At 71.4% G+C, this 43,214-nt stretch carries 41 protein-coding genes; 25 read left to right on the forward strand and 16 right to left on the reverse strand.

Features of this window, described 5'->3' with window-relative positions:
- Positions 1-63 precede the first annotated feature (63 nt).
- The 4 genes from NQU55_RS32575 to NQU55_RS32590 form a co-directional block, all read right to left on the reverse strand.
- Complete coding sequence (locus NQU55_RS32575) at positions 64-1,269, reverse strand: DUF5667 domain-containing protein (RefSeq protein WP_256791662.1); 1,206 nt, start codon at positions 1,267-1,269, stop codon at positions 64-66.
- A 205-nt stretch (positions 1,270-1,474) separates the two neighbouring features.
- Positions 1,475-2,308, reverse strand: coding sequence for an ECF subfamily RNA polymerase sigma factor, BldN family (locus tag NQU55_RS32580; protein WP_058047584.1), 834 nt, complete (start codon positions 2,306-2,308; stop codon positions 1,475-1,477).
- A gap of 490 nt (positions 2,309-2,798) precedes the next feature.
- On the reverse strand, positions 2,799-3,737 hold the full coding sequence (locus tag NQU55_RS32585) for an HAD family hydrolase (RefSeq protein WP_168095967.1): 939 nt from the start codon (positions 3,735-3,737) through the stop codon (positions 2,799-2,801).
- Positions 3,738-3,853: 116 nt separating this feature from the next.
- Complete coding sequence (locus NQU55_RS32590) at positions 3,854-4,141, reverse strand: glutaredoxin family protein (RefSeq protein WP_168095968.1); 288 nt, start codon at positions 4,139-4,141, stop codon at positions 3,854-3,856.
- A gap of 442 nt (positions 4,142-4,583) precedes the next feature.
- Here NQU55_RS32590 and NQU55_RS32595 point away from each other — a divergent pair, with 442 nt between their 5' ends.
- The 6 genes from NQU55_RS32595 (at position 4,584) to NQU55_RS32620 (ending at position 10,988) form a co-directional block, all read left to right on the forward strand.
- Positions 4,584-5,375 carry a redox-sensing transcriptional repressor Rex gene (locus NQU55_RS32595; RefSeq protein ID WP_168095969.1) on the forward strand — a complete coding sequence of 264 codons (792 nt, stop codon included), beginning with the start codon at positions 4,584-4,586 and terminating at the stop codon, positions 5,373-5,375.
- Complete coding sequence (locus tag NQU55_RS32600; RefSeq protein WP_256791663.1) at positions 5,372-6,814, forward strand: glutamyl-tRNA reductase; 1,443 nt, start codon at positions 5,372-5,374, stop codon at positions 6,812-6,814. Before NQU55_RS32595 ends, NQU55_RS32600 begins: the two co-directional genes overlap by 4 nt.
- A complete protein-coding gene (gene hemC, locus NQU55_RS32605; protein WP_168095709.1) occupies positions 6,811-7,785 on the forward strand; it encodes a hydroxymethylbilane synthase in 975 nt (324 codons plus the stop codon). Before NQU55_RS32600 ends, hemC begins: the two co-directional genes overlap by 4 nt.
- The gene (locus NQU55_RS32610) at positions 7,782-9,431 is read left to right on the forward strand and encodes a bifunctional uroporphyrinogen-III C-methyltransferase/uroporphyrinogen-III synthase (RefSeq protein WP_168095710.1); all 1,650 of its coding nucleotides are present in this window, start codon (positions 7,782-7,784) and stop codon (positions 9,429-9,431) included. Before hemC ends, NQU55_RS32610 begins: the two co-directional genes overlap by 4 nt.
- Entirely contained in the window at positions 9,428-10,423 is a 996-nt protein-coding gene (gene hemB, locus NQU55_RS32615; protein WP_168095711.1) for a porphobilinogen synthase, read from the forward strand. Before NQU55_RS32610 ends, hemB begins: the two co-directional genes overlap by 4 nt.
- A 133-nt stretch (positions 10,424-10,556) precedes the next feature.
- A complete protein-coding gene (locus NQU55_RS32620; RefSeq protein WP_058047592.1) occupies positions 10,557-10,988 on the forward strand; it encodes an ATP-binding protein in 432 nt (143 codons plus the stop codon).
- Positions 10,989-11,013: 25 nt separating this feature from the next.
- Here the strand turns inward: NQU55_RS32620 and argS are convergent, their stop codons facing one another.
- Positions 11,014-12,768: an arginine--tRNA ligase gene (gene argS / locus NQU55_RS32625; protein WP_256791665.1), complete on the reverse strand. Its 1,755-nt coding sequence runs from the start codon at positions 12,766-12,768 to the stop codon at positions 11,014-11,016.
- A 160-nt stretch (positions 12,769-12,928) separates the two neighbouring features.
- Here argS and lysS point away from each other — a divergent pair, with 160 nt between their 5' ends.
- On the forward strand, positions 12,929-14,665 hold the full coding sequence (lysS, locus tag NQU55_RS32630; protein ID WP_168095103.1) for a lysine--tRNA ligase: 1,737 nt from the start codon (positions 12,929-12,931) through the stop codon (positions 14,663-14,665).
- A gap of 81 nt (positions 14,666-14,746) precedes the next feature.
- Here lysS and NQU55_RS32635 read toward each other — a convergent pair whose 3' ends face one another.
- Positions 14,747-15,460 (reverse strand): hypothetical protein, encoded by a 714-nt coding sequence (locus tag NQU55_RS32635; protein WP_168095104.1) that lies wholly within the window; start codon positions 15,458-15,460, stop codon positions 14,747-14,749.
- 108 nt (positions 15,461-15,568) lie between these two features.
- Positions 15,569-16,423, reverse strand: a complete 855-nt coding sequence (locus tag NQU55_RS32640) for a hypothetical protein (protein ID WP_168095105.1) — start codon at positions 16,421-16,423, stop codon at positions 15,569-15,571.
- A 163-nt stretch (positions 16,424-16,586) separates the two neighbouring features.
- Between NQU55_RS32640 and NQU55_RS32645 the strand changes: the two genes are divergently transcribed.
- On the forward strand, positions 16,587-17,780 hold the full coding sequence (locus NQU55_RS32645; RefSeq protein ID WP_168095106.1) for an RtcB family protein: 1,194 nt from the start codon (positions 16,587-16,589) through the stop codon (positions 17,778-17,780).
- On the opposite strand, the gene NQU55_RS32650 is transcribed toward NQU55_RS32645, so the two are convergent.
- The 4 genes from NQU55_RS32650 to NQU55_RS32665 all read right to left on the reverse strand — a co-directional run bounded on the left by NQU55_RS32650 (position 17,752) and on the right by NQU55_RS32665 (position 20,287).
- Positions 17,752-18,201, reverse strand: coding sequence for a hypothetical protein (locus tag NQU55_RS32650; RefSeq protein WP_308402299.1), 450 nt, complete (start codon positions 18,199-18,201; stop codon positions 17,752-17,754). The genes NQU55_RS32645 and NQU55_RS32650 overlap by 29 nt on opposite strands.
- Positions 18,202-18,290: 89 nt before the next feature.
- Positions 18,291-18,686: a VOC family protein gene (locus tag NQU55_RS32655; RefSeq protein WP_168095107.1), complete on the reverse strand. Its 396-nt coding sequence runs from the start codon at positions 18,684-18,686 to the stop codon at positions 18,291-18,293.
- 120 nt (positions 18,687-18,806) lie between these two features.
- Entirely contained in the window at positions 18,807-19,550 is a 744-nt protein-coding gene (locus NQU55_RS32660) for an SDR family NAD(P)-dependent oxidoreductase (protein ID WP_168095825.1), read from the reverse strand.
- Positions 19,551-19,672: 122 nt separating this feature from the next.
- Positions 19,673-20,287: a hypothetical protein gene (locus tag NQU55_RS32665; protein WP_372504857.1), complete on the reverse strand. Its 615-nt coding sequence runs from the start codon at positions 20,285-20,287 to the stop codon at positions 19,673-19,675.
- Between the two features lie 147 nt (positions 20,288-20,434).
- On the opposite strand from NQU55_RS32665, the gene hemL reads away from it, so the two are divergent.
- From hemL to NQU55_RS32705, 8 genes are all read left to right on the forward strand, one after another.
- Positions 20,435-21,769 carry a glutamate-1-semialdehyde 2,1-aminomutase gene (gene hemL / locus NQU55_RS32670; protein ID WP_206329999.1) on the forward strand — a complete coding sequence of 445 codons (1,335 nt, stop codon included), beginning with the start codon at positions 20,435-20,437 and terminating at the stop codon, positions 21,767-21,769.
- A gap of 53 nt (positions 21,770-21,822) precedes the next feature.
- Positions 21,823-22,470 (forward strand): histidine phosphatase family protein, encoded by a 648-nt coding sequence (locus tag NQU55_RS32675; protein ID WP_168095826.1) that lies wholly within the window; start codon positions 21,823-21,825, stop codon positions 22,468-22,470.
- Between the two features lie 177 nt (positions 22,471-22,647).
- The gene (locus tag NQU55_RS32680; protein WP_168095822.1) at positions 22,648-23,856 is read left to right on the forward strand and encodes a polysaccharide deacetylase family protein; all 1,209 of its coding nucleotides are present in this window, start codon (positions 22,648-22,650) and stop codon (positions 23,854-23,856) included.
- A 105-nt stretch (positions 23,857-23,961) separates the two neighbouring features.
- The gene (locus NQU55_RS32685) at positions 23,962-24,585 is read left to right on the forward strand and encodes a TlpA family protein disulfide reductase (protein WP_256791667.1); all 624 of its coding nucleotides are present in this window, start codon (positions 23,962-23,964) and stop codon (positions 24,583-24,585) included.
- Between the two features lie 49 nt (positions 24,586-24,634).
- A complete protein-coding gene (locus NQU55_RS32690; protein WP_168093793.1) occupies positions 24,635-25,372 on the forward strand; it encodes a cytochrome c biogenesis CcdA family protein in 738 nt (245 codons plus the stop codon).
- A gap of 4 nt (positions 25,373-25,376) precedes the next feature.
- Positions 25,377-27,149, forward strand: coding sequence for a cytochrome c biogenesis protein ResB (gene resB / locus NQU55_RS32695; RefSeq protein WP_168093782.1), 1,773 nt, complete (start codon positions 25,377-25,379; stop codon positions 27,147-27,149).
- Complete coding sequence (gene ccsB, locus NQU55_RS32700) at positions 27,149-28,300, forward strand: c-type cytochrome biogenesis protein CcsB (RefSeq protein WP_168093794.1); 1,152 nt, start codon at positions 27,149-27,151, stop codon at positions 28,298-28,300. Before resB ends, ccsB begins: the two co-directional genes overlap by 1 nt.
- 95 nt (positions 28,301-28,395) lie before the next feature.
- Positions 28,396-28,956 (forward strand): SRPBCC domain-containing protein, encoded by a 561-nt coding sequence (locus NQU55_RS32705; RefSeq protein WP_168093783.1) that lies wholly within the window; start codon positions 28,396-28,398, stop codon positions 28,954-28,956.
- 44 nt (positions 28,957-29,000) lie between these two features.
- Here the strand turns inward: NQU55_RS32705 and NQU55_RS32710 are convergent, their stop codons facing one another.
- Together NQU55_RS32710 and NQU55_RS32715 are read right to left on the reverse strand one after the other, a co-directional pair.
- Complete coding sequence (locus NQU55_RS32710; RefSeq protein ID WP_168093784.1) at positions 29,001-30,428, reverse strand: phosphocholine-specific phospholipase C; 1,428 nt, start codon at positions 30,426-30,428, stop codon at positions 29,001-29,003.
- Between the two features lie 340 nt (positions 30,429-30,768).
- Complete coding sequence (locus NQU55_RS32715) at positions 30,769-31,074, reverse strand: PLD nuclease N-terminal domain-containing protein (RefSeq protein WP_168093785.1); 306 nt, start codon at positions 31,072-31,074, stop codon at positions 30,769-30,771.
- Between the two features lie 87 nt (positions 31,075-31,161).
- Here NQU55_RS32715 and NQU55_RS32720 point away from each other — a divergent pair, with 87 nt between their 5' ends.
- Genes NQU55_RS32720 through NQU55_RS32730 form a run of 3 tightly spaced genes read left to right on the forward strand, consistent with a single transcriptional unit; the run spans position 31,162 to position 34,274 of the window.
- A complete protein-coding gene (locus tag NQU55_RS32720; protein WP_168093786.1) occupies positions 31,162-32,613 on the forward strand; it encodes a menaquinone biosynthesis decarboxylase in 1,452 nt (483 codons plus the stop codon).
- Positions 32,610-33,527, forward strand: coding sequence for a menaquinone biosynthesis prenyltransferase MqnP (gene mqnP, locus NQU55_RS32725; RefSeq protein ID WP_168093787.1), 918 nt, complete (start codon positions 32,610-32,612; stop codon positions 33,525-33,527). The genes NQU55_RS32720 and mqnP overlap by 4 nt, the downstream gene beginning before the upstream one ends.
- 51 nt (positions 33,528-33,578) lie before the next feature.
- Positions 33,579-34,274 (forward strand): UbiX family flavin prenyltransferase, encoded by a 696-nt coding sequence (locus NQU55_RS32730; RefSeq protein ID WP_168093788.1) that lies wholly within the window; start codon positions 33,579-33,581, stop codon positions 34,272-34,274.
- Here NQU55_RS32730 and NQU55_RS32735 read toward each other — a convergent pair.
- Positions 34,271-34,417 (reverse strand): hypothetical protein, encoded by a 147-nt coding sequence (locus NQU55_RS32735; RefSeq protein WP_168093789.1) that lies wholly within the window; start codon positions 34,415-34,417, stop codon positions 34,271-34,273. The genes NQU55_RS32730 and NQU55_RS32735 overlap by 4 nt on opposite strands.
- Positions 34,418-34,549: 132 nt before the next feature.
- Here NQU55_RS32735 and NQU55_RS32740 point away from each other — a divergent pair, with 132 nt between their 5' ends.
- From NQU55_RS32740 to NQU55_RS32760, 5 genes are all read left to right on the forward strand, one after another.
- A complete protein-coding gene (locus tag NQU55_RS32740; RefSeq protein ID WP_168093790.1) occupies positions 34,550-35,005 on the forward strand; it encodes an Lrp/AsnC family transcriptional regulator in 456 nt (151 codons plus the stop codon).
- A gap of 51 nt (positions 35,006-35,056) precedes the next feature.
- A complete protein-coding gene (gene mqnE / locus NQU55_RS32745; RefSeq protein WP_058047614.1) occupies positions 35,057-36,220 on the forward strand; it encodes an aminofutalosine synthase MqnE in 1,164 nt (387 codons plus the stop codon).
- Positions 36,221-36,299: 79 nt separating this feature from the next.
- The gene (locus tag NQU55_RS32750) at positions 36,300-36,587 is read left to right on the forward strand and encodes a DUF4229 domain-containing protein (RefSeq protein ID WP_168093791.1); all 288 of its coding nucleotides are present in this window, start codon (positions 36,300-36,302) and stop codon (positions 36,585-36,587) included.
- 363 nt (positions 36,588-36,950) lie between these two features.
- Positions 36,951-38,282 (forward strand): dicarboxylate/amino acid:cation symporter, encoded by a 1,332-nt coding sequence (locus tag NQU55_RS32755; RefSeq protein ID WP_256791669.1) that lies wholly within the window; start codon positions 36,951-36,953, stop codon positions 38,280-38,282.
- A 198-nt stretch (positions 38,283-38,480) separates the two neighbouring features.
- Positions 38,481-39,179, forward strand: a complete 699-nt coding sequence (locus NQU55_RS32760; protein WP_372504858.1) for a TetR/AcrR family transcriptional regulator — start codon at positions 38,481-38,483, stop codon at positions 39,177-39,179.
- Between the two features lie 36 nt (positions 39,180-39,215).
- Here the strand turns inward: NQU55_RS32760 and NQU55_RS32765 are convergent, their stop codons facing one another.
- Positions 39,216-39,965, reverse strand: a complete 750-nt coding sequence (locus NQU55_RS32765) for a hypothetical protein (protein WP_168096192.1) — start codon at positions 39,963-39,965, stop codon at positions 39,216-39,218.
- A gap of 145 nt (positions 39,966-40,110) precedes the next feature.
- Between NQU55_RS32765 and NQU55_RS32770 the strand changes: the two genes are divergently transcribed.
- On the forward strand, positions 40,111-41,994 hold the full coding sequence (locus NQU55_RS32770) for an AMP-dependent synthetase/ligase (RefSeq protein ID WP_256791670.1): 1,884 nt from the start codon (positions 40,111-40,113) through the stop codon (positions 41,992-41,994).
- A gap of 30 nt (positions 41,995-42,024) precedes the next feature.
- On the opposite strand, the gene NQU55_RS32775 is transcribed toward NQU55_RS32770, so the two are convergent.
- Positions 42,025-43,176: a lipase family protein gene (locus NQU55_RS32775; protein WP_256791671.1), complete on the reverse strand. Its 1,152-nt coding sequence runs from the start codon at positions 43,174-43,176 to the stop codon at positions 42,025-42,027.
- Positions 43,177-43,214: the final 38 nt, after the last annotated feature.

A 43,214-nucleotide genomic window follows, 5' to 3' on the forward strand; every position in this document is an offset into this window, starting at 1 on the left:
CGCGGGCGGGCAGCGGCGGTCGGCGTTCCCGGGAACGCCGACCGCCGCTGCCGTTCTGCTGCTCTACTTCGGATCGTCGCCGTGGATGCCCAGGCCCGGGAGGATGTCCGGGAGGACCGGCGGGATCGTGATGCTCGGCTGCTTGGCCGGCTTGGTCTCCCTGCTGTGCGACGTGCCCTCGGGGCTGGCGCTGCCGGGCGCCGAGGGGGGCTTCAGCAGCCCCGTGCCGCCGAGGAGGCCCTCGTGCTCCTCGTGGGCGCCGGGGGTCGCCGGGTGCTGCCGACCGCCGCCGCCGGCGTGCTTGCCCTCGCCGCTGGACGAGGCCGACGGCTTGGGCGCGGAGTGGCCCGAGCGGGCGGACGCGCCCGGGGAGGGGACGCCCGGCCGGACGGACGAGCCGTGCTTGCCGTGGTGGGCGGGGAGCAGGGACCGCAGCGGCTCGACCTCGTCGTCTATGGCGGAGAGGACCGAGCTCACTTCGGCGCCCACGTCGGCCAGTTGGACCGGGAGCTTCTCGCGCAGCTGGCTCCAGCTCTCGCGGTGCGTGGACGCGAAGCTGGAGAGGCGCTGGATGGGGCCGAGCGAGCGGTCGCGCTTGTAGGCGGTGTGCAGCAGGCGGTGGCCTTCGGAGGCGTCCTGGCGCATGCCCGAGAGCGTCTTGCGGATCTCGCCCAGGACCTCGTGGTCCAGGGTGCCGCCCAGCTTGCCGCGCTCCATCAGGCGGCGCGCCTCCTGCAGGCGGGTGGAGGCCCGGTCGAGCAGCAGGCCGCCGCGGTCGGAATCGTCGTCGGCCATGCCGAGGCGGAGATCCTCCATGCCGCGCTTGAGCGGATAGAGCGAATCGCCGGGCAGGGCATTGGAACTGGCGGCCGCCACGCCGCCGAACGCACCCGCTGCCACACCCACGGTCAGGCCGCCCGCGGCGAGCCCCTTCGACCAGCGGGAGCGCGGCCGGAGCCGGCCCAGCGCGCGGTGGGCGCCGCGGCCCGACCGGCGGGCCTTCGGCTCGGGGAGGGCGGCGGAGTCACCCCCGGCGAACTGGGTCTCCATGGCAGCGATGAGCTGCGCCCGCTGCACGGCCTTGGTCTCCGGATCGAGCCCGGGGCGGGGCAGCTCACCGAGCCGGCCCGTCAGGGCCAGCAGCCTGCCCGCCTCCGCGCCTTCGGCCGGCGGATCGGGCTGTGTGGCCGCCGCGTCCTGGACTTCCTGCTGCTCCAGGGACCGGGCGAAGGCGTTCGCCCGCCGGTGCGCCGATACGTTCGCGATCACAGGCGGCACCTCCTCTCGTCATGACGGTCGACTCCTCTGAACGCCTGGAGGGTTGCACGCCGTGATGAGCATCCACTCGATCGAGTGAGTGGCTGCGGGCATGGCGTGACCGCAGGGAGTCTGCATCCCGCACAACGACTGGCGCGCCAGCCGGGTTACGCGCCTTGGGCGATGTGACCGCTGGTGAGTGAACGGGCGCGCACGGTTAACGCGCGTCGTCGGGAAGGAGGCGGGCCAGGGTGCGGACCGCCCGGTACTGGAGGGTCTTGATGGCGCCCTCGTTCTTGCCCATGACGCGGGCGGTTTCGGCGACCGAGAGCCCCTGCAGGAAGCGCAGGGTGACGCACTCCTGCTGCTGGGGGTTGAGCTTGCGCACCGCCTCCAGCAGCGCGGCGTTGGACAGGGACTCGAGGACGGAGTCCTCCGGGCTGCGCTCGACCTCATTGGCGTCGAGCATCTCGCCGGTGGTCACTTCGAGCCGGAACCTCGACGACTTGAAGTGGTCGGCGACCAGATTGCGGGCGATCGTCACGAGCCAGGCGCCGAAGTCGCGGCCCTGCCAGGTGAAGGTGCCGATGCGGCGCAGGGCGCGCAGGAACGTCTCACTGGTGAGGTCCTCCGCGGTGGCCCGGCCGCCTACCCGGTAGTAGATATAGCGGTAGACCGTATCGGCGTACTGGTCGTAGAGGCGGCCGAAGGCCTCGGCCTCCCCGGCCTGGGCGCGCTCGACCAGGTCGAGCATGCGGGCGCTGTCGCTGTCCGCGCTGGGGCGGCGCGTTGACGTGGCGGAGCCGGAGGGCGCGGCGGACGACGCGGTGGCCGCACCGCCCCGGCGGGCGGCTCGTCTGCCCACCGCCGCGCTGCTCTCGGCGAGGGCGTAGCAGGGGCCGGCGTGGCCGGCACGGCCGCCTCCTGCAGGGGCGAGCGTGGCGAGGGCGGGGACGGCGTACGCGGTGGGGACGAAGCCGCGCAGGCGGTCGAGGACCGTTGCGCGAAGCGTAGCCAGGCCCGAGGCGTCAACCCCGACGTGTGGGTACACGGGACTCCCAGAGGCAGAGCTTCCATCACGTGCAGTACGGAACCGTTCACTCGTCGTAGGGACAAGGGGGTACCGGTTTGCGTCTGAGGAGAATAACGCTTCGTACAGGCAGCACTACACCGAGTTGCTCAAATCATCGTTTCCGTTCGATCTCTTACCGGTTGGGGATCGATCAAATATCGAACTATGAAAGGAGGTTGAACAGATTTGGTCATGGTGTGGCCGAATGGGCGGCGTGTTGTGGCAATCCGGACGCGGAAGGACTGAGGAGGAGGATGTGAGGGTATGAAGACAGGATTGCCTGAGAGTGACGCCCGGCTACGCGCTGTTGCCGAACCTTTGTGGCGACAGCGCGGCGTAGTGGCGTGAAGTGGACGGCGCGGTACGGCGCGCCGCCGCATGAATCCGCCCCGGAGCCGCTACAGCGGGCCGGGGCCGGGGTGGGAATTCCGGGCGTGGGCCCGCGTCAGTGCCGGTGCCGGTGCCGGTGTCAGTGCCGGCGGCGGTGCAGGGCCACGGCCGCGGCCGCGCCGCCCGCCAGGGCGCCCACGCCGGCCGCCGCCGGGATGCCGACCTTGGCCGCCTTGCGGCCCGTACGGTAGTCGCGCAGCCGCCATCCGCGCTCGCGGGCGTGCTTGCGCAGCCGGCTGTCGGGGTTGACGGCGTAGGGGTGGCCCACGAGCGAGAGCATCGGGATGTCGTTGGCCGAGTCGCTGTAGGCGGCGCAGCGCGAGAGGTCGAGCCCCTCGGCCGCGGCCAGGGCGCGGACGGCCTCGGCCTTCGCCGGGCCGTGCAGCGGCTCGCCGACGAGCTTGCCGGTGTAGACGCCGCCGATCGACTCGGCGACGGTGCCGAGCGCGCCGGTCAGCCCCAGGCGGCGGGCGATGATCGTCGCGGCCTCGACGGGCGCGGCGGTCACGAGCCACACCTTCTGCCCCGCGTCGAGGTGGGCCTGGGCGAGCGCGCGGGTGCCGGGCCAGATCCGCTCGGCCATGTACTCGTCGTAGATCTCCTCGCCGATGGTCATCAGCTCGGAGACGCGGTGGCCCTTGACGATGGACAGGGCGCTGTCGCGGGCGTCCTGCATGTGCTCGGCGTCCTCGCCGGCCAGCCGGAACCACACCTGCTGCCAGGCGAAGCGGGCGAGCTCGCGCTTCTGGAAGAACCGCCGCTTGTACAGCCCGCGGCCGAAGTGGAAGAGGGAGGCGCCCTGCATGACCGTGTTGTCGAGGTCGAAGAAGGCGGCGGCGTGCACGTCGCCGACGACGGGGAAGTCCGGCTCGGACGGCTGCCGCGCGGCGCCTTCGGCGCTCTCGGCGGCGCTCTCCTGAGCGGTTTTGCGGGCTGCCTCCGCCGCGGCCTCGCCTGCCAGCACGCTGCGTGCCGTGGCAGAGCGCCTGCGCGGAGTGATCCATCCCAGTGCGGCCATGGCCCGAGCATAGCCAGTTTGTTCGGGGTAACCGGAGTCGGGATGATTCCGGGGCGTGAACTTCCTTTGACGCTCCGGTTACCCCCGGCGGGTCCGCGTGCGCGGGCGGTGCGGGGTCAGCCCGTAAGGGCCTTGCGCAGCCGGTCGGGGTCCACGCGCCAGAAGTCGTGCTGGGCGCCGTCGACGAGGATCACCGGGATCTGCTCCCAGTACTTGCGGTGGAGCTCCTCGTCCTGGGTGATGTCCTTCTTCTCCCAGCGGGCGCCGAGTTCGCCGCAGACCTCGGCGATCACGGCCTCGGCGGCGTCGCACAGGTGGCAGCCGGGCTTGCCGACCAGGGTGACCGTGCTGTCGGCGGGGTTCTTGCGGGGGCGGCGGCGCAGCAAGGGGGACATGTCCGCCATTGTGCCCGCCCCTGGTGCGCCTCCGTGCGCGCCCGTATGCAATGGCGTGCTCCCGGCTCGTTCAAACGTGCTGGATGGGTGCCTGAGTCGACTACCATCATGTGGCGATTTATTGGTGTCCGGGGTCTTTTCCGGCCGGGGATCCGGGGGTCGGCCCCCCGGTGAGCGAGCAGTGTGTCAGGAGTGAGCGCCCGTGTCCCCGTCGACGCTCCCCTGGGTCGTGTGGGGCGGGTGTGGCTGCTGTGACAGTCCGGCCGGCCGTCCCCGGAAGGGGCCGAATGGTTCCCGGAGAGGGCCGAAAGACCGCGTGACCCCGGTCACTTTGACCGGGCAAAACGGACACCATCTTTGTGCACGCGTTCACAAAGGCATAGCCTGCGTTCGACGGGGCGGTCCTGGGACGAGGCGCCGCCCGCAGCCCCGCTCTACCCGCAGGAGCACCGTGGCAACTGGCCGAACTCACCGACCGGCGACCCGAAGCCGAGGGATTCCCGAGGCCACCGTCGCCCGGCTTCCGCTGTACCTGCGCGCGCTGACCGCGCTCTCCGAGCGCTCGGTGCCCACGGTCTCCTCCGAGGAGCTCGCGACCGCGGCGGGGGTCAACTCCGCCAAGCTGCGCAAGGACTTCAGCTACCTCGGCTCCTACGGCACCCGCGGTGTGGGCTACGACGTCGAGTACCTCGTCTACCAGATCTCCCGCGAGCTCGGCCTGACCCAGGACTGGCCGGTCGTCATCGTCGGCATCGGAAACCTGGGCGCGGCCCTCGCCAACTACGGCGGCTTCGCCTCCCGCGGCTTCCGCGTCGCGGCCCTGATCGACGCCGACCCGGCCATGGCCGGCAAGCCGGTCGCCGGGCTGCCCGTGCGCCACACCGACGAGCTCGAATCGATCATCACGGACAACGGCGTCTCCATCGGCGTCATCGCCACCCCGGCCGGCGCCGCCCAGCAGGTCTGCGACCGGCTCGTGGCCGCCGGGGTCACGTCGATCCTCAACTTCGCGCCCACCGTGCTCTCCGTGCCCGAGGGCGTGGACGTGCGCAAGGTCGACCTGTCGATCGAGCTGCAGATCCTCGCCTTCCACGAGCAGCGCAAGGCCGGCGAGGAGACCTCCCCCGCACAGGAGACCGCCGTGGCCGCCGCGGCGCAGCCCCGCTCCGGCGCGGGCGTGCGCCCGGCCCCGGGCGGCAGGAAGGGACCGGACGGGGACGTACCCGCCGTGATGCCGGCATGAGCCTCCTCGTCGTCGGACTGAGCCACCGCAGCGCGCCGGTGAGCGTGCTGGAGCGCGCCGCCCTCGCGCGCGAGGCGCAGGCCAAGCTGCTGCAGGACACCCTCGCGGCCGAGCCCGCCACCGAGGCGGCCGTCCTCGCCACCTGCAACCGCATCGAGCTCTACGCCGACGTGGACAAGTTCCACGCCGGTGTGGCCGAGCTGTCCACGCTCCTCGCCCAGCACTCGGGCGTCGGGCTGGAGGAGCTCACTCCGTATCTCTATGTGCACTACGAGGACCGCGCCGTCCACCACCTGTTCTCGGTGGCCTGCGGGCTGGACTCGATGGTCGTCGGCGAAGGCCAGATCCTCGGCCAGATCAAGGACGCCCTCGCCCTCGGCCAGGAGCTGCACACCGCCGGCCGGCTGCTGAACGACCTGTTCCAGCAGGCCCTGCGGGTCGGCAAGCGCGCCCACAGCGAGACCGGCATCGACCGGGCGGGCCAGTCCCTGGTCACCTTCGGCCTGGAGCGCCTGGCCGACGGCGTGCCGCTGGGCGACTGGGCCGGCGGCAAGCGGGCCCTGGTCATCGGCGCCGGCTCGATGTCCTCCCTCGCCGCGGCGACGCTGGCGCGGGCGGGCGTCGCCCACGTGGCCGTCGCCAACCGCACGCTCGCGCGCGCGCAGCGCCTGGCGGAGATCCTCACCGAGCCGGGCGCCCGGTCCGCCGCCGGCTTCACGGCCTCGGCCGTGGAGATGGCCGCGGTGCCGCAGGAGCTCGCGCTCACCGACGTCGTGGTCAGCTGCACCGGCGCCATGGGCGTCGTGCTGACCGCCGAGGCCATACGCGCCGCGCTCGCCTCCCGTCCGGACGCGGCCGGCGCCGGCCGTACGGACGCGGCTTGCGCCCTCGACGCCGCGTGCGGCGACGCGGCCCGCACCGGCGTCCGCCTCGCCCTCCTCGACCTCGCCATGCCGCGCGACATCGACGCCGCCGTCCACCGCCTGGAGGACGCACGGCTCGTCGACATCGAGTCGCTCGCCGAGGCCTCCGCCGACGCGCCCATGGCCGCCGACGTCGACCGGGTGCGCGCCATCGTCTCCGACGAGGTCGCCGCCTTCGGCGCCGCCCAGCGCGCCGCCCACATCACCCCCACCGTGGTCGCCCTGCGCACCATGGCCGCGGACGTCGTCGCGAGCGAGATCGCCCGCCTCGACGGCCGCCTGCCCGACCTGGACGACAAGCAGCGCGCGGAGATCACCCAGACCGTGCGCCGCGTCGTCGACAAGCTCCTCCACGCGCCCACCGTGCGCGTCAAGGAGCTGGCCTCCACCCCCGGCGGCGCCGGCTATGCCGACGCGCTGCGAGAGCTCTTCGACCTCGACCCGCAGGCGGTCGCCGCCGTCAGCCGGGCCGACTCGCAGGCCGGTACGCACAACACGGCACGGGAGCCGGCATGAACGACAACTCTTCGCGGCCGCTGCGCCTCGGCACGCGCCGCAGCAAGCTCGCCATGGCCCAGTCCGGCCAGGTGGCGCAGGCCGTGCAGCAGCTGACCGGCCGCCCGGTGGAGCTGGTGGAGATCACCACCTACGGCGACGTCTCGCGCGAGTCCCTCGCGCAGATCGGCGGCACCGGCGTCTTCGTCTCCGCGCTGCGCGACGCGCTGCTCGCGGGCGAGATCGACTTCGCCGTGCACTCCCTCAAGGACCTGCCCACCAAGCAGCCCGAGGACCTGGCCCTCGCGGCGATCCCGCCGCGCGAGGACCCGCGCGACGTGCTGGTCGCCCGCGACGGCCTGACCTTCGAGACCCTCCCCGAGGGTTCCCGCATCGGCACCGGCTCCCCCCGTCGCATGGCCCAGCTCAACGCCTGGGCCCGCGAGCTGGGCAAGGAGATCGAGACCGTCCCCATCCGCGGCAACATCGACACCCGCATCGGCTTCGTCACCAAGGGCGAGCTCGATGCCGTGGTGCTCGCCGCCGCCGGCCTGTCGCGGATCGGCCGCAGCGCCGAGGTCTCGCAGTTCCTGGAGCCCGACGCAGTTTTGCCCGCCCCCGGCCAGGGGGCCCTGGCGATCGAGTGCGCCATGACCAACGCACCCCTCGCCGCGACGCTCGCCGAGCTCGACGACCCGTACACCCGGGTCGCCGTGACGGCCGAGCGTTCCCTGCTCGCCGCCCTGGAGGCCGGCTGCTCCGCACCCGTGGGTGCGCTGGCCGACCTTTCCCCAAGCCCCGACGAGCAGATTGTCACTGAAATGCGCCTGCGGGGTGTCGTCGGTACGACCGACGGCAAGACGCTGGTGCAGCTGTCCATCACCGGCCCCGTGCCGTCGTCCAGCGAAGAAGCCGTGGCCATGGGCCACGAACTCGCCGCAGCGATGCTCGACAAGGGAGCGGCCGGTCTTATGGGGGAGCGAGCACTTTGAACCCCACCGCCCCGATCCACCCCGTGCACGGGCACGTCACCTTTCTCGGTGCCGGCCCCGGAGACCCGGGACTGCTGACGCTCCGCGCCGTGGAGGCGCTCGCGGCCGCGGACGTCCTGATCGCCGATCCGCAGGTGCTCGACGTGGTGCGCACGCATGCGCGCGCCCATGTGGACATGCCTGCCCAGACGGTTACTGATGAGGCATCAAAAACCGCGGGCGTCCCCGTCCTTAGGGACACCGCCAATCTTGTCATGGCGGCCGCGCGCAGCGGCAAGCGGGTCGTCCGTGCCGTGCTCGGCGACCCCGGCCTCGACGGCGACGCCGCCGACGAGATGCTCGCCTGCGCCGCCGAGGGCATCACCTTCGAGGTGGTCCCCGGCGTCGCCACGGCCGTAGGCGTGCCCGCCTACGCCGGTGTGCCGCTGCGCGACGGCAAGGGCGGCGACGTGCGCTTCGTCGACGCCCGCACGGCCTCGGCCACCTGCTGGTCCGAGGTCGGCGCCAGCGAGGTCACCGCCGTCGTCTCCACCACGCTCGACTCCGTCGTCTCCGCAGCCGGTGAACTGGTCTCCGCCGGCCGCGGCCCCGACACGCCGATGACCGTCACGGTCGCCGGCACCACCACCCGCCAGCGCACCTGGACCGCCACCCTCGGCACCCTCGCCCAGGTCCTCAAGGCCGCCAAGGTGCTGCCGTCGGCCGACGGCGCCCAGCCGGTCATAGCCGTGGTCGGCGAGCGCAGCGCTGCCGAGCAGCGCGACCGGCTCTCCTGGTTCGAGTCCAAGCCGCTCTTCGGCTGGAACGTCCTCGTGCCGCGCACCAAGGAGCAGTCCGCCTCGCTCTCCGACCAGCTCCGTTCCTACGGCGCCGTGCCCAGCGAGGTCCCGACCATCGCCGTCGAGCCGCCGCGCACCCCCCAGCAGATGGAGCGCGCGGTCAAGGGCCTGGTCACCGGCCGCTACGAGTGGATCGCCTTCACCTCCGTGAACGCCGTCAAGGCGGTGCGCGAGAAGTTCGAGGAGTACGGGCTCGACGCGCGCGCCTTCGCCGGCATCAAGGTCGCGGCCGTCGGAGAGCAGACCGCCAAGTCGCTGATCGAGTTCGGCGTCAAGCCCGACCTCGTGCCCTCCGGCGAGCAGTCCGCCGCCGGCCTGCTGGAGGACTGGCCGCCCTACGACCCGGTCTTCGACCCGATCGACCGCGTCTTCCTGCCGCGCGCCGACATCGCCACCGAGACCCTGGTGGCCGGCCTGATCGAGCTGGGCTGGGAGGTCGACGACGTCACGGCCTACCGCACCGTCCGGGCCTCGCCGCCGCCGGCCGAGACCCGCGAGGCCATCAAGGGCGGCGGCTTCGACGCCGTGCTCTTCACCTCGTCGAGCACGGTGCGCAACCTCGTCGGCATCGCCGGCAAGCCCCACAATGTCACCGTCATCGCCTGTATCGGCCCGGCCACCGCGAAGACCGCGGAGGAACACGGCCTGCGGGTGGACGTGCTGTCGCCCGAGCCCTCGGTGCTCAAGCTCGCCGAAGCGCTCGCGGAGTTCGGCGCGGCCCGCCGGGACGCCGCCCTGGAGGCCGGCGACCCGGTCACCCGCCCGAGCGAGCGACGGCCCGGATCGCGTAGAAGGGCACGGAGTTGAGCACCACCTACGGCACGTTCCCGGGGTCCCGCCCCCGGCGCCTGCGCACCAGCCCCGCCATGCGCCGCATGGTCGCGGAGACCCGGCTGCACCCGGCCGACCTGATCCTTCCCGCCTTCGTGCGGGAGGGCATCAGCACGCCGGTGCCGATCACCTCCATGCCGGGCGTCGTCCAGCACACCCGTGACACCCTGCGCAAGGCCGCCGTCGAGGCGCTGGAGGCCGGCGTCTCCGGGATCATGCTCTTCGGCGTCCCCGAGGAGTCCAAGAAGGACGCCGCCGGCACCGCCGGCACGGACCCCGACGGCATCCTGCAGGTCGCCATCCGCGATGTGAAGGCCGAGGTCGGCGACGACCTCGTCATCATGTCCGACCTGTGCCTGGACGAGTTCACCGACCACGGCCACTGCGGCGTCCTGGACGCCTCCGGCCGCGTCGACAACGACGCCACGCTCGAGCGCTACGCCGAGATGGCACAGGTCCAGGCCGACGCGGGCGTCCACGCCGTGGGCCCCAGCGGCATGATGGACGGCCAGGTCGGCGTCATCCGCGACGCCCTCGACCAGACCGGCCACGAGGACGTCTCCGTCCTGGCCTACACCGCCAAGTACGCCTCCGCGTTCTACGGCCCCTTCCGCGAGGCCGTCGGCTCCTCGCTGCAGGGCGACCGCAAGACCTACCAGCAGGACCCCGCCAACACCCGCGAGTCGATGCGCGAGCTCGCGCTCGACCTCGCCGAGGGCGCGGACATGGTCATGGTCAAGCCCGCCCTGCCCTACCTGGACATCCTCGCCAAGGTCGCCGAGGCCGTCGACGTGCCCGTCGCCGCCTACCAGATCAGCGGCGAGTACGCGATGGTCGAGGCCGCCGCCGCCAACGGCTGGATCGACCGCGACCGCGCGATCATGGAAACCCTGACCGGCATCAAGCGCGCCGGGGCCGACATGATCCTCACCTACTGGGCGACCGAGGCCGCGCGCAGCCTCCGGTAAGGACCGCCGGCTCCGGTAAAGGCAGTAGACGGCAAGGGCCGGTGCCCGGGGGAATTCCGCCGAAACAGTGGAAAGCCCCCGGGCACCGGCCCTAGCTTGTGGCGCACACCGTTCCCTCTGCGGAGACGCGCCCATGAGCACCGACCCCGAGCTCCCCGAGAGCTGGGAGTACACCCTCCAGGTCCCCTGCGACCCGCTCGCCCCCTGCATCGCCCGCCGCACCCTCCGCACGATCTTCGAAGAACACGGCTTCGCCCGCGTGGCCGAGACCGCCGAACTGCTCACCTCGGAGCTGGTCACCAACTCCTACCGGCACTCCGAAGGACCCGCCTCCGTACGCGTCAGGCGCGAGGGCAAGGGAAAGGGCGTGCGGGTGACCGTCTGGGACACCAACCCCGCGCTGCCCGGCCTGCAGGCCACCGCACTGCCCCGGGAGGACGCCGAGGAGGGCCGCGGGCTCGCGCTCGTGATGCGCTGCGCCGACAGCTGGGGAGGATTCGCCCTGCGCCGGCAGCCCCAGGGGCTCACCGGCAAACTGGTGTGGTTCGAACTGGGGGCGGGGTGAGGCACCCCGCCCCCGGTCCGGTCGGTCAGAGCTGCTCGGGCGTGCGGATGCCCAGCAGCGACATGCCCTGACGCAGCGTGCGGGCCGTCAGATCGCACAGGAAGAGGCGGTTCTCCACCTGCTGCGGCGTCTCGGCCTTCAGGACCGGGCACTCGGCGTAGAACGTCGTGTAGAGCGAGGCCAGCTGGTAGAGGTACCCGGCGAGCTTGTGCGGCTCGTAGGAGGCCGTGACCTCGGCGAGGTTCTCCCCGAACTGGTCCAGGTGCATGCCCAGCGCCCGCTCGGCCGGGGCCAGCACGAGCTCCGGGTGCGCCACCGGCCGGGCCTCGCCCGCCTTGCGCAGGATCGACTGGATCCGGGCGAAGGCGTACTGCAGGTAGACGCTGGTGTCGCCGTTGAGGGACACCATCTGGTCCAGGTCGAACTTGTAGTCGCGCGAGACCGACGTCGAGAGGTCCGCGTACTTCACCGCGCCGATGCCCACCTGGGCGCCGCGCTCGGCGATCTGCTCCTCCGTCAGGTCCTGGGCCTTCTCCCGCACGACGGCCGTCGCGCGGTCGATCGCCTCGTCGAGCAGGTCGACCAGGCGGACCGTCTCGCCCTCACGGGTCTTGAACGGCTTGCCGTCCTTGCCGAGGACCGTGCCGAAGCCGAGCTGGACGGCCTTGACGTCATCGGTCAGCCAGCCCGCCCGGCGCGCCGTCTCGAAGACCATCTTGAAGTGCAGGGACTGCCGGGCGTCCACCACGTACAACAGGGTGTCGGCCTTCAGGTTGCCCACACGGTCGCGGATCGCCGACAGGTCCGTGGCCGCGTAGCCGAAGCCGCCGTCGGACTTCTGCACGATCAGCGGCGAGGGCTTGCCGTCCGGGCCCTTGACGTCGTCGAAGAAGACGCACAGCGCGCCGTTGGAACGGACCGCCACGCCGGACTCCTCCAGCAGACGGCACGTCTCGGCCAGCATGTCGTTGTAACCGGACTCGCCGACGATGTCCTCGTCGCGGATCTCCACGTCCAGCTTGTCGAAGACCGAGTAGAAGTAGATCTTCGACTCGTCGACGAACCGCTGCCACAGCGCGAGGGTCTCCTCGTCACCGGCCTGGAGGTCGACCACCCGGCGGCGGGCGCGGGCCTTGAACTCCTCGTCGGAGTCGAAGAGCGTCCGCGACGCCTTGTACAGGCGGTTGAGGGAGGACATGGCCTCCTCGCCGGAGACCTCGCCCTCGTGGTCCAGCTCATGCGGGTGCTCGATCAGATACTGGATGAGCATGCCGAACTGGGTGCCCCAGTCGCCGATGTGGTGACGGCGCACGACCTGCTCGCCGGAGAACTCCAGGATCCGCACCACCGCGTCACCGATCACCGAATTACGCAGGTGACCGACGTGCATCTCCTTGGCCACGTTCGGCTGGGCGTAGTCGATGACCGTGGTGCCCGGGTGCTCGGCGAACGGCACGCCCAGGCGGTCGTCGGCGGCGCGCGCAGCCAGCGTCTTCACGATCGCCTCGTCCGTGATCGTGATGTTCAGGAAGCCGGGGCCCGAGACCTCGACCTCCTTGATCAGATCACCGGCCGGCAGGCCCTCGACGACCTTCGCCGCCAGCTCGCGCGGATTGCCCTTCAGCTTCTTGGCCAGCGCCAGCATCCCATTGGCCTGGAAATCGGCCCGGTCGCTCCGGCGCAGCAGCGGATCGGCGGCACCGGCCTCCGGCAGGGCTGCCGAGAGCGCGTCCGCGATGCGCTGGTGGAGCGAGGAAGCGAGGGAGGGAACCGAAGCCATGGGAAGGTGCCATTCCAGTAGGCGGCATGTGAGGGTCCCCCCGATTATCCCATGCGCCTACCACGGCCCCCGCGGTAATTTCGCCGCAGCCGGGCAACCCCGGAGCCACCCCTCCCGTCTGGGACAATGGTCATGCCAGGACCGTAAGGAAGGAAGTGCCGTGGCTCAGGCTCAGAGCACCGAGGCCGATTGGGTCTCCCGTTTCGCCGACGAGGTCATTGCCGAAGCGGAGCGCCGGGCCCCCGGCAAACCGATCGTCGTCGCCTCGGGCCTGTCGCCCTCCGGCCCGATCCACCTCGGCAATCTGCGCGAGGTCATGACCCCGCACCTCGTCGCCGACGAGATCCGCCGCCGCGGCCACGAGGTCCGGCACCTGATCTCCTGGGACGACTACGACCGCTACCGCAAGGTGCCCAACGGCGTCCCCGGCATCGACGAGTCCTGGGCCGCCCACATCGGCAAGCCCCTGACCTCCGTCCCGGCCCCGGCCGGCTCGGCGTTCCCGAACTGGGCCGAGCACTTCAAGGCCGCGATGGTCGAGGCGCTCGCCGAGCTCGGCATCGAGTACGACCCGATCAGCCAGACCGAGCAGTACACCTCCGGTGTCTACCGCGAGCAGATCCTGCACGCGATGAAGCACCGCGCCGACATCGACGCGATCCTCGACCAGTACCGGACGAAGGACAAGGCGACCGGCAAGCCCAAGAAGCAGCAGCAGAAGCCCGTCGACGAGGCCGAGCTGGAGGCCGCCGAGGGCTCCGGCGCCGCCGCCGAGGACGACGGCAGCGCCGGCGGCGCGGGCTACTTCCCGTACAAGCCCTACTGCGGCGCGTGCGAGAAGGACCTCACCACCGTCACCGCCTACGACGATGAGAGCACCGAGCTCGCCTACACCTGCGTGTGCGGGCACTCCGAGACCGTCCTGCTCAGCGAGTTCAACCGCGGCAAGCTGGTCTGGAAGGTCGACTGGCCCATGCGCTGGGCCTACGAAGGCGTGATCTTCGAGCCCTCGGGCGTGGACCACTCCTCCCCGGGCTCCTCCTTCGTCGTCGGCGGCCAGATCGTCCGCAAGGTCTTCGCCGGCGAGCAGCCCATCGGCCCGATGTACGCCTTCGTCGGCATCAGCGGCATGGCCAAGATGTCCTCCTCGAAGGGCGGGGTCCCCACCCCCGGCGACGCCCTGAAGATCATGGAAGCGCCGCTGCTGCGCTGGCTCTACGCCCGCCGCAAGCCCAACCAGTCCTTCAAGATCGCCTTCGACCAGGAGATCCAGCGGCTCTACGACGAGTGGGACAAGCTGGAGGCCAAGGTCGCCGACGGCACCGTCCTGCCCGCCGACGCCTTCGCCCACAGCCGCGCCGCCCGCACGGCCGCCGGCGAGCTGCCGCGCACGCCGCGCCCGCTGCCGTACCGCACGCTCGCCTCCGTCGTCGACATCACCGCCGGCCACGACGAGCAGACCCTGCGCATCCTCAGCGACCTCGACCCGGCACAGCCGGTCACCGCGCTCGACGAGGTCCGCCCGCGCCTGGACAAGGCCGAGCACTGGATCAACACCCAGGTCCCGGCCGAGTCCCGCACCATCGTGCGCTCCGAGCCCGACACCGAGCTCCTCGGCTCGCTCGACGAGCAGGGCCGCGAGTCGCTGCGCCTGCTCCTGGAGGGCCTGGACGACCACTGGTCGCTCGACGGCCTCACCACGCTCGTCTACGGCGTGCCCAAGGTCCAGGCCGGTCTGGAGCCCGACGCCAAGCCGACCCCCGAGCTCAAGGTCGCCCAGCGGTCCTTCTTCGCCCTGCTCTACCACCTGCTGGTGAGCCGCGACACCGGCCCGCGCCTGCCCACCCTGCTGCTCGCGGTGGGGGCGGACCGGGTGCGGAAGCTGCTCGCCGTGTAGTTCCCGGTCGCACGAAGGCGCCGGGCCCGCTCGATCACGATCGAGCGGGCCCGGCGCCTTTGCTACGTCCTGCCGCCGGCGTCAGCTCTTGTTCGCCGCGGCGACCGCGGCCACCGCCTCCTTGGCCGCGTCCTGCGCGCCCTTGGCGATCTCGTCCGCCGCCGGGTTCTTCGCGCCCTGGAAACCGGCGCCGCTGTACTTCACCGTGACCACGACGTTGCCCGTGCGGGCCACGACGGTCGCGTTGCGGTAGTCGTCGTCGTCCTTCTTGGTGTCCGTGGCCACCAGGGTCGCGCCGTCGCCGATGCCCTCGACCTTCTCGGCCTTCGCGTCCTTGGCGCCGTCGGCGGTCGTCGCCTTGGTCACCTGCTGCTCGGCGAACTTCTCGGCGCGCTTCTCGCCCGAGCCCAGCGTCGGGTCGGAGGCCAGCCGCTTGTAGGAGACGGTCAGCGAGCGGAACTGCAGGTCCTTGACGTCCTCGTCGTTCAGGCCGTTCCAGAAGCAGCTCGCCGAGTCGTTCGCGTCGCTGGTCGGGAGGGCCTCGCCCTCCTTCTTCTTCGCCTTCGGCACCAGCTTGTCGATCGTCTTCTCGTCGATGGTCTTGCAGACCTCCGGCGGCAGCTTGGCGAACGTCGCCGCCTTCATCGACGGCGAGGCGGCGGGGGCCGGCGCCGACGCGGAGGGCGAGGACTTCTTCTTGTCGCCGCCGTCGTCCGAGCAGCCGGTGGCGACGAGCATCACCGGTACTGCGGCGCAGGCGAGGAGTCGGGCGAGTCGCGGGGCTGTTCGGTGCATGGGTCCTTCGCTCGTTCGGTGTCGGGGGGCGGAGCGCCTGGGCGCCCTCACCCCGCTTGATCGGCACGGTACGCGGCCGACGCGGGCCGGTGGCGGATTGGCCACCGGCTAGTTGTTGAAGTTCCCCGCGTCGAGCTCCCGGGCCAGGGTCTGGGCCTTGCCCTGGAGGTCCTCGCTCCCGGGGACGTGCTGCTTGTCGGCCGACCACTGGTCGTAGGCGATGGTCACGATGACGTTCGCGGACCGGAAGACGATGTTGATGTCGCGGTGCACGCCCGAGCCGGCAGTGATCAGCTTGTCGTCGATGAAGGCGTCGTCGCCCAGGTCGTCCAGGGCGCGCGGGGCCAGCGAGGCCCCGCCCGCCGGCGAACCGGAGGCCGACGGCGCGCCCGGCCGGGACGCGGACGGCGCCGGGGAGCCGCTCTGCGCACCGCCCTGCGGGTGCGGGCCCGAGCTCGCGCCCTTCGAGGCCGACGCCGCGGGCGCGGACGGCGAGCCGGAGGAGACCGGGATGTGCGCGGCGCGGGCCCGGCGGCCGTAGAGCTCCTCCGCCCGCTGCTCGTCGCTGACGCCGGGCTGGTAGGAGACGACGCGCTCGAAGTCGACGGTCAGGTGCCGGGAGCCCTGCGGGGCCTCCAGCTTCCAGCGGCAGCCGACGCGGCGGTCGGTGTCGTAGGTGATGGCGGCCTGGCCCTTGTAGAGCTTCGCGAGGGTGTCGCGGTCGGTCTCGTCGTCACCCGGGGTGGGCAGGAGCCTGCGCAGCGTCTCGCGGTTCACGTAGCCGCAGGGCTCGGGGAGACTGCGGTACTTGCCGGGCTGGGCGGCGGGCGCGGTGGAGCCCGCCTGGCCGGGCTTGGAGTCGTCGCCGCCGTCGGCGCCCGCTCCGCCGCTGCAGGCGGTGAGCGCTGCGGCCAGCACGGCGGCGGCCAGTGCGGCGGCCGGTGCGTGAGCCCTTCGCTGCACGGTCCGTGGCTCCTTCCACCGAAAACGTGTTGCTGCCGCGGAGGCGGCGGCTGGACAGTATGTCTACCGCACGTGCCGCCGCGTCTGCCGGTTCGCTGTCGCGAATCGTGAGATATGTCCGGCTTTTGCGTTATCTTGCTTTTACGGGGTTATGAGGAAAACCATGTCCTACACCGAGGTGCCCGGCGCCCGTGTTCCGATCCGCATGTGGGCCGACCCGGCCACGGTCGAGGACGTTGCCATGCAGCAGCTGCGCAACGTCTCCACCCTCCCATGGATCAAGGGACTCGCGGTCATGCCGGACGTCCACTTCGGCAAGGGGGCCACGGTCGGCTCCGTGATCGCCATGCAGGGCGCGGTCTGCCCGGCGGCGGTCGGTGTCGACATCGGCTGCGGAATGTCGGCCGTGAAGACGTCCCTGACCGCGAACGACCTGCCCGGCGATCTCTCCCGGCTCCGCTCGAAGATCGAGGAGGCCATCCCGGTGGGCTTCTCGATGCACGACGACCCGGTCGACCCGCGACGGCTGCACGGGCTGCCGACGGCCGGGTGGGACGACTTCTGGGGGCGGTTCGACGGGGTCGCGGAGGCGGTGAAGTTCCGGCAGGGGCGGGCGCTGAAGCAGATGGGGTCGCTAGGCGGAGGAAACCATTTTGTGGAGATTTGCCTTGATATGTCCGGATCGGTGTGGCTCATGCTGCACTCCGGGTCCCGCAACATCGGCAAGGAGCTCGCCGAGTATCACATCGGCGTGGCCCGGAAGCTGTCGCACAACCAGGGGCTGGTCGACCGGGACCTCGCAGTCTTCGTCGCGGACACCCCGCAGATGGCCGCCTACCGGCACGACCTGTTCTGGGCCCAGGAGTACGCGCGGCACAACCGCGAGATCATGATGGCGCTTCTCATGGACGTCGTCCGCAAGGAGTTCAAGAAGGCCAAGCCCCTGTTCGAGCAGACGATCTCCTGCCACCACAACTACGTGTCGGAGGAGCGGTACGAGGGCATGGACCTGCTGGTCACCCGCAAGGGCGCGATCCGCGCGGGCGGCGGCGAGTACGGCATCATCCCGGGCTCGATGGGCACCGGCTCGTACATCGTGCGCGGCCTGGGCAACGAGGCGTCGTTCAACTCCGCCTCGCACGGCGCCGGCCGCCGGATGAGCCGCAACCAGGCGAAGAAGCGATTCTCCGAGCGGGACCTGGCGGAGCAGACGCGGGGCGTGGAGTGCCGCAAGGACCGCGGTGTGGTCGACGAGATCCCGGCGGCATACAAGCCGATCGAGCAGGTCATGGACCAGCAGCGGGATCTCGTCGAGGTCGTGGCGAAGCTCAAGCAGGTCGTCTGCGTGAAGGGCTGATCGTCGTGGCCAGGCTGACGAACGGCAGGCCCTGGCTGGTGAAGCCCACTGCGCCGTCGGCGTCGATGATTCCGCGCAGGTAGTCCCGGCGGGAGAACGGGACGGGCGGCGGCGTGATCCTGGTGGACTTCTTGCCGTAGGGGATGCCGAGCTCCACGAGTCGGTCTCTGGCTTCCAGGGCGCAGAGGGTCCAGATCGCGGAGTGATGGCTTGCTGAGAAGTTGGTCGCTCGTGTGCGCTCGGTGATGGTGCTGTTGTACGGGCACAGCTGCTGGAAGGCCCGGAGTATGCCGATGTCGCGGTGGCTGATTTCGACGGTCAGCCGTCCCTTTTGGCCTGTGCCTGCCTGTAAGTGCCCGTCAGCCTGCAAGAAGCCGAACATGTACGCGTAGCGAGGACCTTCGAGGTCCATGAAGGTCACGGGCCGATCGTGCGACGCCGCTGCCGTTCCGCCGGGCGGAACGGCAGGGCGCCACTCGAACTGGCGAGCGCTCGGTGCGTGTGTGCGCCCTACTGCTGCACGTCCTGCGGGTACCAGCGCAGCTCGACCGTGTTGCCGTCCGGGTCCAGGACGTAGACCGACTCCGCGTCGCCGCGGGCGCCGTAGCGCTTGCCGGGGCCGTCGACGACGGTGAAGGTGCCGGCGTCGATGACGGACTGCCAGTCCAGGGGCTCGACGACGAGGCAGATGTGGTCGACGTTGGAGGCTGCCGTGTCACCGCGCTCGCGCTCCACCAGGTCGATGATCGTGGTGGGGGCGACGCGCACCGACGGGAAGGGCACCCGGCCCGCGCGCCACTCGTCCACGCGGACGGGGTCGAGGCCGAGCGGGCCGGTGTAGAAGGCGAGGGACCGCTCCGCGTCGGAGACGTTCAGGACGAGGTGGTCGAAGGCGATGACACGCATGAAGTTCCCCTGTTCGATGCGGGCCGTCCCGTCCGGGGGCGGCCGTCGGTATGACGGTAGCCCGGGAATGATCGTTTCCGCTTCGGTCGCGGGGCGGGGCGGGGCCGGGGCCCCGGCCGGTCATGCCTCGCGGTGGACCTTGTAGTTCGAGGCCTGGGCGCGGGGGCGGACGACGAGCAGGTCGACGTTCACGTGCGGCGGGCGGGTGACGGCCCAGCCGATGGTGTCGGCGACGTCCTCGGCGGTGAGCGGCTCGGCGACGCCCGCGTAGACGGCGTCGGCCTTGGCGCGGTCGCCGCGGAAGCGGGTGAGGGCGAATTCGTCGGTGCGCACCATGCCGGGGGCGATCTCGATGACGCGGACGGGCTGCCCGCACAGCTCCAGGCGGAGGGTCTCGGCGACGGCGTGGGCGCCGTGCTTGGCGGCGGCGTAGCCGCTGCCGCCCTCGTAGGTGCCGAGGGCGGCGGTGGAGGAGAGGATCAGGACCGTTCCGTCGCCGCTCGCGGTGAGGGCGGGGAGCAGGGCCTGGGTCATGTGGAGCACGCCGAGGACGTTGACCTCGTACATGGTGCGCCAGTCGGCGGGGTCTGCGGTGGCGACGGGGTCGGCTCCGTGGGCGCCGCCGGCGTTGTTGATGAGGACGTCGACGCGGTCGAGGGTGGCGGCGAAGGCGTCGACGGCGGCGCGGTCGGTGACGTCGAGGGCGTGGGCGCGGGCGCCGGGGAGCTCCTCGGCGAGGGCGGTGATGCGGTCGGCGCGGCGGGCGGTGAGGACGACGCGGTAGCCCTCGGCGGCGAGGCGGCGGGCGGTGGCGGCGCCGATGCCGCTGCTGGCGCCGGTGATGACGGCGGTGCGGGTGCTCATGGTGATGCCTCCTGGGGCGCGGCGCGGCCGATGTGGCGTGGGTGGTCCCCGGGCAGGATATTCAGCGCTTGCGGGGCACGTACATGATGATCACCACGCCCGACGGGAGGCCGGTCGAGGGGTTACGGCCAGACCAGGCAGTAGGGCTGGTGGCCGTTCTCGTGGAGGCGGTGGGAGAAGTCCTGCCACTCGCGCAGGAGCTGGTAGACGCCGAAGGCGTCGCGGGGGCCGCCGCGGTCGGGGACGGTGGACCAGATGAAGGCGGCGGCGCCGACGGATTCCTCGCCGACGCCGCGCAGCGGGTCGACGACGGTCATGGGGAGCTTCACGACGGCGTAGTCGGGGTGGAGGACGACGAGCTCGAGCGGGGGGACCTTGTGCAGGGGTATGCCTTCGATGCCGGTGAGCACCATGGCGGCCACGGTCTCCGGCTTGATGCGGGTGAACATGCCGCCCATGCCGAGCTCGTCGCCGCCGAGCTCCTCGGGGCGCATGGAGATGGGGACGTTGGCCGCGGCCGCGCTGCTGGGTGCCCCGAAGTACTTGTAGGTCACCCCCACGCGGCCACTCCTGTTTCCTGTGCCTGCCTTGCTGCTCGCGAGGCCGTCCGTACCGTTCGCGAGGTTGTCCTTGTTGCCCGCGAGGTCTTCTTCGCGCCGGTCGCGCCGGCCCCTGTGGCGCCCCCTGCGGGACTGCCGGGCGCGCTCGGGGCCCAGGTCTCCGGTGCCCTCACCCACTCCGCCACCGCGCTGCATATCTCCACCTGACCGCTTTTTCCTACGCAGCACTGCCCCCGCCGCGCAACCCGATCATCGTCTCAGAGACCTCCCCCGTGAAGGGCATGTGAAACGCCCGGATCGGACTCGTCGCGAGGCTCTGAGACCATGGCTAGCGTGAGCTACCCATACCCCATGCATGCGCCAGTCTCGCAGACACTCTTCGACCGCGCCGCTGTCGTGACGCCCGGCGGCGTGAACTCCCCGGTCCGGGCGTTTCGTGCCGTGGGTGGTACGCCCCGGTTCATGGTGTCCGGTACCGGTCCGTACCTCACGGACGCCGACGGCCGGGAGTACGTCGACCTCGTGTGTTCGTGGGGTCCGATGATCCTCGGGCACGCGCATCCCGAGGTGATCGCGGCCGTCCAGGAGGCGGTGGCCCGCGGTACGTCGTTCGGTACGCCGGGCGAGGGGGAGGTCGCGCTCGCCGAGGAGATCGTCGCGCGCATCGAGCCCGTGGAGCAGGTGCGCCTGGTGTCGTCGGGGACCGAGGCGACGATGTCGGCGATCCGGCTGGCGCGCGGTTTCACCGGCCGGGCCAAGGTGATCAAGTTCGCGGGCTGCTACCACGGCCACGTGGACGCGCTGCTGGCGGCGGCGGGCTCGGGCGTGGCGACGTTCGGGCTGCCGGACACGCCGGGGGTCACGGGCGCGCAGGCCGGGGACACCATCGTGCTGCCGTACAACGATCTGGAGGCGGTGCACGAGGCGTTCCACGCGTTCCCCGGGGAGATCGCCTGTGTGATCACGGAGGCGTCGCCGGGCAACATGGGCGTGGTGCCGCCGCTGCCGGGCTTCAACCAGGGGCTGAAGGACGCGTGCGCCAAGAACGGTGCGCTGTTCATCTCCGACGAGGTGATGACGGGCTTCCGCACGAGCAGGGCGGGCTGGTTCGGCGTCGACGGCGTGAAGCCGGACCTGATGACGTTCGGCAAGGTCATGGGCGGTGGTTTCCCGGCGGCTGCGTTCGGCGGCCGGGCCGATGTGATGGCGCACCTGGCTCCGGCGGGTCCGGTGTACCAGGCGGGCACGCTCTCGGGTAACCCGGTGGCGACGGCGGCGGGCCTGGCGCAGCTGCGGCTGCTGGACGACGCGGCGTACGAGAAGGTCGACGCGGTGTCCGCGGAGATCAGCGGTCTGGTGAGCGAGGCGCTGACCAAGGAGGGCGTGGTGCACCGCCTGCAGACGGCGAGCAACATGTTCTCGGTGTTCTTCACGGGGCGTGAGGTGCGGAACTACGACGACGCGAAGGCGCAGGAGTCGTTCCGTTTCAACGCTTTCTTCCATTCGATGCTGTCGCAGGGCGTGTACCTGCCGCCGTCGGCGTTCGAGTCGTGGTTCGTCTCGACGGCGCACGACGCGGCGGCGGTGGAGCGGATCGCGGCGGCGCTGCCGGCCGCGGCGCGTGCGGCGGCCGCGGCGACCGAGGAGGGGGCCAAGTGAGCTCGGCGAAGGACGCGGGGAAGAAGCAGGACGAGATCACCGTGGTGCACCTGATGCGCCACGGCGAGGTCCACAACCCGGAGGGCGTGCTCTACGGGCGCCGGGCGGGCTACCACCTGTCGGACCTGGGCCGCCGGATGGCGGACCGGGTGGCCGAGCACCTGGCGGAGCGGGACGTCACCCATGTGGTGGCTTCGCCGCTGGAGCGTGCGCAGGAGACGGCGTCGCCGATCGCCAAGACGCACGGTCTGGACCTGGCGACGGACGAGCGGCTGATCGAGGCGGCGAACGTCTTCGAGGGCAAGACGTTCGGCGTGGGCGACGGCGCGCTGAAGAAGCCGGCCAACTGGAAGTACCTGACGAATCCTTTCCGTCCGTCGTGGGGCGAGCCCTACGTGGAGCAGGTCGTGCGGATGATGCGTGCGCTGGATGCGGCGCGCGATGCGGCGCGGGGCCACGAGGCGGTGTGCGTGAGCCATCAGCTGCCGATCTGGATCGTGCGCAGTTTCGTGGAGCGGCGGCGGCTGTGGCACGACCCGCGGAAGCGCGAGTGCACGCTGGCGAGTCTGACGACGTTCACCTATAGGGGGGACAAAATCGTTTCGGTCGGCTACAGCGAACCGGCCCGGGATCTGGTGCCGGCGCATCTTCTCGCGGGTGCCAAGCCGGTGAAGGGCGGGGCCAAGGCGTTCGGCGCCTGAGGGCCGTTCGGGGGCCGCGGTTGCTCCATTGGGCCGTGGCGACTGCGTAAATGCTGGGCAACTCCCTGAAGAGGGGGGAAACTGCGCAACCGTCGTACTCGACGCGCCCTCTCACGCAATGTCGTTTTATATGGACGACATACGGCGTGGGGCACGGCGAGTACGGACGGAGTCGACATGCGCGACATCAGCCGACGAGGTCTCCTCGGATGGGGAATGGGAGCGGCCGCGGCGCTGGGCGGCGTCGCCGGCTGCTCGGAGGAATCGGTTCCCGAGCGGCACGGTCAGGCGGCGAAGGCGGTCGAGCGGGCGAAGGCGAAGCCGATCGGTGACGGCTCGACGGCCGACGCCGGGCCGCAGCCGCATCAGCCGCCGGAGCCGGAGCGGCTGGAGCCGGGGCAGAAGCCGCCACAGTTCGTGATCTTCTCGTGGGACGGGGCGGGGGAGGTCGGCAACGGTCTCTTCCCGCGGTTCCGGAAGCTGGCGCAGGACCACGGGGCGCGGATGACGTTCTTCCTCTCCGGGGTGTACCTGCTGCCGGAGTCGAAGAAGCGGCTGTACAAGCCGCCCAACAACCCGGTCGGCGCCTCCGACATCGGCTACCTCACGGACGAGCACGTCCGGGCGACGCTGGTGAACCTGCGGGAGGCGTGGCTGGAGGGGCACGAGATCGGCACGCACTTCAACGGCCACTTCTGCTCCGGCGAGGGGTCGGTCGGGAAGTGGGACGGGAGCGACTGGGAGTCGGAGATCGAGCAGGCGGTCTCCTTCGTCACGGAGTGGCGGACGAACACGGGGTTCACCGATCTGGACCCGCTGCCGTTCGATTACCGCAAGGAGCTCGTGGGGGCCCGGACGCCGTGTCTGCTGGGGCAGGAGAACCTGCTGCCGACCGCTGCGAAACTGGGCTGGCGTTATGACGCGAGTTCCCCGGGCGGGACGCAGGTGTGGCCGTCGAAGAAACACGGTCTGTGGGATCTCCCGCTGCAGCAGATTCCCTTTCCCGGGCATTCGTTCGAAGTCCTGTCGATGGACTACAACATCCTCGCCAATCAATCGAAGAACACCACTCGCGGCCCCTCGGTGCATTATCCCCACTGGCGGCAGCAGGCCACCGACGCCTATCTCGCCGGATTCGAGCGGGCGTACGAGACGAATCGCGCGCCGTTCTTCATCGGCAACCACTTCGAGGAGTGGAACGGCGGCATTTATATGGATGCGGTGGAGGAAGCTCTCAAACGCATCGCCGACGATCGTCACAAGGACGTGCGCCTGGTCTCCTTCCGGCAGTTCGTCGACTGGCTGGACGCCCAGGACCCGGCCGTGCTGAGCGGCCTGCGCCGGCTCGAGGTCGGCGAGAAGTGGCACGCCCGGGCGGCGGCCTGAACCCGCGGGCGGCCGGAGCCGCTCCCGGACGGCCGCCCGAACCCGTACGAAGGGCCTGTAGGGGGGCGCGGAAGATCCCTAAACGGACCATGCGAAACTTTTCACATGAGTGCCTGCCGCGCCTTTCGACGCCCCGGACCACGCCGGCGTATCACCATGCCGGCCATCCTCGCCGCCGCCGCGGCGCTGTCCCTGACCGCCTGCGGTTCGGGTGACAACCCCAAGAGCGGCGGCCAGACCCAGTTCGTGCAGGGCACGGGCGGCGTCAGCGTCGTCAGCGACAAGAGCGGGCGGCAGGACGCACCCGACCTCTCCGGCAAGACCCTGGACGGCAAGGCGCTCGACATCGCCGAGGACTACAAGGGCAAGATCGTCGTCCTCAACGTCTGGGGATCGTGGTGCGCCCCGTGCCGGGCCGAGGCCAAGAACCTCGTCAACGTCGCCAACGACTACAAGGACAAGGGCGTGCAGTTCGTCGGGCTCAACACCCGCGACTCCGACCCCGCGCCGGCGATCAAGTTCGAGAAGGAGTTCGAGGTCCCGTACCCGAGCCTCTACGACTCCGCCGGCAAGCTGCTGCTGCGCTTCCCCGCCGGCAGCCTCAACCCGCAGTCCATCCCCTCCACCGTCTTCATCGACCGCGACGGCAGGATCGCCGCACGCGCGATCAAGGCGCTGACCGAGGACGAGCTGCGCAAGACGCTCGACCCGCTGGTCGCGGAGAAGTGACCCGGTGACCCCCGCCACCTCCGCCGCCGTCACGGTCGCCGTCGGCGAGATGAACCAGACGGTGCTCACCGGGGCGCTGCTGCTGGCCCTGCCCGTCGCCCTGCTCGGCGGGCTGGTCTCGTTCTTCTCGCCCTGCGTGCTGCCGCTCGTCCCGGGCTACCTGTCGTACGTGACGGGGGTCGGCGGAGCGGACCTGGCCGAGGCCCGCAAGGGACGGATGATCGCCGGGTCCACCCTCTTCGTGCTCGGCTTCACCTTCGTCTTCGTCTCCATGGGCACCCTCTTCGGCTGGGTCGGCCGGGCCCTCCTGGAGCACCGGGAGACGATCACCACGGTGATGGGGTGCCTCACCATCGTGATGGGCCTCGCCTTCATGGGGCTGTTCAGCAGGTTCGGGCAGCGCGAGTTCCGCTTCCACACCAGGCCCACGATGGGCCTGGTGGGGGCGCCGCTGCTGGGCGCGCTCTTCGGGCTCGGCTGGGCGCCGTGCATCGGCCCGACGCTCGCCTCCGTCCTCACCCTCTCCTCGACCCAGGCCAGCGCCGGCCGCGGCGCGCTGCTGACCGTGGCCTACTGCCTCGGCCTCGGCCTGCCGTTCATCCTGACCGCGGTGGCCTTCCGGCGCGCGCTCGGCGCGTTCGGCTGGGTCAAGCGGCACTATGCATGGGTCATGCGCGCCGGCGGGCTGATGCTGGTCGCGGTCGGCGTGCTCCTCGTCACGGGCGTGTGGAACAGCCTCATCGGCGAACTGCAGACGTGGTCCAACTCCTTCGTCCCCGAGGTCTGATCAGATGGGCAACACGAACGGCTCCGCCGGCACCGACGCCGAGGGGGTGGAGACCGCGGGTTCCGCGATGTCGACGGCGCCCCGCGAGGACGCCGAGGCCGGCCAGGCCGTGCCCGGCTCCTTCGGCGGCGTCCGCAAGCCCGGCGCGCTCGGGTACGCGGCCTGGTCCGCCCGCGAGGCGATCGGCTGGGCCCGCTGGTTCTGGCGGCAGCTGACCTCGATGCGGGTCGCCCTGATCCTGCTCTTCCTGCTCTCGCTGGCCACCGTCCCCGGCTCCCTCGTCCCGCAGACCAGCGTGGACGCGGTCAAGGCCGAGGCGTGGCGCACGAGCCACGAGACGCTCGGGCCGCTCTACGACAAGCTCGGCCTCTTCCACGTCTACAGCTCGGTGTGGTTCTCCGCGATCTACATCCTGCTGTTCACGTCCCTGGTCGGCTGCATCATCCCGCGCACCTGGCAGTTCGTCGGCCAGCTGCGCGGCCGCCCGCCGGCCGCCCCGCGCCACCTCAAGCGGCTGCCCGCCCACACCACGTGGCGCACGGACGCCGGGCCCGAGGAGGTCCTGGCCGCGGCCCGCAAGCTGCTGAAGAAGCGCCGCTTCCGCACCGAGGCGGCGGGCGACGCGGTGGCCTCCGAGAAGGGCTACCTGCGCGAGGCCGGCAACCTCGTCTTCCACATAGCGCTGATCGTGATGCTCGTGGCCTTCGCCTCCGGGCAGCTGTGGAAGTCCGAGGGCCAGAAGCTGATCGTCGAGGGCGACGGCTTCGCCAACACGCTCGTCCAGTACGACGACTTCAAGTCCGGCTCGCTCTTCGACTCCGACGACCTCAAGCCCTTCAGCTTCTACCTCGACAGCTTCGAGGCCAGCTACGAGCGCACCGGGCCCCAGCGCGGCACCCCGCGGACCTACGAGGCCCACGTCACCTACCACGAGGGCGCCGACGGCCCCGGCCGCAAGGCGACGATCAAGGTCAACGAGCCGCTGCAGACGTCCGGCTCCAAGGTCTACCTGATCGGCCACGGCTACGCCCCGGTGGTCACCGTCCGCGACGGGCAGGGCGACATCTCCTTCCGCGGCGGGATCCCCTCGCTGCCCATCGACAACAACATCACCGAGTCGACCGTCCTGAAGGTGGGCGACTACCGCACCAAGGACGGCAAGAAGGACCAGATCGGCTTCAAGGGCAACTTCGTGCCCACCCTGGACCTGAAGACCGGCACGATGCTGTCCCAGTTCCCCGACCTGGACAACCCGCGGCTCGTCCTCACGGCGTACCACGGCAGCCTCGGCACCGACGCCGGCACGCCGCAGAACGTCTACCAGCTCGACGTGTCCAAGATGAAGCAGTTCAAGGACAAGGACGGCAACCCCTTCGCGCAGGCCCTCAAGGTCGGCGACACCATGACGCTGCCCGACGGCGGCACCCTGAAGTTCGACGGCATCAAGCCCTGGGCCACCTTCCAGGTCTCCCAGCAGCCCGGCAACGTCACCGCCCTCGTCGGAGCGGTCGCGGCCCTCGTCGGCGTGGCGGGATCCCTGTTCATCCAGCGCCGCCGCGTGTGGGTACGGGCCGTCCGCGGCGCCGACGGGCACACCGTCGTCGAGGTGGCCGGCCTCGGCCGCAGCGAGTCCGCGAAGCTCCCCGAGGAGCTCGCCGACCTCGCCGCCGACCTGCAGGCCGACGCCCCGCCCGTGACCGCCACGGACGCCCCCGACCCCGCGGAGTCCGCCGAGTCCGCGGATTCCTCCGCAGCATCCGAAGGAGCGCGCGCGTGATCCCCATCGCTGCCGCAGCCAACGAGAACCTGGCGAACATCAGCAACGTGCTGATCTATTCGGCCATGGCCGTCTACACCCTGGCCTTCCTCGCCCACATCGCCGAGTGGGTGTTCGGCAGCCGCAGCGCCGTGGGCCGCACCGCCGCCGCGATCACCACCGAGGCGGCCGCCGCCGCGGGCACCGCGGGCGGCGCGAGCGCACAGGCCGGCGGCACCGCCGTCCTGGAGCGCCCCAAGGTCGTCACCCGCTCCACCGCCGGCACCCGCGACGTGCCCGACGGGCCGGGCGCCGCCGGCACCAGCGAGAAGGGCGACGTCTACGGCCGCATCGCCATCTCGCTGACCGTGCTGTCCTTCCTGCTGCACGCCGGCTCGGTGCTCACCCGGGCGCTGTCCGTGGAGCGGGCGCCCTGGGGCAACATGTACGAGTTCTCCACGACCTTCGGCATGACGGTCGTCGGCGTCTACCTCGGCCTGCTGGCCGCCAAGAAGAACGTGCGCTGGATCGGCCTGCCGCTGGTCACCACGATCCTCCTCGACCTCGGCCTCGCCGTCTCCGTGCTCTACACCGAGAGCGACCAGCTCGTCCCGGCCCTGCACTCGTACTGGCTGTGGATCCATGTCTCCACCGCGATCCTGTGCGGCGCCGCCTTCTGGGTCGGCGCCTGCTCGACCCTGCTCTACCTCTTCCGCGACGGCTACGAGGCCCGCCTGGTCGAGGGCCGCACCGGCGCCGGCCTGCGCCGCTACCTGAACGAGCTGCCGCAGGACCGCAAGTACGCCCGCTTCAAGGCCAAGCTCGCGCTGTACACCGACAACCCCATGTCGCGCCTGCCCTCCGCCGCCAGCCTCGACAAGCTGGGCTACCGCATCAACGCCACGGTCTTCCCGCTGTGGACCTTCACGATCGTCGCGGGCGCCATCTGGGCCGAGGCCGCCTGGGGCCGCTACTGGGGCTGGGACCCCAAGGAGGTCTGGTCCTTCATCACCTGGGTCGCCTACGCCTGCTACCTGCACGCCCGCGCGACCGCCGGCTGGAAGGGCCGCAAGGCCGCCTACATCGCGCTCGCCGCGTTCGGCTGCTACATCTTCAACTACTACGGCGTGAACATCTTCGTCACCGGCAAGCACTCCTACGCCGGCGTCTGAGCGGTCACCCGCACCCCGCACAGCAGCCCCCGTACGGCCCGTTTCCCGCCCTCTCCGGAGCGCGGGAGGCGGGCCGCGGTGGTAGAGCTGGACCCATGGAGATCCCCTCCCTCTACGGCAAGTCCGAGCCCCGGGGCGAGGACAGCCACCTGCTGCGCTACGAGCTGTCGCTCCCCTTCCCCAAGGCCGAGGTGTGGCTGGCCATCGCCACCCCCGAGGGCCTGCCGACCTGGCTGGCCGAGGCCCGGCCCTTCGAGCAGCGCGAGGGCGGGGCCATCACCCTGCGCTGGCAGAACACCGACGAGGCCGGGAACGCCACCGTCGCCCCCGGCCGCGTCACCGCCTGGCAGCCGCAGCGGCTGGCCGAGTACACCGTCGACATCCACGGCCGGATCCGCTTCGAGCTGGAGGACGCCCCCGCCAGCGTCGGCGGCACCCTCCTGCACTTCACCAACGAGTTCACCGGCCCCGACAACGTCCGCCTGGACTGCCTGGCGGGCTGGCACCACCACTTCGAGTACCTGCTGGAGGCCCTGGCGGGCCGGCCCGCCGACTGGTCGGGGTGGACCCTCGAACGGTGGCGGAAGCTGCGCGCGGAGTACGAGCTGCGCGGCTCCGGCGACCCGGGCGAGCCGCCGGGCGGCGCCGGGGGCTGACCTCCACGGGCCGCGCGGACCCCGCCGGGCGCCCCGCCGCGCCGTCAGCGCCGGGGCCGGCTGCCCTTCTCCTGCTCGGGCGGCTGCTGGCGGGCGCCCGGCAGCGTGGGCTTGGGCAGGTGGGCGACCTTCCAGCGGGCCTCGTCGAGCTGCTCCTTGGTGTCCGCGGGCAGCCGCGGCGGCCGCGGAGCCTTGTCGGTGAAGCCGAAGGCCGAGGTCAGGTCACCGAAGGTGCGACGGCGCCAGGCGCTGATGTTCGGCTCCCGCACCCCCGTCCACACCTCCAGGAAGCGCAGCACCGAGGTGTGGTCGAAGGGGTCGCCCGCGGCCCAGCCGCCCACCGTCCACGGCGAGACGATCAGGCACGGCACCCGGAAGCCGCCGCCGATCGGCAGCTTCCCCACGAACTCGTCCGCCGTGCCCGCCGGGGGGACCGGCGGCGGCACGTGATCGAAGAGCCCGTCGTTCTCGTCGTAGTTCAGGATGAACGCCGTCTTCGCCCACACCTCGGGGTTGTCGGCGATGGCCTCCAGCTTCTTCGCCACGTAGTCCGCGCCGGCGGCCGGCAGGTAGCGCGGGTGCTCGGACTGCGCGGCGGTCGGGATGATCCAGGAGACGGCCGGCAGCCGGCCGTTGCGGGCGTCGTCCTCGAAGGTGCCCGCGGGCAGCCGGCGCATCCCCCGCTCGTACAGCGGATCGCCCGGCTTGGCGTCCTTGAACTGCGCGAACTGCTCCAGGAGGTTGCAGCCGTAGTTGTCCTCCTCCTGGTAGACGCGCCAGCTGACGCCCGCCGCCTGCAGTCGCTCGGCGTAGGTGGTCCAGCGGTACGGGGCGGGGGCGGTGTTGTCGATGACAGGGCCGCCGCGGGTGCCGGCGGGGTCGATGGTGCCCGTCATCCAGTAGAGCCGGTTGGGCCAAGTGGGGCCGAGGACCGAGCAGAAGTAGTTGTCGCAGAGGGTGAAGGTCTCCGCGAGGGCGAACTGGAAGGGGATGTCCTCGCGCGTGTGGTAGCCCATCACGTACGGGCCGTTCGCCCCGTCGGCCTTGCGGTGCGCCGGCATCCAGCGGTCCATCTTCCCGCCGTTCCACGCCTCGTGCTGGACGGCCCAGGCGTGGCTGGTGGACGGGATGGCCTGGGCGCTCGTCTTCTGCGTGTCGAGCCGGAACGGCAGCAGGTAGCCGGCCGGGTTCTTCTCGTCCGGCTGGTGGAAGACGTCGCGGCCGCCCGGCAGCTTGACGGCGTCGGGGTCGGCGAACCCCCGCACACCTTTGAGGGTGCCGAAGTAGTGGTCGAAGGACCGGTTCTCCTGCATGAGCAGGACCACGTGCTCGATGTCGCGCAACGAGCCGCGCCGGGCCGGTCCGGCGGCGACCGCCCGCCGCACGCTCGGCGGCAGCAGCGACAGTGCCGCGGCGCCGCCCACGGCGCCCGCGGCGGAGCCGATGAGTCTGCGTCGGGTCATGTCGGGCATGGCGTGTGCCCCTCTCCCTGGAGTCGCGTGAGGCCTCAGTGTGGCCTGTCGGACTCTCCCGGCACGGGTGTGTCAAAGGCAGGAGGGGGTGCGTGAACGGGGTGCCAAATGGCTGTGAAGAGGGACGAGTTGATCTCTGAGGCGGCGCATGGCGGCCGGGATCGGCTTTTCTTATTACCCGATCGGGCGATGGGCGGCTACGCCGTACGGCGGGTGACTGCCGTGACACCGGGTGACGGCCGGACGGGCGAATCCTCCGACCGCCCGTCAGGGCGCGGCCGCGGGGGCGGATCCGGGGGCGGATCCGGGGGCGGATGCGCAGGCGGGACCCGGGGCGGGATCAGGCCGCGGGCGGCGGGTCGCCCTGGTCGCGCCGGAGCGACTTCAGGAACTCGGGGTTGTCGTCGGGCGCGACCCACTGCCGCTCACCGCCGCGCCCGGGCCCGCGCGACCCCGCCGCGGCGCGCGGACGCCCCGCGATCAGCCAGGCGACCGGCCCGATCAGCACCTCGCCGAAGAGCAGGATGACGAACACCCAGGCGATCTTCGGCAGGCCGCGGACCTCCTTCTCCGGGGTGTTCAGGCAGTCCACGAAGGCGTAGATCCACAGCGCCAGGATCAGCAGGAACGGCAGATACCTGAGCATGTCGGACGGCTCCCCGGGAACGGCGGTACGGGCCGCTCGGCGGCCCCGATACCGGTCCAGCGTAGTGCGTGCTTGATACTGGAGCGCATGGCTTACGACGACCTTCGCTCGTTCCTCCGGGCGCTGGAGCGCGACGGCGACCTCAAGCGCATCAAGGCGGAAGTCGATCCGTACCTGGAAATCGGCGAGATCACCGACCGGGTGAACAAGGCGGGCGGCCCCGCGCTGCTCTTCGAGAACGTCAGGGGAGCGGACATGCCGCTCGCCATGAACGTCTTCGGGACCGACCGCCGGCTGCTCAAGGCGCTCGGCCTGACGTCCTACGACGAGATCAGCGGCAAGATCGGCGGTCTGCTCAAGCCCGAGCTGCCGCAGGGCTTCGTCGGCATCCGCGAGGCGTTCGGCAAGCTCGGCGCGATGACGCACGTGCCCCCGCGGAAGATCAAGGACGCTCCGGTGCAGGAGGTCGTCCTCACCGGCGACGACGTCGACCTCGACAAGCTGCCGGCGCTCTTCACCTGGCCCGAGGACGGCGGCTCCTTCTTCAACCTGGGCCTGACCCACACCAAGCACCCGGAGACCGGCGTGCGGAACCTGGGCCTGTACCGCCTGCAGCGCCACGACAAGCGCACCATCGGCATGCACTGGCAGATCCACAAGGACAGCCGCAACCACTACCAGGTCGCCGCCAAGCGCGGCGAGCGGCTGCCGGTCGCCATCGCCTTCGGCTGCCCGCCGGCCGTCACCTACGCCTCCACGGCGCCGCTGCCCGGCGACATCGACGAGTACCTCTTCGCGGGCTTCCTCTCCGGCAAGCGCATCGAGATGGTCGACTGCAAGACCGTTCCGCTGCAGGTCCCGGCCAACGCCGAGGTCGTCATCGAGGGCTGGCTGGAGCCGGGCGAGATGCTCCCGGAGGGCCCCTTCGGCGACCACACCGGCTTCTACACGCCGCAGGAGCCGTTCCCCGCGCTGACGATCGACTGCGTGACGATGCGCAAGCGGCCGCTGCTGCAGTCCATCGTGGTCGGCCGCCCGCCGACGGAGGACGGCCCGCTGGGCCGGGCCACGGAGCGGTTCTTCCTGCCCCTGCTGAAGATCATCATTCCGGACATCGTGGACTACCACCTGCCGGAGTCCGGCGGCTTCCACAACTGCGCGATCGTCTCGATCGACAAGAAGTACCCCAAGCACGCGCAGAAGGTGATGCACGCGATCTGGGGCGCGCACATGATGTCGCTGACCAAGCTGATCATCGTGGTGGACGCGGACTGCGACGTGCACGACCTGCACGAGGTGTCCTGGCGGGCCCTCGGCAACACGGACTACGCCCGCGACCTGACGGTCGTCGAGGGCCCGGTCGACCACCTCGACCACGCCTCGTACCAGCAGTTCTGGGGCGGCAAGGCGGGCATCGACGCGACGGCGAAGTGGCCCGAGGAGGGCTACACGCGCGACGGGGGGTGGCCGCAGATGGTCGAGTCCGACCCGGAGACGGCGGCGAAGGTCGACCGCAGGTGGAAGGAGTACGGGCTGTGACGTCCGCGGAAGGGGTCCTCACTCCGGGCCCGGCGCCGTCGAGCGGCAAGGTCAAGGCGTTCCTCCGGCTCGTGATGATCGAGCACTCGGTCTTCGCGCTGCCCTTCGCCTACATCGCCACCCTCACCGCGATGTTCCGCACCTACGGCAACGTCCACTGGACGCGGCTGCTGCTGGTCACCGTCGCGATGGTGGGCCTGCGCACCTTCGCGATGGCCTGCAACCGCATCATCGACCGCGAGATCGACGCCCGGAACCCGCGCACGGCCAACCGCGAGATCGTCACCGGCGCGGTGTCCGTGCGCTCGGCGTGGACCGGCGCCGGGATCGCCGTCTTCTTCTTCCTGGGCGCGGCGGCCCTGCTGAACCCGCTGTGCCTGGCGCTGGCCCCGATCGCGGTCGTGCCGATGGTGGTCTATCCGTACGGGAAACGATTCACCGACTTCCCGCACGCGATCCTGGGCCTGGCCCAGGCGATGGGCCCGGTGGGCGCGTGGCTCGCGGTGACGGGGGAGTGGTCCTGGGAGGCGGTGGTCCTGGGGCTCGCGGTGGGCGTGTGGATCGGCGGCTTCGACCTGATCTTCGCCTGCCAGGATGTGATGGCGGACCGCGCGCACGGGGTGAAGTCGACGCCGGCCCGCTTCGGCGTCCCGGCGGCGCTGCACGGCGCCCGCGTGTGCCATGTGATCACCACGGGCCTGCTGGCCTGGTACGGGGCGATCACGGATGCGGGGGTGTTCTTCTGGGTGGGCCTGGCCGTCGTGGCCGGGGCGTTCCTCTACGAGCACACCATCGTCAAGCCGCACGACCTGTCCCGCCTGAACAGGGCATTTTTCACGGTCAACGGGTTCATCGGCATTGCGCTTTTCGTGTGTGCCCTGCTGGATCTGGTGGCGCGGGGGCTCGGCGTCTAGCCGGGACCGCCTCGCGCGGGCGCTCCCGGGCCTGCGGCTAGGCTCGGGGGCGTGGAGCCGTACGAACGAGTAACGCAGCGCCCGGAGCGCCGGCCGTGGGTGGTCGGGGTGTCCGGGGCGTCCGGTACGCCGTACGCCGCCGCCGTGGTGCGGGGGCTGCTGGCGGCCGGGGAGGCCGTCGACCTGGTGGTGAGCCGCGCGTCGCGACTGACGCTGCTGGACGAGACCGGGATCAAGTTCCGCGACGCGCACTGGCAGGACGACCTGCGCGAGTGGCTGGCGCTGGGGGCGGACGGGAAGCCGCAGTTCGGGGAGGCCGTCCTCGGCGACGTCCGGTTCTGGCCCGCCGGGGACCTCGCCGCGGGGCCGTCGTCCGGCTCGTACCCGGCGAAGGGGATGCTGATCGTCCCGGCGAGCACGGCCTGTGTGGCCGGGGTGGCGCTGGGGCTGTCGAAGGACCTGCTGCAGCGGGTCGCGAGCGTGACGCTGAAGGAGCGGCGGCCGCTGGTCGTCGCCGTGCGGGAGACGCCGCTGAGCGGTCAGACGCTGCGGCAGCTGGTGGCGCTCGACGAGGCGGGCGCAGTGGTGCTGCCCGCCTCTCCGGCGTTCTACGCGGGTGCGACGCACATCCAGGATCTGGTGGACTTCGTCGCGGGGCGGGTGCTGGATGCGGCGGGTGTGCCGCACCGGCTGTACCGCCGGTGGAAGGGAGAGCTGGGTGGTGCGCGCTCCCCGGAAGGGGACTAGCGCTTCTTGGCGCGCGCGGCCCGGCTGACGCTGCGGGCGGCCCTGGCCTCGGCGCGGCGCTCGGCGGTCTGGTGGGCACGCGAGCGGTTGGCCAGGTCCTGCATCTCACGCATGCGGGCGTAGGCCATCTCGATCGTGTACACGGTTACGTCACTCCTGAAGGATCGTCGTTGATCTAGCGAGTTGAGCGAAGATTTGCGGGCTGTGAAGCCCAACATGCCTTAGATTCTACATGAAACGCGGCGAGTTCGCCGATTATTGAAAGGTGCCAGGTTATGGACGCGGTGGACAGGCAGCTCATCCAGGCCCTCCGGGAGAACGGCCGGGCCTCGTACGCGGAGCTGGGCCGGCTCGTGGGCCTCTCCGGGCCGAGCGTCACCGACCGGATCAACCGCCTGGAGGCGGCCGGCGTCATCACGGGGTACCGCGCGACCGTCAACGCCGCGTCGCTCGGCCTCGGCGTCACCGCCCTGATCGGCCTTCAGCTGTCGGACAGCGCCGACCACGAGGACGTGGCGCGCCGGCTGCGCGACCTGGCCGAGATCGAGGACTGCTGGTTCATCGCGGGCGACGACTCGTACATGCTCAAGGTCCGCGTCAGCGACGTGGACGGCCTGGAGCGCACCATCCGCCGGCTCTCCGGCACCAAGGGCGTGGCCCGCACCCGCACCACGATCGTGCTGTCCACGAAGTGGGAGAACCGGGTCGGCGAACTGCCGGACGAGGCGTAGGGATACGCTCGGGAGGGTTCGTAAAGCGGAAGTATCGGAGAGGCGGACGTCATGGACGCGGGGCTCAAGCGCGAGCTGGAGGAGAAGGTCCTCGCCGGGGAGCGGCTGACCCGTGAGGACGGCATCGCCCTCTACGAGTCCGACGACCTGGCCTGGCTGGGCGGGCTCGCCCACCACGTCCGCACGCAGAAGAACGGCGACGTCGTCCACTTCAACGTCAACCGTCACCTGAACATGACGAACGTGTGCACGGCGTCGTGCGCGTACTGCTCGTTCCAGCGCAAGCCGGGCGAGAAGGACGCGTACACGATGCGCATCGAGGAGGCCGTGCGCCTGGCCAAGGCGATGGAGAGCGAGAACCTCACCGAGCTGCACATCGTCAACGGCCTGCACCCGACGCTGCCCTGGCGCTACTACCCGCGCTCCCTGAAGGCGCTCAAGGAGGCGCTGCCGAACGTCTCGCTGAAGGCCTTCACCGCCACCGAGATCCAGCACTTCGAGAAGATCTCCGGCCTGCCCGCCGACGAGATCCTCGACGAGCTGATCGACGCCGGTCTGGAGTCGCTGACCGGCGGCGGCGCGGAGATCTTCGACTGGGAGGTCCGCCAGCACATCGTCGACCACGACACCCACTGGGAGGACTGGTCGCGCATCCACCGCCTGGCGCACTCCAAGGGCCTCAAGGGCCCGGCGACGATGCTCTACGGCCACATCGAGGAGCCGCGGCACCGCGTCGACCACGTCCTGCGGCTGCGCGAGCTGCAGGACGAGACGGGCGGCTTCCACGTCTTCATCCCGCTGCGCTACCAGCACGACTTCGTGGACATGAAGGACGGCAAGGTCCGCAACCGCCTGCAGGCCCGGACCACGATGGCGACGGGCGCCGAGGCGCTGAAGACCTTCGCGGTCTCGCGGCTGCTGTTCGACAACGTGCCGCACGTCAAGGTGTTCTGGGTGATGCACGGCGTGCAGACCGCGCAGCTCGCGCTGCAGCACGGTGCGGACGACATGGACGGCTCGGTCGTCGAGTACAAGATCACGCACGATGCGGACAACTACGGCACGCCCAACAAGCTGACCCGCGACGATCTGCTGGAGCTGATCCGCGAGGCGGGCTTCCGCCCGGTGGAGCGGAACACCCGCTACGAGATCATCCGCGAGTACCCCGGCCCGGACGCCTCGCTGCGCGAATCGCCGCAGCCGATGCGGGTCTGAGATCCACTTCGGGGCGTGCTGTACTGGTTTGACTGAAGCGTGCCCCCCTTCGGTCGTCGTCGAGAAGAAGGTCCCGTCCGTGAGTAGCCAGAAGTACGCGTCGCTCCGTTACACCGCCCTGCGATTCGGCCTGCTCATCGGCTGCTTCGCCCTCGTCTACGTGCTCTGCTACGCGCACGTCATCCCGCTGGGCGTGGGCAGCTCGAACCTCATGTGGATGGTGCTGCTCTCGCTGATCCTGTCGGCGCCGCTGAGCTGGGTGCTGCTGCGCAAGCAGCGCGACGCGATGTCCGTGCAGATCGTCGAGCGCGTGGACCGGGCGAAGGAGCGCATCAACTCCAACGCCGCTCAGGAGGACGGGGCGTGACCGACGAGGTGTAACCCTCGTCACGTTTGCCCGATTTTTCGCCGATGCCCCGGCGTGGAGCTTTCCGCTCCACGCCGGGGCATCGGGCGTTTCGGGGGCCTGCGGGAGTCCCGTGCACCCAAAGAAGACCTTTGAGCTCCTCAAAGTCCGGGTGTTAACGTATTGGACATGAAGACAGCAGCAGCGCACCAGTTCCCCACGGGCCCCGTGCTCGTGGCGCGCCTGCACGTCGATCTTTGCCGCTGTGTCTCCGCGGCCTGTTGTCGCCGCTGACGCCATGTCCACCGCGGCCGGAGATCCTGCGCAAACGGATTTCCCCGGCGCCTCACGCCCTTTTTCTTCCGTCTGTAACCGGAGCTTCCGTTGTCATCGACACCCCCGTCCCCCACGGCGTCCCTGCGCGGGCGCATACCCAACGTCCCGTTCTGGGCCCAGATCCTGCTCGGTCTCGTCCTCGGCGCCCTGCTCGGCTGGGCCGCCAAGAGCGGTGACATCTCCTGGCTCTCCACCACGCTGGGCAAGATCGGCGACATCTTCGTCCAGCTGCTGATGCTGGTCATCGCGCCGCTGGTGTTCTTCGCGATCCTGGTGTCGATCACCAACCTGCGGAACGTCTCCAACGCCGCCCGGCTGGCCACCCGCACCCTGATGTGGTTCATGATCACGTCGCTGATCGCGGTCGTCATCGGCCTCGGCATCGGCCTGCTCACGGACCCGGGCGCGGGCACCGGCCTGACCGCCGCCGACGGCGCCGAGCCCAAGAAGCACGGCTCCTGGATCGACTTCCTCACCGGGATCGTCCCGACCGACATCGTCACGCCCTTCACCGAGCTCAAGGTCCTGCAGATCGTCTTCATGGCCGTGGTCGTGGGCGTCGCGATCCTGAAGGTCGGCGAGAAGGCGCAGCCGGTCCTCACCCTCAGCCACTCCGTGCTGGAGCTGCTGCAGAAGGCCCTGTGGTGGGTCATCAAGCTCGCCCCGCTGGGCACGCTCGGCCTGGTCGGCACGGCCATCTCCACGTACGGCTGGAACCTGCTGAGCAAGTACGCGACGTTCACCGCGGACATCTACGTGGGCTGCGCCATCGTGATGTTCGGCGTGTACCCGCTGCTGCTGGCCGGCGTCGCCAAGGTCAACCCGCTGCAGTTCTTCAAGGGCGCCTGGCCGGCCATCCAGCTGGCCTTCGTCTCCCGCTCCTCGGTCGGCACGATGCCGCTGACGCAGAAGGTCACCGAGCGGCTCGGCGTGCCGAAGGAGTACGCGTCCTTCGCGGTGCCGTTCGGCTCGACGACCAAGATGGACGGCTGCGCCTCGATCTACCCGGCCATCGCCGCGATCTTCGTCGCGCAGGTCTTCGACGTGCCGCTGGAGGTCAAGGACTACATCCTGATCGCCTTCGTCTCGGTGATCGGCTCGGCCGCGACCGCCGGCCTGACCGGCGCCACGGTGATGCTGACCCTGACGCTGTCGACGCTGGGCCTGCCGATGGCGGGCGTGGGCCTGCTGCTGGCGATCGACCCGATCGTGGACATGATGCGCACTGCCACGAACGTTGCTGGTCAGTCGGTCGTGCCGATCCTGGTGGCCTCCCGGGAGGGGATCCTGGACCGCGCGGCGTACGCGACGGCCGACGGTTCGCACCTGGAGGACGGCGAGTCCCGCGTGGACGCGCAGCCCCAGCCCGTGGCGGCCTGACGGGCCCGCCCGTAGCCCGCTTGACGGGCCGGTTTCCGGCCGCTTGACGGGCCGGTCTCCGGCCGCCTGGCGGGGCCGGTCCGCGACCGCCTGACGGGATCTTGACTGACCCGTCCGTAGGGAGTGGACCGAACGGCCCTACCCCGCATCCCTCCACCCCGTAACATTACCTGCCGGTAACGTGACGGGGGCGGAGGGATGTTTGTCGTGAATGCTGCACAGACCGACGTACTTCAGGCCCAGGGGAAGCCGAAGGGCAGGACGAAGCGCATGCCGCGGGAGGTGCGCGAGCGCCAGATGCTCGACGCCGCGGTGGCGGTCTTCGCGCGCCGCGGGTACAGGGCCGCGTCGATGGACGAGATAGCCGAGCTGGCCGGGGCGTCCAAGCCCCTGGTCTACCTCTACCTGCACTCGAAGGAAGACCTCTTCAGCGCCTGCATCCGGCGCGAGGCGGAGGCGCTCATCGCCGCCGTCCAGGCGGCGGTGGACCCGGGCGCCCCGGCCGACCGGCGGCTGTGGAACGGGCTGCGCGGGTTCTTCGCGCACACCGCCGCGCACCCCGACGGCTGGGCGGTGCTGCACTGCCAGGCGCGCACCCACGGGGAGCCCTTCGCGCTGGAGGTGGCCGCGCTGCGGCAGCGGCTCGTGGACGTCGTCACCCGGCTGATCACGGAGACGGCCGAGGCCGGCGGCTGCACCGAGCCGCTGCCCGAGGTCGAGGTCGCGGGCCTCGCCCACGCCCTGGTGGGCGCGGCCGAGTCGCTCGCCGGGTGGTCCAACGAGCGCGACGGCACCGGCTCCTGCGAGCGGCGGACGGCGGAGACCCTCATGAACTTCGCCTGGACGGGGCTGGAGAACCTCAGGAACGGGCGGCGCTGGGCGCCCGCCCGTTCCTGACGTCAGCGGAGTCCGGGTGCGGGGCCGGCGGCCCGCTCAGCGCCGCACGTCCTTGCGACGGCGCGCGGTGAGCACCCCGGCCCCGCCGAGGAGTCCCGCCGCCGCCAGCGCGCCGCCGATGAGGGCGGGGTCGGTGTCCGGGCGCTCCTGGGGCGCCTCGCCGGCGGCGACACCGCCCGTGGGGGGTGTTTTGCCGGTGGCCTCGCCGCTCTTGCGGTGATCGGTGGTCTCCTGCGCGGTCTTCTCCGCGGTCCGGCCGGCCTTCCCGGTGCTCCCGGCGGCGGTGTCGCGGGCGGCCTCGCCGTTCCTGCTCTTGACGGTGGTCTGGGTGATCAGGCCGGTCTTCCGGTCGAGGGTCACCTTCAGGCCGCCGTCGAGGGTGACGGAGGGGGCGGAGGCGGTGAGCGTGGCGAAGACGAAGCCGTCCGGGCCGGTGACGGCGGCCTTGTAGGAGCCTTCGCCGAGCCTGGTGACGACGGCGTACTTGCCGTCCTTCAGCTGTACGGTGCGCCGTGAGCCGCCGGTGTCGCCCTTCCGGGCGTCCTGCTTCGCGTCCTTGCCGGTGTCCCTGGCGGTTTCCTCGGCAGTTTCCTCGGTGGTGTCCTGTCCGGTGTCGGGCCGGGTCGTCGCCGCTCCGGACGTGGCCCCGGAGGCCGTGCCCGGCGTGCCGGCGGTGCCGCCGCCGTCGGCGGCGAGCGCCGCGGTGGGGACGGCGACCGTGCCGGCGAGCACGGCGCCGGCTATGGCGGTACGGAGTGCGGTGCGGGTGCTTCGCGTGGTGTTCATGGCCACGACGCTAAAACGGGCGCAACGGGGCACGTATCGGCAAAACGGGCAGACGGCGGGTGGCCGTAAGGACTAGCGGCGGTCTGGAGGGAGCGGCTCCCGAGGCGTAGATTGCCGCCATTTACCGCCCAGTAGGGAGCCGCACGTGTCCGTACCGCACAGCGTCGCCCCACCCCGCGTCACCGTCGTCGAGGGAGTCGTCCGCGAGGCGTCCCTCCCGCCGCTCGTCCCACCCGTCTCCCGCGGGTCCCTCGGCGACCTGCCCTTCGACAACGCCGCCGAGGCCCCCGCCGACCCCGTCCTCAGCCGCAAGCAGCCCGACGGCACCTGGCGCGACGTCAGCGCCGCGACCTTCGCCGCCGAGGTGCTCGCCACCGCCAAGGGCCTGATCGCCCACGGGCTGCGGCCCGGCGACCGGCTCGCCGTCATGGCCCGCACCCGCTACGAGTGGACGCTCCTGGACTTCGCCGCCTGGGCCGCCGGGCTGGTCACCGTCCCCGTCTACCCCACCTCCTCCGCCGCCCAGGTCCGCTGGATCCTGCACGACTCCGGGGCCGCCGCCTGCGTCGTCGAGGGACCGGAGCAGACGCGGCTGGTGGAGGCCGAGCGCGGCGCCCTGCCGGGCCTCGCCCACCTGTGGGAGATCGACGCGGGCGCCGTCCCCCTCCTGACGGCCGCGGGCCGCGGCCTGCCCGGCACGGCCGTCACCGAGGCCCGTGCCACCCGCGGCCCCGACGACATCGCCACCCTCATCTACACCTCGGGCACCACGGGCCGCCCCAAGGGCTGCGTCCTCACCCACGCCAACTTCTTCACCGAAGTCGACAATTCCACCGAGCTGCTGCACCTCCTCTTCAAGGCTGCCGGAAGGGCGCCCGCCGCCACGCTCCTCTTCCTGCCCCTCTCGCACGTCTTCGGCCGGACCGTCGCCGTCGGCTGCATGCGCGCCCGCGTCCGCGTGGGCCACGCCCCCTCCCTGCGCACCGAGGACCTCCTCGCGGACCTCGCCGGCTTCCGGCCCACCTTCCTGCTCGTGATCCCCTACGTGCTGGAGAAGGTCTACAACACCGGCCGGGCGACCGCCGAGAAGCTGGGGCGCGCCGCCTCCTTCGACCGCGCCGCCCGCGTCGCCCGGCGCTGGGGCGAGGCGGAGGCGGCCCGCCTGCACGGCACCGGCCCGGGTCCCGGCCCGGCGCTGCGCGCGGCCCGCGCCCTGTACGACCCGCTGGTCTACCGCCGGATCCGCGGCGCCCTGGGCGGCGAGGTGCGCTACGTGCTCAGCGGCGGCTCCCCGCTCGGCGAGCGCCTCGCGGCGTTCTGCACGGGCGCGGGCATCGAGGTGTTCGAGGGCTACGGCCTCACCGAGACCACGGCGGCCGCCACCGTCACCCCGCCGCACCGCCCCCGCCTCGGCACGGTCGGCTGGCCGCTGCCCGGCGGCGCCGTGCGGATCGCGGAGGACGGCGAGGTGCTGCTGCGCGGCGGGCACGTCTTCGCCGGGTACTGGGACGGCGAGCTGGGGAAGGCGGTGCCCGCGGCGCCGGGGGAGTGGTTCCCCACCGGGGACCTGGGCGCGCTCGACGCGGACGGCTATCTGACCATCACCGGCCGCAAGAAGGAGCTGCTCGTCACCTCGGGCGGCAAGAACGTCGCCCCCGCGCCGCTGGAGGACCGGCTGCGCGCGCACCCCCTGGTCGGCCAGGCCATGGTCGTCGGCGACAACCGTCCCTGCATCACCGCCCTCCTCACCCTGGAGGCCGACGGCGTCGCCCACTGGTGCCGCATGCACGGCAAGGAGGGCCTGCCGCCGGAGGAGCTGGTGCGCGACGGCGAGCTCCTCGCCGAGCTGCAGACGGCGGTGGACGACGCGAACGCCCTGGTCTCGCGGGCGGAGTCGATACGCCGCTTCGCCGTCCTGCCCGTGGACTTCACGGAGGAGGCCGGCCACCTCACGCCGTCCATGAAGCTCAAGCGGGCGGCCATCGCCCGGGACTTCGCGGAGGAGGTGGAGCGGCTGTACGAGCGCTGAACCGGGGTCCGGTCCAGCGCTCGGCGCGCCTCAGCAGTTGCCCGCCGCGGACCTGCCGGCGAACCGGTCGGCGAGCCAGTTCGCCGCCGGGACGGATTCCGCGATCACGCCCCCGACGTGCCCGGCCAGCGGCAGCGACTTCCACTGCACGGCGGCCCGCTTCGTGCACCAGCCGGCGCGCAGCCGCTGCGCGCCCGCGTAGGGGATGAGCTCGTCGAGGGTGCCGTGGTAGAGGTAGACGGGCCGGTCGGGGGCGCGGGTGCCGAGGTCGGAGGAGTGCAGCGCGCGCTGCCAGTCCTTCTCGTGCAGCGGGTTCCTGACCGTCACGTCGGAGATCCGCTTGAACAGGCCCGCGACGGCGTCGGCGGCCACGCAGTGGTTCTTGAGGAAGCCGACGTGCCGCCGGCCCTTGTCGTTGAGGTAGGAGCCGAGGTTCAGCTCGGGGAAGGCCGCGTCCTGCCCGATCGCGCCCATCAGGACCAGGCCGCCGCCGATGCCGCCGTCGTTGTACTCGGCGACCTCGACGAGGTCGGCGGGGACGCCGCCCGCGGCCGTGCCCTTGAGGTTCAGCTCGGGGGCGTACGACGCGTGCAGCTCGGCGGCCCAGCCGGCGGCCTGGCCGCCCTGCGAGTAGCCCATGATGCCGACCGGCGAGCCCTCGGCCAGCCCGGCCTCCGGCAGCCGCAGGGCGGCGCGGGCCGCGTCGAGGACGGCGTGGCCCTCGGCCCGCCCGACGGTGTACGTGTGGTCGCCGGGCGTCCCGAGGCCCTCGTAGTCGGTGACGGCCACCGCCCAGCCGCGCAGCGTGAGCTGCTGGATCAGGTTCGCCTCCACCGTCGTCCCGTACGGGAAGCCGGCCGACGGGGCGCAGTGGTCGGCGAGCCCGATCGTCCCCACGGCGTACGTCACGAGCGGGCGCGGTCCCTTTCTGCCGTCCTGGGGGACGATCACCGTCCCGGAGACGACGTTGGGGGCGCCCTTGGCCGTGGTGGAGCGGTAGGTGACGTGCCAGGCCCTGGTGCCCGTGGGCTGGCCGGGCAGCGGGTGGAAGGAGGTCGGCGCGGAGGTGACGACGTCACCCGGCCCGGCGGCGGGCGGGGGGCCCGCGGCGCCCGCCGCGCCCGGCCCGCCCCCGCGGGCGGGCCCGGGGGGGGGGGGGGGGCGGGCTTTCGAGGAGGGCAAACGTGGTCGCGGGGGGCGCGATCATGCCCGCCCGGGCC

It is taken from the genome of Streptomyces telluris (genome assembly GCF_024519335.1).
Taxonomy (GTDB): domain Bacteria; phylum Actinomycetota; class Actinomycetes; order Streptomycetales; family Streptomycetaceae; genus Streptomyces; species Streptomyces telluris.

Bases quoted from the DNA above. Each gene is read 5' to 3' on its own strand.
- NQU55_RS32585 (WP_168095967.1), bottom strand. From the start codon at position 3,737: ATGGCCGCACTGGGATGGATCACTCCGCGCAGGCGCTCTGCCACGGCA.
- NQU55_RS32590 (WP_168095968.1), bottom strand. From the start codon at position 4,141: ATGGCGGACATGTCCCCCTTGCTGCGCCGCCGCCCCCGCAAGAACCCC.
- NQU55_RS32600 (WP_256791663.1), top strand. From the start codon at position 5,372: ATGAGCCTCCTCGTCGTCGGACTGAGCCACCGCAGCGCGCCGGTGAGC.
- hemC (WP_168095709.1), top strand. From the start codon at position 6,811: ATGAACGACAACTCTTCGCGGCCGCTGCGCCTCGGCACGCGCCGCAGC.
- NQU55_RS32620 (WP_058047592.1), top strand. From the start codon at position 10,557: ATGAGCACCGACCCCGAGCTCCCCGAGAGCTGGGAGTACACCCTCCAG.
- argS (WP_256791665.1), bottom strand. From the start codon at position 12,768: ATGGCTTCGGTTCCCTCCCTCGCTTCCTCGCTCCACCAGCGCATCGCG.
- NQU55_RS32635 (WP_168095104.1), bottom strand. From the start codon at position 15,460: ATGCACCGAACAGCCCCGCGACTCGCCCGACTCCTCGCCTGCGCCGCA.
- NQU55_RS32645 (WP_168095106.1), top strand. From the start codon at position 16,587: ATGTCCTACACCGAGGTGCCCGGCGCCCGTGTTCCGATCCGCATGTGG.
- NQU55_RS32655 (WP_168095107.1), bottom strand. From the start codon at position 18,686: ATGCGTGTCATCGCCTTCGACCACCTCGTCCTGAACGTCTCCGACGCG.
- NQU55_RS32660 (WP_168095825.1), bottom strand. From the start codon at position 19,550: ATGAGCACCCGCACCGCCGTCATCACCGGCGCCAGCAGCGGCATCGGC.
- hemL (WP_206329999.1), top strand. From the start codon at position 20,435: ATGGCTAGCGTGAGCTACCCATACCCCATGCATGCGCCAGTCTCGCAG.
- NQU55_RS32675 (WP_168095826.1), top strand. From the start codon at position 21,823: ATGCGCCACGGCGAGGTCCACAACCCGGAGGGCGTGCTCTACGGGCGC.
- NQU55_RS32680 (WP_168095822.1), top strand. From the start codon at position 22,648: ATGCGCGACATCAGCCGACGAGGTCTCCTCGGATGGGGAATGGGAGCG.
- NQU55_RS32685 (WP_256791667.1), top strand. From the start codon at position 23,962: ATGAGTGCCTGCCGCGCCTTTCGACGCCCCGGACCACGCCGGCGTATC.
- NQU55_RS32690 (WP_168093793.1), top strand. From the start codon at position 24,635: ATGAACCAGACGGTGCTCACCGGGGCGCTGCTGCTGGCCCTGCCCGTC.
- resB (WP_168093782.1), top strand. From the start codon at position 25,377: ATGGGCAACACGAACGGCTCCGCCGGCACCGACGCCGAGGGGGTGGAG.
- NQU55_RS32705 (WP_168093783.1), top strand. From the start codon at position 28,396: ATGGAGATCCCCTCCCTCTACGGCAAGTCCGAGCCCCGGGGCGAGGAC.
- NQU55_RS32710 (WP_168093784.1), bottom strand. From the start codon at position 30,428: ATGCCCGACATGACCCGACGCAGACTCATCGGCTCCGCCGCGGGCGCC.
- NQU55_RS32715 (WP_168093785.1), bottom strand. From the start codon at position 31,074: ATGCTCAGGTATCTGCCGTTCCTGCTGATCCTGGCGCTGTGGATCTAC.
- NQU55_RS32720 (WP_168093786.1), top strand. From the start codon at position 31,162: ATGGCTTACGACGACCTTCGCTCGTTCCTCCGGGCGCTGGAGCGCGAC.
- NQU55_RS32740 (WP_168093790.1), top strand. From the start codon at position 34,550: ATGGACGCGGTGGACAGGCAGCTCATCCAGGCCCTCCGGGAGAACGGC.
- mqnE (WP_058047614.1), top strand. From the start codon at position 35,057: ATGGACGCGGGGCTCAAGCGCGAGCTGGAGGAGAAGGTCCTCGCCGGG.
- NQU55_RS32760 (WP_372504858.1), top strand. From the start codon at position 38,481: ATGTTTGTCGTGAATGCTGCACAGACCGACGTACTTCAGGCCCAGGGG.
- NQU55_RS32765 (WP_168096192.1), bottom strand. From the start codon at position 39,965: ATGAACACCACGCGAAGCACCCGCACCGCACTCCGTACCGCCATAGCC.